We start from the raw sequence: 57,290 nt of genomic DNA, 5'->3' as shown, positions 1-57,290 counted from the left end.
GGAGCCGGACACCACGGTGACCGTGCCTGAGCCGTCACCGGTGGGCCGGACGGCGGAGACCGGGACCAGCACCGCGTCCTTGGCCGAAGCCACGGTGATCGTCGCCGTGGCGGAGACGCCGGAGGCCAACGCCGTACGGTGCTTCTTGGCCGTGGTCGCGTCGATCGTGAGCGTGACCGGATAGGTCGCGGATGAGTCGGACGAGTCACTGGGCAGCAGGCTGATCGCGGTGACCTTGGCCGGGAACGTCGTGCCGGGGGAGGGAGAGACGGACGCCTGCTGCCCGACTTTCACCGAGCGGATGGCGTCCTCGGATACGTCGATGGTCAACTGCACCGCCCCGGTGCCGACGATCTCGATCGCATCGGAGGTGGCCGTCGACTCACCTTTGGTGAACGGCTGAGTCGCGACTGTGCCGTCGATGGGTGCCAATAGGGTCGCGTGGTCGAGATCGAGTTCAGCCTGGGTCAGCGCCAGCTTCGCCTTCTTCACACTTGCCGTCGCCGCCGCGACGCTGGTGGTCTGGCCGCCCTGGCTGTTGCGTGCTGAGTTGGTCGCGGAGGAAGCTCCCGATGAAGACCCGGCGGATGAGGAGCCGGTCGAGCGTGAGTTCGAGGAGTTCGTCGCCTGGTTGCTGGACGTCGTCGACTTGGACGTCGTCGACTTGGACGAGGGCGGCGCGGAGGAATTCGACGGAGACGTCGTGGGCCGAGGGGATGGTGGCTCGGCGGTCGAGGTGCTGCTCGGCCTCGGTGACGGATTGGTCGTGGGTGGTGTCGAGGCGAGTTCACTGGCTGCCGTGGTGAGCGCTTGGACGGCGTTGGCCAGCGACTCCTGCTCGTCGACGACACCGTGCTGGGCTTGTTGCGCCTTGTCCAGCGCCGCCGTACAGGCATCGCGGTCATAGCCGGCGTCCAGCACGACGGCCTGACCGCCCGCGGCGCTGTCGGCCGCTGACGCCGATGGCGTGCTGGACGGGGTGTCGGACGGAGACGGGGTGTCGCTCGGACTCGGGGTATCGGACGGAGACGGGGTGTCGCTGGGGCTCGGGGCATCGCTCGAGCTGGGCGAGTCACTTGGACTCGGTGACTCCGAAGGCTCAGCAGACAAAGCAGCGCGGCAGATCTCGCCGGCGTCGGCGACCGCGCCGGTCGCTGTGGACAGGGCGTCGGTCAGCGACTGCTGGGCGTCCTTGACGGCCTGTTGTTTGGCTGCGATGTCTGCCGTGCTCGGCAAGCTCGGAGGTGCACTGGGGGAGGTGGTCGGGGAGGCCGAAGGGGTCGGTGATGCGGACGGCGTGGGCGTGGTCGACCTCGCCGGCGACGAACTCGAACTCGATCGGCTCGGGGTCTTGCTGGACGATCGATCGGACGACCGGTTCGCCGAGGGTGCGCTGGCGGACGCCTTCGCGGAGGCGCCAGCAGACGTGCTGGCTGAAGTGGAGGCGCTGGCGGAGGTTTCGTCCTCAGCGGCTTGTTCGGCTTGCTCCAAGGTCAGCTTGGCGGCAGCCAGATTTGCCTCGGCCTCGGTGATGGCGTCCTTCAGATCGCCGGTGTCCATGGTGGCCAAGACATCGCCGGCCTTGACGGTGTCGCCCACCTGCACCTTGACCGAGGTGACGGTGCCCGCGGCGGGAAACGACACGTCAGCGTTCTTCACCCGGGCCAGGGTCCCGGTGCCGGACAGCGTCTGGCTGATCGATCCCGTCGTGGCAGTGGTCGTCACATAGCGGTCGGCGGCCGAACTCGACTGCAGCGCCTGGGCGCCGAAGGCGGTTGCGGCCGTGAGAGCAACCGCTACCGGTACGCCGATGATGATCATCCGACGACGGCGACGCCGTCGTCGACGTGCTGTCGCCGAGGTCCGCTGAGGGGGTTTGGACACAGGGTTCATCAAGACTCCGAGCTCATCGGGAGACTGGCCTCATCAGGAGAAGGTTCCTAGCGGTTTGCTCGACGGAAGCCACAGCCCTGGTCGCCCGACTTGTAGACCGTGATCGACTTCGCCGCGACGGCGCCGGTGTCGTCGGCCTTGCCGTTGGCGTTGGCGCACATGCCGACCTTGGCTGCCGAGGCCTTGGCGCTCTTGGTGACGGTCACTGTCGTCTCGGATGTGGTCTTGACCGTCAATGTGGTCGTGTCGTCGGAGCCCAGCTGGGTCGCGGCGAGGGTCAAGGTGCCGCCCTTGATCGCGGTGACCTTCCCGGCACGCGGCCGGGCACCGTTGTTGGGCATCCCCGATGGCGCTCCACTGGGTGCCGCACCGCTCGGCGGCTGACCACCTGCCGATGGCTGGCCGCCTGCCGAGGGCATGCCAGACGGTGCGCCCGACGGCCTCGCCCCGCGGCCACCGCCGCCGAAGCCGAGCTCGCATTCGCCGTCGGCCGCCGGGCTCGCGGTCACCGATGTCGCCGTCACGGAGGTCGCCTTCTCATCCGTCGACGAGCTGAACACCGTCACGCAGTCGCCGGCGCTGATGTCGGACACCTTCCCGGTGACCCGGGTGAGGAACGTCGTTCCGCTCGAATAGGTGACCGCAGTCTGGCTCTCGCCGTCCTGGATCTGCAGCGTCTTGCCGTCGATGGCCGCGATCTCGCCGGTCACTCGACCGGGATCGTTGGCGCCGAAACCGCCGCCCCGGTTACCCCGCCCGCCTTGACCGCCTTGACCGCTTTGACCGTTCTGGCCGCTCTGGGCCGCGCTCGGCTGGTCACCAGGGCTGGCGTTCGAGGTGCCGGAGCTGCAGCCGGTGAGCAGCAGCAGCCCGCATCCTGCCGCGACGAGTGGGGCCGACAACAGCGGTCGAGTGCGAGCAGAGTGCTTCGTGGTGATCATCGATTTCTCCTTGTGAACAAGCACATTCGGGGTGACTGAGGGATACGGCGAGGTCATTCGCGCCGCAGGGCGTCAATGGGGGCGAGTCGGGCGGCCCGGGTCGCGGGATAGACGCCGGCGATCAGACCGATGCCGACGGCGACGACGAGCGCCCCGGCACTGGCCCAGAGCGACATGGTGACCGGCTGACTGATCAGCTTCGGCAGCAGCCAGGCGCCCAGCGCCGCGATACCGAGGCCGAGGATCCCGCCGGCCAACCCGAGGATGCCGGCCTCCATCAGGAACTGGCGTCTGATCAGCCGAGGTGCCGCACCCAGCGCCTTGCGGAGTCCGATCTCGCGGATCCGTTCCGAAACCGAGACCAGCATGATGTTCATGACGCCGATGCCGCCGACCAGCAGCGAGATACCGGCGATCCCGCCGAGCAGCACGGTGAGGGTGCGATCGGTAGCCGTGGCAGCCTCCACGATCGACTCCTGGCTCGTGATCGTGAAGTCCGCGTCGTCGCTGGAGCTGATGCCGTGCAGCGTGAGCAGGGCGCTGTTGGCCTGCTGGTACGCCGCCGACAAGGCGCCGGAGTCCGTGGCCTGCAGATAGATCGAGGACAGGGTGGTCGCGGAGGTGCCGACCGTGGTGCTGGCGGTGGTCCACGGCATGATCACCACGTCGTCGTCGCTGGTGGCACTCGACGACGATCCGCTCGCGCCGAGCACACCGATCACCGTGAAGGTGGTGGCGTTGATCTGCACCTCGGCGCCTACCGGGTTGCGTCCACCGAGCAGTTCCTCCGCTGTGCTCGACCCCAGCACCACGACCTTGCCGAGGTCGGCGAGGTCCGCATCAGTGAGGAAGCGTCCGCTGGCCAGGGTGCGCGAGCGTACGGTCTGCCAGTCAGGGGTGGCTGCGACCACGCTGGAGGTCCAGGTCTGCTCGCCGTACGTGACCACCTGCTGGGTGGTCGCCACCGGCGCGACCGCGCCGATGCTGGGCGCCACGCTTGGATCGGCCAGAGCTTCGGCATCGGCCCTGGTGAGGGTGGTGGCGGAGCCGAAGCCACCGCGCACGCCGCCACTGGTCGACGACCCCGGCGAGACGATCAGCAGATTGCTGCCCAGGGCGTTGATCTGCTCGCGTACCTGGTTCTGGGCGCCTTGGCCCAACCCGACGGTGAGGCTGACCGAGGCGATGCCGATCATGATGCCGAGCACGGTGAGCAGCGAGCGGACCCGGTTGAGCCGCACCGCCTCGGCCGCGACCGTGAGGGTCTCCCAGACCTTCACGCGAGTGCCCCGGATGCGAGTACGCCTGCATCGTCGTAGACCAGCCCATCGCGGACGTGCACGATCCGCTCGGCACGGTCGGCGACCTCGGCCTCGTGAGTGATCACGATGATCGTCCGGCCGGCCGCGTGCAGCTCGTCGATCAAGGTGAGTACGTCGGCGGTGGAGACCGAGTCCAGGTTGCCGGTCGGTTCGTCGGCCAGGATGAGTGCCGGATCGCCGACCAGGGCGCGCGCGACGGCGACGCGCTGCTGCTGACCGCCGGACAGCTCGCCCGGCCGGTGACCGATCCGGGAGCCGAGTCCGACCCGCTCCAGGGACTGGATGGCTCGTTGCTTGCGTTCGGCCCGGGACACGCCCGCATAGCAGAGCGGGAGCTCGACATTGCGCCATGCGGAGAGGGCCGGCAGCAGGTTGAACTGTTGGAAGATGAAGCCGATCCGCTGATTGCGGATGACGCTCAGCTCCTCCTCATCGAGTTCGGCGACATCCTCCCCGTCGAGCAGATAGCGGCCGCTGGTGATGGTGTCCAGGCAGCCGAGGATGTTCATCAGCGTGGACTTGCCGGAGCCGGACGGGCCCATGATCGCGACGTACTCGCCACGCCGTACGCCGAGCGTGACACCGCGCAGCGCCGAGACCTCGAGGGTGCCGTTGCGATAGGTCTTGCAGACCTCGGACAGGTCGACGACCAGCTCACTCATCGATTGCCTCGACTGCCTTGACCGCTACCTTGGCCAGCCTGACCACCCTGGCCGCCCTGACCGCTGAACTGGGGCGGCCCGCCCTGACCGCCGCCGAAGCCACCACCATTGAGGCCACCACCTCCGGGGAAGCCTTGGTTCTGGTTGCTGCCGCCACTACGCGAGCTGGTCGCAGCGGTGAAGGAGAAGACCACGACCTCGTCTCCGTCGCTGAGACCCTTGGTGATCACGGTGGAGGTGCCGATCACCTGCCCGATGCTCACCTCGGTCTGGACCTGCTGGCCGTTGACCAGCTTCTGCACCACGGTCTTGCCGTCGACGGTGCTGATCGCCTGGGTCGGCACGCTGATCACGTCGGCGAGTTGTTTGACGGTGATGTCGACGGTGGCGCTGGACCCGGGCAGCAGGTCGGTGTGTTTGCCGGTCACGGCGATCGTCACCGGGAAGGTCCCCGAGCCGCTGTTGGATCCCGAGCCACTGTTCGAGGAGCTGTTCTGTGAGCTGCTGGCCATCACCCCGACGGTGCTGACGGTGCCGAAGACCGGCTGCTCGCTGCCAGTGGGAGTGATGGTCGCCTGCAGACCCTTCTTGATCGAGGGCAGATCCACGTTGGAGACCGAGGTGTCGACCACGAATGTGCCGGTGCTGATCAGCGTGATCGACTCCGAGTCGTTGGAGTTGCCGGATCCGCTGCCCTCGGACGAGCCAGAGCCGCTGCCGCCGGACGAGCCAGAGCTCGAGCCAGAGGAGGATCCGACGGTGTCGCCCTTCTCGATCCCGACGGCCGCGATCGTGCCGGCGAAGGGCGCCACCAGTTCGGCGTCATCGAGGGCCGCCGTGGCTTGCTTCACGGCGTTCTGCTTCACCCGTACGGCGGCCTAGGCCGAGGCGAGGGCAGTGTCGGTCGCATCGGAGTCGTCCTGCAGGTCGCTGAGGGAGTCCTCCGCCTCGGTCAGCTCGGCTTCTGCGGCATCGAGGTCGATCTGGAGCTCGTCCTCGTTGATCTTGGCGAGGACGTCGCCCTTGCTGACCTTGTCGCCGACCTTCGCCGACACCTTGGTCACCACACCGGACGAGCCGAACGACAGTTCGGTCTGCTTGGCCGGATTGAGAGTCCCGGAGGCGCTGACAGTGGACTTGAGGGTGCCGGTGCTGACTGTCATCGTGCGGTACTGGGTCGCGGCCGAGCCCTGGTCGGACAAGAACAGCGCCCACACGCCATAGCCGGCGCCGCCGAGCAGCAGGACGAGGGCCAGGATCAGCACGATCGTGCCGCGGCGGCCCAGCCTGCGACCCAACCGATGCTTTCGCGAGCGCGTCGGGGGCGCGCTGACAGCCGCCTCTGGGGCATCCAGCTGGGTCACTGACACGAGTCCCTTCACGCACGGGGAAGTTCCCCGACGAACAGCTCTGCGGATCGCAGACTGCCCAGCGCGGTTGTGTCAGGACTGGCGTGAAGCTGTGGATGAGCTGTCAGGAAGGAAGGATGACCCGGGAGCAGCCGCCGTCCCCGTGGGAGATCGTCCGGTGCGAAGGCACGAGCCGGGTTCCGGTTGCCGGATCCTCATCTGTGCCGAGGTTCCGGGCGTAGCGGGGGTGGGCCCCGCCGGAGATCTGGAGGCGGATGCGGGTTCCGGGGACGAAGCGGTGCGCCAACGCGTCGAGCTCGATCCGGACAAGCCCGTCGGCGTTCCCCGGGGTCAGTCGGCGGAACCCGTCGCTGAGGTTGATCGACCGTCCGCTCGGTTGGACCTCGCACAGCCGGACGAAGAGGTCGGCGTACGGGTTGGTGCTGTGGTGCACCAACTCGACGTACGGGGTGCCGATCACCTCCAGTGGCTCGGACAGCGGCGGACCGGTGAAGGTCAAGACGTCGACGCGCTGGTCCAGCTTTCGGTTGTCCCGGCGGCCACCGATCGCTGGGTTGATCACCTGGCCGCCGACCGCCGGAGTGGGGTTGGTCGGGTCGTAGGTGAACATCGATGGACCTACCGCCGAGTCAGGCGGATTCTCGCCGAGCTCACCGTGGGCCTGTAAGTAGAGCACCCGCTCGGTGGCAGGCGGCGGCCAATCGGGCAGCTCGCGCCATTCCTCGGCGCCGGTGACGTAGAGGCGTACCGGGCTGGAACGCCGGCCGCTTTCGGTTCGGGCGAGGTGCTCGGCCAGCCAGTCGAGAGCGTCCTGGGTGACGACGCCCAGACCCTTCGTCGCCACTTCGACGTGAGTCCACGGGCCGATGGTCAGGCCGACCTCGACGCCACGTCGGCGCAGACACGCGTACTGCTCGATCATCTGGGCGACGAAGCGGTCCTGCCAGCCTTCCTGCAGTAAGACGGGGACGGAGACCCGCTCCAGGGCTTGGGTGAGCCGCATCGGTTGCCACACCGGATCCTCGGGATCGGCGGCGGTGAGCCACGCGCGGTAAGGCATCGTGCTGCCGGCGAGGACGGTCTCTTCGGCGTCGACGAGGGGCAGCTCCTCGAATCCGGGTCTGAGCCGCCGCCGGGCGGTGACGCCGCGCAGCAATCCGCCGACCATGCCGCCCTCGATGTGTCCGAAGCCGTCGAACAGGCTCAGGAGCTGTTCGAGTGAGAAGGCCCCGCCGCCGTGTGCCACCCAATGGTTGTCGTGTGCGGTGACCGCTATCACCGCACAGGCCAGCTCCGGCGGAGGGTCGACCATGATCGCCCACGCCGTGTAGCCGAGATAGGAAGCTCCGCACAACGCAAATCGGCCGTCGAACCATGGTTGGGTACGCAGCCACGCGACGGTGTCCGCGCCGTCGTCGATCTCGTGCCGGAACGGCTCGAAGTCGCCACCTGAGCCGAAGGTGCCGCGGCAGCTCTGGTTCACCACCCGGTAGCCGTGGGCTGCGTAGCTGCGGGCGGTCAGTGAGGAGATCAGACTCGAGCGGCCGTACGGGGTGCGAATGAGCAGAGTGCCGGATGGCGGGCCGACCGGCGTGTAGATGTCGGTGAGGAGTTGCACGCCGTCCCGCATCGGAACGGGCACTCCGTCGGTCACGGTGTACTCCCGCTCACCGGGCGGCAGTTTGAAGATCCGATCGGTCGCGCCATCGAGAACCCGGCGGCGTCGAGTCCGTGGCCGTGCCGATGGGCGCGATTGCGTGTTCATCGCTCGATGCCGTCCTCGTCTCGGGCGGAGGCCGCCGATGTCCATTCTGGCCGAGCGCGGGCCCGACTGACCAGCTCAGGACCGGCCCGGTTCCCGATCGAGGTATCGCGTACGGATCTTCCGGGGTCTGCGATCGTTCGTCGCCCGGGGGTGCAGGACGTATGTCGGCGACGCCCGGTCGGTGATCGTTCGTGGCCCGCGGGCGCAAGACGTACGCCGCGCGCGCCCGGTCGACGATCGTTCGTGGCCCGCGGGTGCAAGACGTACGCGGCCACGCTCGACGGCGATGCTGACAACGGGACTTGGTCTTGCTTGGGGTGCGCCGGGACCTTGGGCCCGGGGTGGCGAACCACCGGCCCTACTGGTCGGTAACGGTGGCAGGCAAGATAGGAGGTGATACCACCGATGGAGGGGGAGAGATGTCCAAGCACTTGATCATCGGCATCGACGGCTCGCCGGAGAGCGAGGCCGCCATGCATTGGGGCCTGGAGGAGGCCGCTCGCCGAGGTGCCGAAGTCGAGTTGATCTATGCGCTGGCAGTGCCCGTGGTCTCCGATGCCTACGGGATGGTGATGACGCGTCCCGATATCGACGAGCTGACCCTCTATTCACAGGGGCTGCTGGACGCCGCACTTGCGGCGGCGCGCGCGGCCGCGCCGGAGGGGGTCTCGGTGACCGCACGGTTGGCCAGTGGCCCGCCGGCTGCGGTGCTGATCGAGGCGTCCAAGCATGCGGACGCGCTGGTGGTCGGCACCCGAGGTCTGGGTGCGATCAGCGGCAAGCTGCTCGGCTCGGTGAGCGTGCGGCTGGCCGGCAAGTCTGTCTGCCCGGTCTACATCGTGCCGCCGGAATGGCGGGAGCACCCCGCGCCCGACGGACGGGTGCTGGTCGGTGTGGACGGATCTGAGCACTCCGACGCGGCGCTGCACATGGCGCTGGAGGAGGCCCGGCGGCGCCAGTTGGGTCTGACGGTGCTGTGCGCCTACCACGTGCCGTGGCTGGCTCGACCGATCGAGCCGGAGGTCATCGCCGAGTTCGAGGAGTCGGAGCGCTGGTTGGCGGAGAAGACCATCAGCGAATCGCTCGACCGGGTGAAGGGTCACAGCTATTCCGATGTGGAGATCGAGCAGGTGACGGTGCGCGGGACACCGGCCGAAGCGCTGGTGGAGGCCAGCAGATCTGCCGAGTTGACCGTCGTCGGCTCGCGTGGCCACCGCTCGTTCAGTCGGGCGATCCTCGGTTCGGTCAGCCGCACCCTGATGCAGGACTCGCCGCGCCCGGTCGCCGTAGTGCACAAGCCCTCGAGGAAGCACGCCGCCAGCAGCGAGTGACGGCCTGCAGTCGCGGGCGTCCACGGTCGCTTGTGGCCCGGCGGCGCCAGAGGTACGTGCTCTCCGCAGGATCAGCGGTCGTGTTTGGCCCCGCGGCGCCAGATGCGCCGTCCTCGTGATGGGGGCACCATCACGACTCCAGCGAAAGGTGCGCAGATGTAGCTTCGCTTCGAGGAAAGCTACATCCACGCACCACTCGATCTCAGAGTCGGCTGCGTCCGTACCGTCGCGAGCGACCGGTGGAGCAGCCGAGCAGCGAGTCGACGACTCCCGTCGCGAGCGGCCGTGAGGCGGAGCGATGGCTCCGTCTGGAGCGACGAGGGAGCAAACATGTTCTTCGTTTGCGAGCGAGGAGTGAAGACGGAGTCTTGGGAGCGCAGCCGAGCAGCGAGTCGACGACTACACAGCGTCTTCGGCGTCCATGATCGTGTAGGCGTAGCCCTGCTCGGCCAGGAACCGCTGCCGGTGCGCGGCGAAGTCGGCGTCGACGGTGTCGCGGGCGACGACGGCCAGGAATCTGGCTGTCGTCCCCTCGGATTTCGGTCGCAGCAGCCGGCCCAGTCGTTGCGCCTCTTCCTGGCGAGAGCCGAAAGCACCTGACACCTGGATGGCCACCTGCGCGCTGGGCAGGTCGATGGAGAAGTTCGCCACCTTGCTGACCACCAGCAGATCGACCTCGCCGGACCGGAATGCCTCATACAGCCGTTCGCGCTGCCGGACCGTGGTCTCGCCGGTGATCAGCGGTGCGTCCAGCCGGGCGGCCAGATCCTCGAGCTGGTCGACGTACTGGCCGATCACCAAGATCGGTACGCCGCGGTGCTTGGCCACCAGGTCGATGACGACCTGGGTTTTCGACTCGGCGGTCGAAGCCAGGCGGTATTTCACGTCCGGCTCGGCAACCGCGTACGTCATCCGCTCCGGCTCGCTCAAGGTCACTCGCACCTCGACGCAATCGGCCGGGGCGATATAGCCCTGGGCCTCGATGTCCTTCCACGGCGCGTCATACCGCTTCGGTCCGATCAGGGAGAACACATCGCCCTCTCGGCCGTCCTCGCGGACGAGCGTCGCCGTCAGCCCCAGCCTCCGCCGAGCCTGCAGATCCGCGGTCATCCGAAACACCGGCGCCGGCAGCAGGTGTACCTCGTCATAGATCACCAGACCCCAGTCCCGGGCGCCGAACAGCTCCAGGTGTGGATGGATGCCGCCGCGCTTGGTGGTGATCACCTGATAGGTGGCGATGGTCACCGGCCGGATCTGCTTCTTGGCGCCGGAGTATTCGCCGATCTCGTCAGCGGTCAGGGTGGTCCGGCGGAGCAGTTCGTCGCGCCACTGCCGGGCCGAGACGGTGTTGGTGACCAGGATCAGCGTCGTTGCCTGGGCATGGGCCATCGAGGCAGCGCCGACCACGGTCTTGCCGGCGCCGCAGGGCAGCACCACCACGCCGGAACCGCCGTGCCAGAAGGAATCCGCGGCCTGCTGCTGGTACGGCCGCAGCTCCCAGCCGTCCTGCTCCAGGGCGATCGCGTGCGCCTCGCCGTCGACATAGCCGGCCAGGTCCTCGGCCGGCCAGCCCAGCTTGAGCAGCACCTGCTTGAGGTGACCCCGCTCGGAGGCATGGACGACCACGGTGTCGTCGTCGAGCCTGGCACCGACCAGCCCTTTGACCTTGGCCGAGCGCAGCACCTCGGTCAGCACCGCCCGATCGGTACTGACCAGCACCAGACCCTGGGTGGGGTGCTTCTCCAGCCGGAGTCGACCGAACCGGTCCATCGTGTCGGCGACATCGACCAGCAACGAGCTCGGCACGGGATAGCGGCTGTAGGTGAGCAGGGTGTCGACGACCTGCTCGGCATCGTGCCCCGCAGCACGGGCGTTCCAGAGCCCGAGCGGGGTCAGTCGATAGGTGTGGATGTGCTCCGGGGCTCGCTCCAGCTCGGCGAACGGCGCGATGGCCATCCGGCACGCGTCGGCGTCGGGATGGTCGACTTCGAGCAGCAGCGTCTTGTCGGACTGGACCACCAACGGTCCAGGGGTACTACGTGTCAAGAGTTGTCTTCCTTAGGGCTGCCGCTGTCCGAGGGCGTGACAGTCGGGCTCGCGCCGGCGTCGGTGGCCGACCTGTTCGCCGGCTCAGATTCGGGTGGGGGACTCGGCTGGGTGACCATCAGTGTCGGGCTCCAGGGTCCCCTGTTGCCGGCGAGGTCCACTGCGCGGACCTGGACGACATGGCTCCTGGAGTCGTTGAACCAGCCGACGGTGGCTTCCGGCTGCTGTGTGCTGGTGACGTTGAACCCGTTGACCCACACCTCGTACCAGACCGATCCTCGATCGTCGGTCGCTGCCGTCCAGGCGACGCCCAGCAGCTCTGGATCCGCGCCAGTCGACCACAACCGGTTGATTGCCGTGGGTGGAGCGTGATCGGTGAGTCCGTCGACGGCGGTCGCGGCCGGCTTGCTTTGTCCGGCGGTGACTCGTCGCACGGTAGGTCGCTGCGTGCCTGCGCCGACCGAGCTGGATGGTTCGGCCTGGTCGATGAGGGTGCGGGAATCGGCGGAGCTTGTGGCCGTCGCCGATCGCGTGGCGGCCGTCGGATTGGGCAACGGCGACAACGTGGAGTTGCTCGCCGGTGGGGCGCTACTTCCCGGGACCGAGAGATCACCACTCGCCGGACCAGGTGGTGTGGTACGCGCATCGTGGGGTCGGCTCGACGTACCGATCCGGCTCGACGACCCCGACACACTCGGCACCAGATACAGACAGCTGACGGTAACCAGGCAGACACCGAAGACGAGAAGTCTCCGGATCGTCGCTGGCTGCATCGACCCAGTCTAGGTCGGGAGGGGAACTATCGCTGCCGGACGCGTCGATTGAGGCGTTCCTCGATTGAGGCTTGCGTCCAGCCTCAGGACGGCAGATGATGAAGTCAGGCGGGCGGATGGACCCCGTTGTCGTGCCTCCGGGTACTGACTCTATTGCCGCTTGACGGCTTACTTATTGGTGGCATTCCGCCCGCCGCCTACCTCGTGATCGAGGACACCCGAGCCAGCGGGATCGACACGGGCCTGCCGCTTCGGGCATCGATGCCGGTGACCACGCCGGCGTCGGCACGGATCTCCCGCAACTCTCGATCGGTGGGGCGGCCATCGGCGGCGACATAGTGGATTCGCACAGTCTCGTCGGCCTGCTGCGCGGCCGCGATCCGCTCCAGGGTCTCCGAGGTCGGGGTCTCTGCGGTCGGGATCTGTGTCGCCAGGTCGGTCGGCTCGTGCCGAGACTGGTGCCGGGTCCGTTCGCCCATCAGCACCGCGACGGCCGACTCGGTCGCCTGGACATCGGGCCGCGGTCGGTGCCCGCTGCGACGGGATGCCCGGAGTGGATCCGGGGCGGTGATCGAGCGTCCGGACGAGTCCTCGGCCGCGGGGCTGTGACCGATGCGATGCAGGAAGTCCACCACCTCGTACGGTTCTGCGGCGGCAACCAGGATCCCCGGCGCGAGCTCGCGCAGTCCGAGCACCCCTGCGTCCGGGTGGGCCAGGATGGCGGCAGTCTGGGCCTCGTCGGCGATCCGGACGTAGGCGCGGGCGGGACCGATGCGGATGCTGCCGTGCTGCCGGGCGACATCGTCGATCAGGTACGTCAGCGGCTGTGGCACGGCTGTGGTGGCGTGGTGCTCCAGCCAGCGGTGGACCTCGGCGGCCGACCAGCCGGCGTCGAACGCGCGTCGCAGGGATGGGCCGCTGAACCGGAACACCGCCGCGCCGCCGCGTGATTCCTGATCGGCCAGCAGCCGAAGCTCGCGAGCCAGCTGATAGGGGACCGGACCGGGCGCGATGGCAGTCAGATCGGCCTGCAGGATGACCTGCTCCACGGTCGCCGGGAAGGCCTCGGCGAGACCGGCCGGCACCGGCTGCGTATCGGCCAGCAGCGCCGCCCGGCCCAACCCCGAGACGGCCTGCAGGCTGCTGACCCCCAGCCAACCGGTCTCCCGCCAGGTCCAGGCCAACACCGAGTCCAGCGGAATGCCGCCCACTCTGACCAGCCGGGGACGTCGCCAGTCCACTGCTGCCCGCAACTGGCCGAGGTCGATGGTGGTGCCGACCTCGGCAGCGGCGAGCAGTTCGAGCACCAGCCCGCGGACCGTGGCCGCTCCCGGCGCTGCCGACTCGGGTCCGAGGGGATGGCCGCCTGGCTCGCTGGACAGGCCGGGCAGCCGATCGCTGTGTCGCCAGGCCGCGACGAGTGCGCGCCAACGATCGGCCGGATCCCGCTCCGCCCAGCGGTCGTAGTCGACCGTCGGCAGCAGTCGCTGCCCGTCGCCGCCGGCAATCAGCTCCGCGGCCGCGGCGGCCTCCAGCACGTACGCGGCATGGTCGTTCTCGGTGCCGAGGATCCTCGCCAGGCCGGCGAGGTCGCGTACCCCGAGGCCGCCGTCTCGCAACAGTCGGTACGGGGTCGTCTCCAGAGTGTGGGCGAGGAGTTCCACGTCGTGCACGAGCCCGTACGCGGCGCCGATCGCGGCCCGGTCGACCAGTCGTGGCGTACGGATCGGGCCGGTCAGCGAAGGTGCGGCGGTGGGGACTGGGCGAGGGGTGAACCGCTGACCGCGCAGGTGCCAGGCAACCTCGCGCGGCAGCAGCACCGTGTCGGGGCCGATGGGGCGGAGCAGCCGTCGCGCGAGCAGCTGCTCGACCGGAGTCCGCGCGGTGTCGGCGGTGATGGCGCGGTCGGCGCCAGAGACGGTGCCTGCCGGGCTCCACAGCAGCCGGTCGATCACCAGGCGAGCCTCCGGGCCGGCCTCGACCAGCAGTTCCTCGATCCGTTCGGCCGGGAGCGGGCGCGGCGACTGTGGCGCGAGCCCACCCGGATAGGGGCCGAGATGATCTCGAACGGCTCGCACCAGATGCAGGCTGTCGTCGGCTCCCCAGAGCAATGCCCGCTGTCGCAGGTCGCCGACCGCGGCGGCGCAGACGGCCGGATCGGCCTGCAAGAGCTCGGCCAGCATCGGCACTGCGGCGGGATCGGGCAGCGCAGTCAGCCCTTCGGCGACCAGCCGCTGCCAGGCGTTCAGCGCATCGAGGGACCGGCCGACCGAGCTGGTCGTCGTTGCCTGGGTGGACAGGTCTGCGATGTCGGTCGGGGTCGGATAGGCCAGATCCGGGCGCAAGGTGAACAACCGGGCAAGAGCCGACTCGTCCAGCTGGCGCAGCGCTTCCGTGAGCGTCCGCGCACCCTGGGCCGGACGAGAGTCAGTGGTGAACACGGTTAGCGGAGCGGGCCGCGCGGGCGTCGGGTGCCCGGAGGCGGATCGGGGTGCCCCTGCTTCAGCGCCCGATAGGCCGCGATGATCGCCGCCACGAGGAGCACCCAGCTGCCGAAGCAGGCCCAGGCGGCCAGTGTGTTCCACCACAGGGAGAACAGGCCGTCCGCGCTGACCAGCGCCAGCAGCCCGACCGCCCCGAGGAGGCCGAGCACGACCCCGAATGTCGCACGGGTAGGAGTGCGCCCGTGAGTCATCCGCCCGGTGAGCAGGTACGCCAGCACCACGGTGACCGGGGCGAGCACCCAGATCAGTCCGCCGAGGGCCAACGTGATCAGCACGCCGGGGGTGACCGCCGCGAGCACTGTACGGGCGGTGGGTGCGGCCGGAGGTCGCCCCGGCTGCTGGTAGCCGGGTCCGGGGACGAACCACTGCGGCGTGCCGGGCGCCGGATAGGGAGCGCTGGCGGGTGGGTAGGCCGGCGGCCCCGGCAGTTGGGCTGCGGGCAGTTGGGTTGGCGGGAACTGAGGTGGCGGGAACTGTGGCGCCGACGGCGGTGCGATCGCCGGAGGCGCGGCCGGTGCTGATGGCGGGGACCAGTGCGCGGCAGCCCAGGCGGAGGACTCGGCGGTCGCCAGACTGGCGACCACGTCGAACGGCTCGTTCGGATCGCGCTGCACAGGCGGTTCCGGCACGAGATCGGCGAGCTGCGGCACGGGCTGGGTCGGGTCGGCGAAAGCAGGGCGAGCCAGTGGCGCGGGGGTCTCGGCCGGTGCCGGCGACGGTGGCGCCAGGTCGGCGGCTACCGACGAGGGTGCGTCGAAGGCGTCCGGTCGTTCGAGGGGCGCATACTCCGGCCCGTCCTCCCACGTCGCCATGACCGCAATCTTAGGAGGGTCCGGATCGGCCCGGTGCGTTCAGTGTTCTCAGTGCTGAACGATGTGCAGCGGTGATCGGCCGTGCTCGCGGTGCAGGTCGACCTCCAGCCCCAAGTGGGCGTGGCGGGCGATGGCCAGTCCGGTCACCATGGCCACCATGGCGATCAGACCGCCGCAGAGGAACATGCTGGGTCGCGCCCCGAAGTGGTCGATCAGCCAGCCGACGGCCGGGCTGCCGACCGCCTGGCCGCCGAGCAGCACCAGGATGTAGACGCTCATCACCCGGCCCCGGACCCCGGCGTCGGATCGGGTCTGCACCAGGGAGTTCGCGCCGGTGAGGAACAGCAGGCTCAACATCCCGCAGCCGGCCAGCAGCGCACCGAACAGCCAGATCGTCGGCGCGATGGACGCGAGCGCCAAGACCACACCGAGCCCGGTCAGCGTGCTGACCAGCATCCGCAGCCGCAGCACCTCGGTGCGACGGGCGGAGAGCAGTGCCCCGGCCAACGCCCCGACGGCGGTCAGCGAGTTGAACATGCTGTAGCCGCTCACCCCGGTCGCGAACTCGTTGTTGGCGAAGGCGGCCAGGATCACCGGCATGTTCAGACCGAGCACGCCCATGACGCCGACCAGCACGATGGTCCAGGCCACCTCTGAGGTGTGCGCGATATAGACCAGTCCGGCGCGCAACTGCCCCTTGGCCGGTGCGGTGCCACCGGTTGACTGAGCAGGTACGCGGATGATGCCCACGATCGCGACGACCAGCAGACAGGCCGCGGCGTTGATCAGGAACGACCAGCCCTGACCGACGGCGTGGATCAGCAGCCCGGACAGCGCCGGACCGAGCAGGGCACCGAACTGGAACACCGACGAGTTGAGGCTGACCGCGTTGCGGATGCGGTCGGGGCCGACCAACTCGGACACGAACGCTTGCCGGGTGGGGTTGTCGACCACGGTGACGAAGCCCAGCAACGCGGCGACGAGGAAGACGTGCCAGGACTGGACGGCACCGGTGAGCGCCAGCACACCCATGGTCAGGGCCAGCGCGGCGGCGAGCGATTGGGTGACCAGCAGGATCCTTCGCTTCGGGTAACGATCGGCGATCACGCCGCCGAACAGACCGAACACCAGCACCGGTAGGAACTGCAGTGCGACCGCGACACCGACCGCGGTGACGCTGCCGGTGAGCTCGAGCACCAGCCAGTCCTGGGCGATCCGCTGCATCCACAGACCGGTCGTCGCGACGATCTGGGAGCTGAGAAACAGCCGGTAGTTGCGGACCTCGAGCGCCGCCAGCGTACGCGGCCAGTGGATGCTTCGGCGGTGTGATTCGGCTGCTGCCGCGGTCACCGGGATCTCCTGTGTTCGGTCGAGGCTTCTGCCTGCCTCGGGATTGGGGACTCAGCGCCGAGCCGTCTGCAGCCAACCTAAGCCGTTTCGCTCCTATTCCTTTCGAGGATTGCTGCTATATGTTCTATTGCGATTGCTTATGAAGAGTGACTATGGAGTTAACTCGCGGTGAACGAGGTACGGGTGAACGACGTACAGCTGAGCACGGAGAAGACCTTCGACCCGGTCTGGTTGCGGTCCTTCCTGGCGGTGGTGAGCGGGCTCAGCTTCACCAAGGCCGCGGAGCGGCTCGGCATCAGCCAGCCGGCGGTGAGCCAGCACGTTCGGCGGCTGGAGGAGGCCTGTGGGCGGATGCTGCTGCGACGCGATACGCGGACGGTGGCGCTGACCGACAACGGCGAGGCGATGGCCGGTTTCGCGCGGACGATTCTGGCCGCCCATGACGAGGCGGTGGCGTACTTCACCGGCTCCGCGATGGCCGGTCGGCTGCGGTTCGGCGCGGCCGATGAGTTGGCGCTGAGTGAACTGCCCACGATCCTGCGCGAGTTCCGTCAGCTCTATCCACGGATCAATCTCGAGCTGACCGTGACGCAGAGCGGCATTCTGCAGCGCCGGCTGGACGCCAATCGCCTGGACCTCATTTTCGTCAACCAGCCGGCCGACTCAGGCCGAGGTCTGCTGGTGCGGCGAGATCAACTGGTCTGGGTCGGCCACGAGCGAGTCCAGTTGGAGGCCGACAGCCCGGTGCCGGTGATCACGTACTCCTCACCGAGTCTCAGCCGGTCGGCGGCGATCACCTCGCTGGAGTCGGCCGGGCGCACCTGGCGGATCACCTGCAACACGCGGGAGATCAACGGGGTGCTGGCGGCGACTCGGGCTGGCATCGGCATCTGCGTGCTGGCTCGCTCCAGAGTGCCGGCCGACCTGCGCATTCTGACGGGCCGGTTCGGGTTGCCGACGTTGCCGGAGGTGGAGATGGCGCTGCTGGCCAACCCGCGGGCAGCCCAGCAGCCGATCGAGGCGTTGAGCCGAGCCATCGTGAATCTCCCGCTGGCGCCTTTGCGGCCCTGAACGTGCTTCAGGCGACGCGGATCCGAACCTCGTTGAGACCTTCGCTGAACTCGGTTGGGCGGACATCTCACAACCACTAGGCTGGGCGGACTGAGTACGAGATGTGCCCTGATCGGCGTCGGCCGACGGGGGTGTGCGAGCGAGGGTGGAAGTGCCAGTAGGCAAGGTGAGGTTCTACGACGCCGACAAGGGTTTCGGCTTCTTGACCAAGGACGGTGGCGGTGACGTCTATGTCCGGTCGACGGCGCTGCCTGCCGGGGTCACCACCCTCAAGCCGGGCCAGAAGGTCGAGTTCGGTGTGGTGGAAGGCCGGCGCGGCGAGCAGGCTCTGTCGCTGCGGGTGCTGGACGCCCCGCCGTCACTGTCCAAGGCGCACCGCAAGCCCGCCGACCAGATGGCCGTGATCGTCGAGGATCTGATCAAGATGCTGGACGGCATCGGCAACGGCTATCGGCGTGGCCGTCACCCCGACGCCAAGACCGGCGCCAAGGTCGCCAGCGTGCTCCGCGCCGTGGCCGACGAGTTGGAGCTGTAGTCCACCGATGAACGCCCCGGCGAGCGAGCAGGTCACGAAGCGCACGCGTACGGTCAAAGCTGTCAAAGCCGTGAAGGCCGACCAGATCGGTGTGGACGCGATCGAGCTGGCTCGGGCCGCGGCCACCGAGGCTGCCGGCCCGATGGGGGTCGGTGAGCACCTTGGCATCGAGGCAGACGCGGACCGGGTGGTCAGCCACTTCTTCGCCTGCCCGCATCCGGGCTATGTCGGCTGGCGTTGGTCGGTGACCCTGGTCCGGGCTGCGCGCGCGAAGACGCCCACGGTCAACGAGGTGGTGCTGCTCCCTGGCGAGGCTGCGCTGCTGGCTTCGTCGTGGGTGCCATGGGCGGATCGGATCCAGCCTGGCGATGTGACCGCCGGGCTGCTGCTCCCGACACCGTTGGACGATCCACGGCTCGAACCCGGCTACACCGGTGGCGAGGAGGCGGCTGACGCCGATCCGGCTGAGGCCAGCCAGATCCGTGCTGTGGTGGCCGAGTTGGGTCTCGGACGGGAGCGGGTGCTGTCTCGGGAGGGCCGGGACGAGGCCGCCGAGCGCTGGCTGGCCTCCGACGGCGGACCGGACAACGAGCTCACTCGGCAGGCCCCTGATGTGTGTGAGAGCTGCGGCTACTTCGTCCGGCTCGGCGGATCGCTGGGCACCCTGTTCGGTGCCTGCGCCAATGCATACTCGCCATCCGACGCGCATGTGGTGAGCGTCGACCACGGCTGCGGCGGCCACTCCAGCGTGGTGGCGGAGGCCAAGGCCGAGGAACTGCCCGCGCCGGCCTGGGAGACCATCGCCTGGGACGAGCCGATCTCCCTCTTCGACTGAATCCTGCGACGGCTGTTTTGCGCCGCCGGGCCAAGGACGGCCGCGGGCCGGGCGGGAAGTGGGTACGTCTTGCGCCCCCGGGCCATGAATGACCATTGGGGGCAACTACGGGCCCGTCACAGGACTGACGCATCCGCGCTGATTGAGACTGGGCAGCTGTGTCGGCACCCCTTCCTACACTGATTGCCGTGCCGGATCGGACCCAGACCAGTGATGCCCCGCGACTGCTGGGGCTGGGTGCTGCCGCGGTCGGGCTGGCGGCGGTGGTGGCGGTGGCGATCCTGGGCGCGGCTGGGGCGCTGGCGCCGGTCACCCCGGCGATCTTCGATCCGGGGGCAGCCGTCCGGTGGGGACTGCCGATCGTCCGCGCGGTCCATGATCTCGCCGCCGCGGCGACCATCGGCCTGCTGGTCGTCGGTACGTTCCTGGCCGCGCTGGAGTCGGCGCAACAGGCGGGTGAGTTGGACGGCCTCCGGCTCCGGATCATTCGAGCGGGCGCCGTGGCCGCCCGGTGCTGGTTCGTCGCCGCGCTGCTCGTCGCCGTGTTGACCGCTGCGGATGCGACCGGCTCGCCGCTGTCCGGGCCGGGATTCCTCGCTCTCGCCTCATCGTTTTGGACCCAGACCGAGCTTGGTCAGTCGCTGATCGCCGTCTGCATCGGGGTGGCGCTGGCAGCGATCGGCGCGACCACGGCCCGGACGCCGGTCGGCAGCGCCTGGGCCGGAGGATTCGGGCTGCTGGCTCTGGTCCCGCTGAGTCTGGGCGGGCATGCGGCCGGCTCCCTGGATCATGGCAATTCCGTCGACAGTCTGCTCATCCACCTGGTCGGGGTCACCGTCTGGGTCGGTGGACTGGCCACCCTGCTCGCCTTCGCCAGACCGCTGGGCGGCCGGCTACCGGTAGTCGCCGGACGCTATTCGACCCTGGCCGGCTGGTGTTTCGTCCTGGTCGCCATGTCGGGCGTGGTCAACGCCTATCTGCGGCTCGGCGGGCTGGGCAACCTGGCCACCCCGTACGGACTGTTGGTGATCGGCAAGACCACCGCGTTGGTGGTCCTCGGTGCGGCCGGCTGGCTGCATCGCCGGGCTACTCTGCCCGCACTGACGGCTGCCGGAGTTCCGGGAACGAGCGACAAGCCAAAGGCGCATTGGTTCGCTCGGCTGGCCAGCGGTGAGGTGCTGGTGATGGCGGCCACCATGGGCCTGGCCGTGGCGCTGTCGCGCTCGGCTCCGCCGGTCAGCCCGGTCATCGCCGACCCGGCGACCGCGCTGCTCGGCTACCCGCCGCCGCCCCCGCTGACGCTGGCGACCTGGTTCAGCCACGGCTATCCCTCGGTGCTGTGGCTGACGATCTGCGCCTTGATGGTCGGCCTGTATCTGGCCGGCGTGGTCGCCCTGCACCGCGACGGGCATCGCTGGCCGGTGCACCGGACGATCCTGTGGGTGGCCGGTGCGCTGCTGCTGGCCTTCCTGACCAGCGGGGGACCGGCGGTCTACGGCCGGATGTCGTTCAGCATGCACATGATCCAGCACATGTCGCTGATGGTGCCGGTGCCGCTGTTGCTGGTGTTCGGGGCCCCGATCACCCTGGCACTGCGTACGCTGACCGCCCGGCCCGACAAGAGCTTCGGTCCGCGGGAGCTGCTGCTGTCGGTGGTCCACTCGCGTTATCTGGCGATCATCGGACAGCCCGTGGTCGCGGCGATCCTCTTCGTCGTCAGCCTGTTCGTCTTCTACTACACCTCGCTGTTCGACGCCGCGATGTTCACCCACCTCGGGCATCAGTTGATGACCCTGCACTTCCTGCTGGTGGGCTATCTGTTCATCTGGTCGCTGGTGGGCATCGATCCCGGACCGAAGCGGCCGCCGTACCCGATCAGGCTGCTCGTCTTGTTGATCACGATGGCCTTCCACGCCTTCTTCGGGCTGTCGTTGATGCAGTCCGCCGCCCTGATCGCGCCGGACTGGTGGCATGCGCTCGGCCAAACCGACGATGCGGCGCTGCTGGCCGATCAGCAGCTGGGTGGCGGGATCACCTGGGGTGCTGGTGACATCCCGGCCCTGCTGATCGGCCTCACCCTGATCATCCAGTGGGTGCGCAGCGACGCCAAGGAGACCAAGCGGAAGGACCGCCAGGCCGACCGCGACGATGATGCCGAGCTCAAGGCCTACAACGAGCGGCTGGCGGCCCTGGCCAAGAAGGACGCCGGGAAGTAGTCCGGGTCCCCGGCGGCCCGTGCCCGGTGATGGTCAGAGCGAGAACGCCTCGCAGGCGACGGTGGTCTCGCCCTCGATGCACAGATCGTCGAAGCCGGAGCCGCCGTCGAGATGATCGGTGCCCGGCCCGCCGACCAGGCTGTCGTTGCCGCCCAGTCCGAACAGCTTGTCATTCCCGCTGCCGCCGTTGAGCAGTCGTCCGCCGCTCAGGGTGTCGTGGTCGTTCTGTCCGAACAGTCTGTCGAAGTCGGCCCCGATGATCGTGTCGTTCCCGTCGTTGCCATTCAGCCGGGCCTGGCTGTTGATGTGCTTGCTGACGATGGTGTCATTGCCGGAACTGCCGAGAACCACAGCGAAGGTCGCGGTGTTCAACTCGATCCGATCGTCGAGATCGCCGGCGTTGATCCGGATCTCGCTGATGCCGGCCGCGGCGCACATGACCGACCGCTGGCCGGTGCTCTGGCAGCCCGACCCGATGGCAAAGCCGCCGGCGTCGCTGATGTTGTAGAACTGTCCGTTGATGGAGCGCTCGAGCTTGATGTTGTTGGTCGTCCCGGTCGCGGCGTTGACGAACAGGGTGTTCCCGCTCTTGAACGCCGAGGTGTTGCCCGCAGCATGTGCCGGAGCCGCCAGCGCGCCGACCGCGGACGCGGCGACGAGACTGGCGAGTCCGACACGCAAGGTGGTGCGGAGGATGGAGGTCATTTCGGTGCCCTTTCGGATCTTCCCGACCGCAACGGTTGCGATCGATAGATCCGGAGGGGGAACCTCCCGGGCTCGGACACGCCGAGAACGATCTCGGTAGCGTCCGGCGCCGATTTCAGTAGCCGCTACCGAGAACGGCGCTGCCTGGTGACCTGGACGACGGTCGGCCGTGGCCCTCGCCACGCGCCCTTGCCTGGTCGGTGTCCGGCCGGGACGAAGTCGGGGAAGTACGAGCGCTGCTCGGCCCAACTGCCGTCCTCGCCGGGATGCTGCACCGCGACGAACACCGAGTCGTCGGTGTCGTGCACGACCGGCCCACACGTCTCGGCATCGATCGGTACGGCGAGGAACTGTTGCACGTGTCCGCGCTGGCGGCCTTCCAACGGCACCTTGAACAGCCCGTCGGCCTTCTCGATCGTGCTCGGAGCGCCGTCGGTAGCGACCCACAGGTTGCCCACCGAGTCGAAGGCGAGATTGTCCGGGCAGGAGATCGGCGCGACCGGGCCGTCCCAGCCGGCGAAGTAGGTGCGTACCTTCTCATCGGTCGGGTCGCCACACAGCAGCAGGATGTTCCAGCTGAATGTCGTCGCACCGGCCCGGTTGCGGTGCTCGGTGATCTCGATGACGTGGCCGTCCTTGTTGGTCGAGCCTGCCGGCTGGGTCGAGGTCGGTCGCGGGTTGGCCGCGTCGGCGCCTGGCTTGCCGGCAGTGCCGCGCTGGGTGTTGTTGGTGCAGGCCACGTACACCTTGCCGGACTTCGGGTGCGGCTGGACGTCCTCGCAACGGTCCATCGGCGTCGCCTTGACCGCGTCGGCGGCCTCGCGGGTGAACACCAGCACCTCCTCGACGCTCATCCCGGGAACCTGCGACCGGCCGTCGAGCACCAGCGGCAGCCAGACTCCGCGGCCGAGGTTGGCGCCGTCAGGACGCTGGGTGCCGCTGAACCTGGCTACGTAGAGGTCTCCTTCGGTGAGCAGTTGCAGGTTGTGTCGCCGTGCCTCGGCCGACTTCCCCGGGCGGTGCTTCCGCTTCGCCACGAACTTGTACAGATAATCGAATCGCTCGTCGTCGCCCATGTAGGCCGCAACTGTGCCGTCGTTGTCGACCCGGATGTTGGCGCCCTCGTGCTTGAAGCGACCCATCGCGGTGTGCTTCCGCGGGGTGGAGGAGGGGTCGTACGGATCGATCTCGACGATGTAGCCGAATCGGTGCGGCTCATTGGCGTACCCCGGCTTGGTGGCGTCGAACCGCGGGTCGACCTGCTCCCAGCCGTACACACTGGGAGTGTTCGTGAGCCCGTATCGCTTGCTGCCGCGGGCTGCTGGGTCGGCTACGAAGTAGCCGTTGAAGTTCTCCTCGCCGGACAAGATGGTGCCCCACGGGGTGGTGCCGCCGGAACAGTTGCCGAAGGTGCCGAGCGCGGTCCGGCCGCTCGGGTCGGCGGCGGTCGTCACCAGCTTGCTGCCCGCTGCCGGACCGGTGAGCCGGAACGGGGTGTTCGCAGTGAACCGACGGTTGCGCCGACCGCCGCGGACATAGCGCCAAGGCTGCTTGGTGGCGCGACGCTCCAACTCCACGACACTGAACCCATGCGCGGCCATCAGCGCCTTGAGCACCTCGGCCTCCTGCTCGGCGGTGGCGGTGGGCGGGAACATGATGTTCCGGTTGGTGTACTCGTGGTTGCAGCACAGCAGCCCGGTCCGGCCGCGGGGGTCGACGAGGATGTCGAGATAGTCGTTGTTGTAGCCGAACTGCAGCTGCTGGGCGCGGGCGTTCGGCCGGCTCGGATCGAAGGCCGGCGAGTTCGCGAACAGTGGGTCGCCCCAGCGCAGGATCGGTGTCCACTGATAGCCGTTCGGCACGGTGAGCAGATCGACCTCGGCTCCCACCGGGTCGATCGGGGTGAAGGCGAGCGGTCCATGGCCGGGGTGGTCGGGATGACCGGGCTTCGGGTGGGCGGCGGCTTGCTGCGGCCATACCGCCGGCAGCGCGGCTGCGGCGGCCAAGGCACTGCCGCCGACCAGCATCGCCCGGCGGGTCAGCTGGCGGCCGGCGACCTCGGCGAAGGTCGGCTCGGTGGAGGCATTCGGTTCGGGTCGTGCGCACTGGCTGTCGCACTTGAGGTGACAGGTGACTGGGCTTCGCTTGCCGTGAGTCAGGCCGAGCATGGGCAGCTGCACAGCTGATGGGGTCGGCAGTTCTTGACAGTCAGACGTCATTGCAGGGTCTCCTAGGTTGGGGGTCGCTGAGGTCTGGAGTCGCTGCAGACACTGACAGTCGTCAAAGGACGGAAATGGTGCGGGAGTTCGACCCTCGAGTGAACTCTGTGTAGCCAGTTCGAAACGCGCGTCGGCAAAATGGGGGCGTGAGCGTCGAGAAGAGCGGGTTGGAGTCGTCTCAGGTCGTCGGCTCGGAGGAGGATGCCGCCGATCTCGGCAACCTGGTCGCGGCGTACGTGGCGGCCGGTGCCGACGAGTCTGTGCAGCGGGTGATCACTGCGGTGCATCGATTGTCGCGCCGGCTGAACCAGTGGTACGACCAGAAGCTCGCCGATCTGAGCGTGTCAGGCGGCGAGTGGACGGTGCTGAACGAGATCGCCCGGGCCGACGGTCACTGGCTGACCCCGACCCGGCTGGCGGAAGCCGCTCATGTGGCGCCGTCCTCGATGACGCACCGGTTGGATCGGATGGTGGAGCGGGACCTCGTGCACCGGACGCCCGACCGGGACAAACGGAACCGGATTCTCGTCGCCCTCACTCCTGCCGGCTGGCAGCTGTACGAGACCGCTATCCGGGAGGCGAACCTGGTCGAGGCCGATCTGATGCGCGGGCTGACCGCCCGCCAGGTCGACGATCTGGCCTACCTGCTGGAGGAACTGCTGGCCGGGCTGGCCGCGGCGGGATCAACTCGGCGGCGCGCCGGCCGACCGACTCCGGCGGCGACGGCGCCTCAGCAGGGTGTAACCGAGACCGATCAGGCCTAGTGCCAGCCCGCTGATCCCCACTCCGAGCCACCAGCCGTCGCCGCTCGTGGTGAGCCGGGGATAGGCGAACGCCAGGATCACCGTGGCGATCGCAAACAGCGCACTGCCGACCGTCGCCGCCTGGACGCCGTCGACGTCCAATGGCGGCACCTCCGCCTGCCGGATCAGGTGAGACTCTCCGGTTGGGGACTCGTCGGGTTCGCTCACTCTCCGAGCCTATGCGGATGGGATGCTTGGCATCGCCGGGATGACCGGCTCACGCAAGGCCGACAGTAAGATTTCGAGAATCTGCCACACCGGTGCAGAATCTGGCGGCTAAATCGCGTGAGGCTTGGGTTGTGCGTCCAATTGTCAGAATCCGGGCGCCGCATCATTGATGCGACCGCGCGTACCCGTCGGGCCTGATCCACTTCGCACCATTTGATGCGACCGCGCACCACGTGCGCCTGCGCAGTCGACCTAAATGGTGCGAAGTGGGGAAGATCGAGTCTCGCTTGTATTTAGCATTGCTAAGCAATACTGTGGAGTCGTGCCTACGTACGCGTCCCCATTCATGCCGAAAGAGAGCGTGGAGTTGGCCGGCGAACTGCGGCCGGCTGTCTTTCGGCTGGCCCGGCACCTGCGACAAGCGAGGGCGGATACCGAAGAGCTGACTCCGAGCCAGCTGTCGGCGATGGGCGTGCTCGCCCGCGAAGGTGAGTTGCAGATCGGTGAGTTGGCCGCGCAGGAACAGGTGCGGGCGCCGTCGATGACCAGGCTGGTCGACCACCTCGAAGCGCGCGGGTTGGTCCGGCGCAGTCCGAGTCCGACCGATCGTCGGGCGTGCCTCCTCGGGCTCACCGAGCAGGGGATGGAGCTGCTCGAGGCCAATCGCGAGCGCCGGAACCAATGGCTCGCGGCCCGGCTGGAGAAGCTCACCGAGGCCGAGAGGCAGACCCTGCACGCCGCCGTACCGATCCTGCTCAAGATCGCCGAGAGCTGAGCCACGACCCTTCGCCCATGACCATGAACGCCCACTAGGAGGCGAATCCCACGAGCACCACCAGAGCCGACAGCACCGATAGCAACTCCACCGAAACCAATGCCGCCGGAACCAACCTGAGCGTCGAACCACCTGCGGTAGAACAGCGGGGCAGTATGTTCGCTGCTCTGGCCGTACCCAACTTCCGGACCTACGTCACCGGCTCCTTCGTCTCCAACATCGGCACCTGGATGCAGCGGGTCGCCCAGGACTGGCTGGTTCTGGAGCTGTCCGGCGGTTCCGGTCTGGCGATCGGCATCACCACCGCGCTGCAGTTCCTGCCGATGCTGTTGCTGTCGGCGTACGGAGGACTGGTCGCCGACCGGCTCGACAAGCGGCTGGTGCTCCGGGTCACCCAGGCCTGGCTGGCGATCTGCGCCGGCACACTCGGCGTGCTGGCCATCACCGGGGTCGCCACCACCCCGATCGTCTTCGCGATCGCCTTCGCCTTCGGCCTCGGGACCGCCTTCGACAATCCCGCGCGGCAGGCGTTCGTCTCCGAGTTCGTCGGCCGGGACCGGTTGCCGAACGCGATCGCCCTCAACTCCGCCACCTTCAACGCCGCGCGCATCGTCGGCCCGGCGGTGGCCGGGCTGGTGATCGGCGCCTTCGGCTCCGGGTGGGCGATCTTGTCCAACGCGATCACCTACCTCGCCTTCATCGCCGCGCTGCTGATCATCGATCCGCGTCGGCTGCAGCCGACCGTGCCGGCCACCCGCGGCAAACGACAGATCCGGGAGGGGATGGCGTACGTCGTCCAGCACAGCGAGATCCTGCTCGTGCTGTTGATCGCGTTCTTCGTCGGCACCTTCGGGATGAACTTCCAGCTCACCTCGGCGCTGATGGCGCAGCAGGAGTTCGGCAAAGGACCGGAGGAGTACGGCATCCTCGGCACCATCATGGCGGTCGGCTCGCTGGCGGGCGCCCTGCTGGCGGCCCGTCGGACGCAGGCGCCGCGCGGCCGATTCGTGGTGATCATGGCGCTGACCTTCGGTGCGGTCGAGGTGGTCGCCGGTTTGATGCCCACGTACGCGACCTATGCCGCCGTGTTGCCGTTCATGGGGCTGGCCGCCCTGCTCACCTTGACCGCGTCCAACGCCTCGGTGCAGATGGCCGCAGACCCGCAACTGCGGGGGCGGGTGATGGCGCTCTACATGATGGTGCTGATGGGCGGTACGCCGGTGGGGGCACCGCTGATCGGCTGGATCGGACAGGCGTTCGGCCCACGCTGGACACTGATCGGTGGCGGCGCGTTGACGATCCTCGGCGTGCTGTTGGCGGTGGCCGTCATCAGCCACCGCCAGCACCTGTCGCTCAGCGCCGCTTTGCGTGAGCTGCCGCATCCGCATCTGAGCCGCTCGCACTGATCGGGCTCCACTCGCCGGTGTCCGACGCGTGCCGACGGCGCCGCGTGACGGCCAGTGCGGTCACTGCGAGTGCCACCAGGACGATGACGGTCTGCTCGATGACTCCGGCCAGGCCGGCGGAGAGCGAGTTGGCCAAGCCGACCCAGGCATAGGTCAGGACCGCGCCTGTCGCCAGCCCGAGCACGTCCAAGCGGAACACCACGGACACAGCGATGGCGGCGGCCAGTAGGACGAGCAGGACACCGACCGTGGCCCACGCCGGGACGAGATCCGGTCCCTGATGCTCGGTGACCTGGAACGCCGAGGCGAGCACCAGCGCCACGGCGGCCGACGGCAATACCGCCCGCGGCGGCCGGACGATCCCGACCCGCGGCAGCCGGAACGCCACCACGGCGGCAACCACGGCAAGGACTGCAGAGGTGATCAGCTGAGCCGGTGCCGCGACGAATCCGCTGCTGAACCAGGACACGGTCAGGATCGCCAGGGCGCCGAGCACCGCCAGCCCGCTCACCACCCCGAGTCCGACCCGGCCGAACCACGGATCGCGGCCCGGCCAGATCCCTTCGACCAGGGCGATCGGGGTAGCGATGCTCCACACCACGTGGAGGGTCAGGACGAAGATCGTCCAGGGCAGTCCGATCCCGAGCGCGTCGAGATGCCCGTACGAGAGCAGATCCAGACCCAGGTAATGCGGATTGAACAGCGACTGGGTGAGCAGCCCTTCCTCGATCAGTCCGAAGACCAACCCGAGCAGCAGGATGGTGGGCCAGCCGCGGCCGGCGCGGCGCGCGACCTCCCGGATCAGCACGGCGCCGGCGCCGTACCAAAGACCGAGGACGAGGAACATGCCGACCTGGGTGCCGACACTGCGGTCGGCGGACAGGTACTGGTCGCCGAGCAGGAACTCGGCGAGAAACGGCGACAACAGCGCGAGCGCAAACGTGGCAGCAAGATGACGTCTCATGCCTTCCACGGTCCCGCCGTGCGCGGTCGACACCTGCGCTGATCGTCACGATCGACCCCTGACATCAGTCACCCCTGAGATCAGTCCCGTCGATCCGTTTGTTCGGCGGTGATGCTGGGATGGGACGAGAGGAGGTGGCCCCATTGGATGTCAACTCGTCCGGTCGAACGGAGACGCCGAGTCGATGGCGGCGTGTCCTGCAGTGGTTCGTCCGGGGCCTGGTCGGCGCGCTGGCCGTCATCGGGTTGCTCAGTCTGGTGCTCTCCCGCCCGACGGTCGGTCAGTTCCGCACCCCCGAAGGGAAGCGCAGCTACGCAACCGCGTACGCAGCTGCTCTCGCGACCATGCCGACGCCGACCCAGACCGTGGACGTGCCGACCGACTACGGCACTGTCCGGGCGTACGTGTGGCGTCAGCCGCGAGCTGCGGATCGGACACCGGTGTTGTTGCTCCCGGGCCGCACCTCCGGTGTGCCGATGTGGTCGGAGAACCTGCCTGCCATCGCGGCCAAGCGAACCGTGATCGCCGTCGATGCGCTGGGAGATGCCGGACTGTCGATCCAGACGGTGCCAATGACGGCACCCGAGGACCAGGCGGTCTGGATCGACCAGGTCGTCGCCGAGCTGGCGCCCGGTGGTGTGCATGTGCTGGGGCACTCGTTCGGTGGTGCCACGGCCGCAACCTATGCCCGGCTGCATCCCGAGCACGTCCGCAGCCTGGCGCTGCTCGAGCCGGTGTTCACCTTCGGCTACCCGTCGGCCCGGATGATGGGCTGGGCCATGCTCGGGTCCCTGCCGTTCCTGCCCGCCTCACTGCGAGAGCGGGCTCTCACCGAGATCGGCGGTGGCGAGAGCGCCGACCCCGCTGATCCGGTAGCTCGGATGATCACGGCCGGTGCCGACCACTACTCCGCCGAGCTGCCGACCCCCAAGGTGCTGACCGACGACCAGCTCGCGCACCTGACACTCCCGACGTATGTCGCGATCGCCGACCACGACTCGCTCGCCGGCGGTGAGAAGGCCGCGGAGCGCGCCGCTGGCCTGCCGAACGGCACCGTACGGGTCTGGCCGAACACCACCCACTCCCTGCCGATGCAGGTCAGCAAGCAGCTGAGTGCCGAGCTGGACCAGTTCTGGGGCCGCTGAGGCTCCGGCGGCTACCTTGGCTGGCATGACGACAGCAGTGGTGACCGTCCGCGGTGAGGCGGAGCTGGTCAGCGCACCCGATCTGGCCACGATCTCCGCGACGGTGCACCGGACCGGTCCCGATGCCGATCGGGTACGCCGTGAGCTGGCTGAGGCGAGCGCTTTGATCCGGGCGATCGTGGCGGAGCGACGATCGAGCCTCGAACGGCACAGCACCTCCGGGCTGCATGTTGGTCCGGTCTTCAGCGGGCGGGGTGGCCAGCGGATCAGTGGCTACCGCGGCCGGCTCAGCACCGAGTTGGTGGTCGCCGATTTTGCCGCGCTGGCGGACCTGATCGCAGCCGTGTCCGCGCTCGACGGCGCCCAGGTCGACGGGCCGTGGTGGTCATTGCGGCCGGCCAACGCGATCTATCGCCAGGTCCGGATCGCGGCCATCGAGGAGGCCAAGCGGCGGGCCGCCGATTATGCGGCCGCCTTCGATGCCACCCTCGGCGAGCTGGTCGAGGTGTCCGATCTCGACGGCTCGATCGGGGCGCCGCGGATGATGAAGGCCTTCGCGATGGACTCCGCGCGTGGTGGCGGTGAGCCGGAGCTGGACCTGGAGCCGGCCGAGCAGCGAGTCGGCGCCCAGGTCACGGTCAGGTTCCAGCTGGCCGACGACTGACTCACGGCTGAACGGGCCGCGGTCAAGACCCTGTCCACGGTTCCTGGGACGATATCGGTCGAACGCCGTACGGCGGATAGATTCTCGACCATGTTCTCCAAGGTCCTCGTCGCCAACCGTGGTGAGATCGCCGTCCGGGCCTTCCGGGCTGCGTACGAGCTCGGCGCCGCCACCGTCGCTGTCTATCCGTACGAGGACCGCAATGCGGTGCACCGGATCAAGTCCGACGAGGCCTATCTGATCGGGGAGCGCGGCCACCCGGTGCGCGCCTATCTGGATGTCCGCGAGATCATCCGGGCCGCCCGGGAGTCCGGGGCGGATGCGATCTATCCCGGCTACGGCTTCCTCAGCGAGAACCCCGAGCTGGCCCGCGCCTGCCAGGAGGCCGGGATCGCCTTCATCGGGCCGCCGCCGGACGTGCTGGAACTGGCCGGCAACAAGGTCCGAGCGTTGGCTGCGGCGAAGGCTGCCGGCATTCCGACATTGCGCTCGACCCCGCCCTCTTCCGATATCCAGGCGCTGGTTGCCGGTGCCGAAGAGATCGGCTTCCCGGTGTTCGTCAAGGCCGTGGCCGGCGGTGGCGGTCGCGGCATGCGTCGGGTCGACAGCCCGGAGGCTCTGCCCGAGGCGCTGAGCGCCGCCATGCGGGAGGCGGAGGGAGCGTTCGGCGATCCGACGGTCTTCATCGAGCAGGCGGTCGGGCGGCCTCGGCACATCGAGGTGCAGATCCTCGCCGACGCAGGCGGCCACGTGATGCATTTGTTCGAGCGTGACTGCTCGATCCAGCGCCGCCACCAGAAGGTCGTCGAGATCGCGCCGGCGCCGAACATCTCCGAGGAGTTGCGCCAAGCACTGTGCGCTGACGCGGTGCAGTTCGCGGAGTCGATCAACTACTCCTGCGCCGGCACGGTGGAGTTCCTGGTCGAGACCGAGGGCCCGCGCGCCGGTCAGCACGTGTTCATCGAGATGAACCCGCGGATCCAGGTCGAGCACACGGTGACCGAGGAGATCACCGATGTCGACCTGGTGCAGTCGCAGATGCTGATCGCGTCCGGTTCCTCGTTGGCGGACCTGGGTCTGAGCCAGGACACGGTACGCATCAACGGCGCCGCGTTGCAGTGCCGGATCACCACCGAGGACCCCGCCAACGGGTTCCGGCCCGACACGGGCACCATCACCGCCTACCGGTCGGCAGCCGGTGCCGGCGTCCGGCTCGATGGCGGCACCGTCGACACCGGGGTGGAGATCAGCCCGCACTTCGACTCGATGCTGGTCAAGCTGACCTGCCGCGGTCGGAACTTCTCGGCCGCCGTGGCCCGCTCGCGGCGTGCGCTGGCGGAGTTCCGGATCCGCGGTGTCAGCACCAACATTCCTTTCCTGCAGGCGGTGCTGGCCGATCCGGATTTCCTCGCCGGTGACGTGTCGACGGCCTTCATCGAGCAGCGGCCGGAGTTGCTGACCACCCACATCCCGGCCGACCGCGGCACCCGGCTGCTGCGCTGGCTCGCCGAGACCACCGTGAATCGCCCGTACGGCGCGCCGCCGACCCGGCTCGATCCGCGGGAGAAGCTCCCCGCCGGCGTGGATCTTTCCCAGCCGTCGCCCGACGGCTCGCGGCAGCGGTTGCTGGCCCTCGGCCCGGAAGGCTTTGCCGCCGACCTGCGCTCCCGGGTCAATCTGGAGGTCACCGACACCACCTTCCGAGACGCGCATCAGTCGCTGCTGGCGACCCGGGTCCGGACCAAGGATCTGCTGCGGGTCGCCCCGTATGTCGGCCGCACCACGCCCGAGCTGTTCTCGGTCGAATGCTGGGGTGGGGCGACGTACGACGTCGCCTTGCGCTTCCTGCAAGAGGATCCGTGGGAGCGGCTGGCGACGCTGCGCTACAACATGCCCGGGCTGTGTCTGCAGATGCTGCTGCGCGGTCGCAACACCGTCGGCTACACCCCGTATCCGACGAAGGTCACCACCTCGTTCGTCGCCGAGGCGGCCGCCGTCGGCATCGACATCTTCCGCATCTTCGACGCACTCAACGACGTGAATCAGATGCGACCGGCGATCGACGCGGTGCGCGAGACCGGCACCACGGTGGCGGAGGTCGCGCTGTGCTACACCGCCGACCTCAACGATCCTGGCGAGAAGCTCTACACGCTGGACTACTACCTGCGGCTGGCCGAGGAGATCGTCGAGGCCGGGGCCCACATCCTGGCGATCAAGGACATGGCCGGGCTGCTTCGCCCGCCGGCCGCGCACAAGCTGGTGACGGCGCTGCGGCAGCGGTTCGATCTGCCGGTGCACCTGCACACCCATGACACCGCAGGAGGGCAACTCGCCACCTTGCTGGCGGCGGTCGACGCCGGTGTGGACGCCGTGGACGTCGCCTCGGCACCGATGTCGGCCACCACCTCCCAGCCGCCGGCCTCGGCGCTGGTCGCCGCGCTGGCCCACACCGAGCGAGCGACCCACTTGGATCTGCGGGCGGTGATGGACCTGGAGCCGTACTGGGAGGCGGTGCGCAAGGTCTATGCCCCGTTCGAGTCGGGTCTGCCGTCGCCGACGGGGCGGGTCTACGACCACGAGATCCCCGGTGGCCAGCTGTCCAATCTGCGGCAGCAGGCGATCGCGCTGGGACTGGGGGATCGGTTCGAGGACATCGAGGCCACGTACGCCGCCGCCTCGCGGATCCTGGGCCGGCCGACCAAGGTGACCCCGTCCTCCAAGGTGGTCGGCGACCTCGCGCTGTCGCTGGTGGCCATCGGCGCGGATCCGGACGATTTCGAGGCCAATCCCGGCAACTATGACATCCCGGACTCGGTGATCGGCTTCCTGAACGGCGAGCTCGGCGACCCGCCCGGCGGCTGGCCGGAGCCGTTCCGCACCAAGGCACTGGCCGGCCGCTCGATCCCGGTGCGGGATGTCGAGCTGGCCGAGGAGGACTCACGGGCTCTGGACGAGTCCGGCGTACCGCGGCAGCAGACCCTCAACCGGCTGCTCTTCCCCGGCCCGGCCAAGGAGTTCACCAAGGCGCGGACAACGTACGGCGAGGTCGGGCGACTGGACACGCTGGACTATCTGTACGGCCTGCGGACCGGCGACGAGCACACCGTGCCGCTGGGTCGGGGAGTCAGCCTGATCCTCGGCCTGGAGGCGATCGGCAGCGCCGACGAGCGCGGCATGCGGACCGTGATGTGCACCCTGAACGGCCAACTGCGGCCGATCCGAGTACGCGACACCTCGATCAAGGTCGACATCAAGGCCGCGGAGAAGGCCGATCCGACTCGACCGGGGCACGTGGCCGCGCCGTTCGCCGGCGTGGTCTCGGTGGCGGTCGCCGAAGGTGCTCAGGTCGAGGCCGGGCAGACCGTGGCGACCATCGAGGCGATGAAGATGGAGGCAGCCATCACCACCCCGATCGCCGGCACCGTCCAGCGGCTCGCCATCGGCTCCGTCCAGCAGGTCGAAGGCGGCGACCTGGTCGTCGTGGTGACGCCGGCCGCGTGATCCTCAGCGCGGCGCAGCCTGTCTGCCCGTGGAATCTGCTCGATCTTGTCGGTTCTGCTCGGTCTGCAGATCGAGCGAAGCCGACAATCCCGAGCAGATCCCGTGAACCTCAGTGGGCCCAGAAGCCGATCAGGTCGGGGACGGGGCGGCCGAGGGTCACCGCGACCTGTGACCAGGGGATGAAGCCGTCCAGCCAGCCGACCAGGTTCGACACCAACTCACGCTGTTCGTCGGTCTTGATCGCCGGGCTGGCGGCTCGATAGGCGGCAGCCATCGCCAGCGCCTTGTCGTGTCGATGCCAGCCGACGGTCAGTCCCTGCACTGGAATCAGCCGCACGTCGGTGTTCGAGGCCAGCAGGTGACCGATCCCGACGGCCGCCGACACCCCGCCGCGTGCGAGCGCGAAGTCCAGCTCCTCCAGCGACTGCGGATCGAGCGGCAGCCGGGTGGCACCCCAGGCCCGGTACGCGACGAGCGCCTCGAGCACCCGCCAGCTGGCGCCCATCCGGTCCGGGGCGATGTAGGCGCCGGCGAGCAGAGCCTCCGCATCGCGCGGCTCCGGGTCCGTGGCGCAGATGACCGGCGCGTCCGGCGGCTTGCGGAACAGCGGCCCGAGTCTGCCGAGCAGCCCGTGGGGTTTCGGCCGTGCCGGCGGGGCGAAGGCGCGGCGGGCGGCTTCGCGCAGCTCGTCGGTGAGCGGGCCGGCACCGATGAGCCCGCGCATCTCCTCGATGCCGATGGCATAGAGACGAAGCTCACCCATGCAGACACCGTAATCGGTCCGGATGCTCTTATCCTGGCCAGGTGAATCCCCGTGTGCGCCGGCTCATCGTCTCTGGCGTGCTGGTAGGGCTGTTGGTCGTCGTTCTGGTCGCCGCGGTTTGGCAACGAGTGACCGGCTGAGTTTCAGCCGCCCCAGACGGCCGTTGCGCCGGAGTGGCCGATCCGGGCGACCTGGACGATGCTGACCAGCGCCATGACGACGGTGACGACGCTGCCGACGATCACCATGATCCGGCCGCGCGAGTCCTGGCGGTCGATCAGCCGCTGCGCGAACATCACCGCGACCGTGCCCACGAACAGGATGATCACCCAGGGCAATAATTGGCCACCGAGAGTCATGTGATGCTCCATCGCCTCGGTAGGACGGGCGAAGGTCGCGTAGAACGCTTCGCCCGCCTTCTGCGCAACGAAGGTGCTGCCGGCCGCAGCCGCGGCGAACGCCACCGTCAGCCAGCCGTACCGCTTGCGTGCCGCTCCCCAGAGGCTGATCACGATGCCCCCTAGCGAGGCCAACGGCACCAGCACGACGACGGCATGCACGACGAGGGGGTGCAGCGGCAGGCCCATGATCTCCATAGTTGAAGCCTAAACCGACACCGGCCGACGTGACTGTGAACAAGCTATGAGTACTCGATGTCCCGTACGCTCCCTCCAGCATCACTGCCGCAGAGAGGGATCCGTGATGGAGCCGTCGCCCCGACGCCGCCTGACGATGAGCGTTGCCGTCATGGTCATGCTCGCGACCCTGGTCGGCTGGCTGGCCGTCCTCCCCGCGGCTGCCGAGACGATCGAGTTCACCATCGGCGACCCGCGGATCACGGAATCGTCCGGGTTGGCCACCGACGCTGCGGACAGCCGGTATTGGACGGTCAACGACTCCGGTGACCGCGGCATCGCGTACGCGCTCGATGACCACGGCAACACCGAGGGAACCCTCGAATTCCGGGCGCAGCCGGTCGACGTCGAGGCGGTCGCCTTCCACCGTGGCCGGCTCTATGTGGCCGACATCGGCGACAACCGCGCGCGCCGGGATTTCGTCACGGTCTACTTCTTCGACGAAGCTGCGCCAGGAGCGGGCCCGGTGTCGTACAAGGCGTACGACTTCTCCTATCCCGACGGTCCACAGGATGCCGAGACACTGTTGGTCGACGGGGACGGGCGGCTGTTCATCGTGACCAAGGGGACGAAGGCGGGCATCTATGCGGCACCAACCGACCCGTCGCGACAGGGGGTCAACACGCTGGAACGGGTCGGCGACGCGCCGCCGTTCGTGACTGATGGCACCGTGCTTCCGGACGGCCGATACGCGTTGCGCACCTATGTCTCGGTGGAGATCGTGGATCCGGCGTCGTACCAGGTGGTCTCCCGTGCGGCCACGCCGGCGCAGCGGCAGGGCGAGTCGATCACCACGACGTTCGACGGCGGCGCGCTGCTGCTCGGCAGCGAGGGCAAGCGGTCCAAGGTGCTGCGGGTCGACGTGCCCACCTCGCTGGTCGAGGTGCCGACGCCTTCCGCGACCCCGTCACCGACCCCCAGCGACAGTCCAACCGCATCGCCGACCACGTCGAGCCCCACTCCGACAGCCAAGGCGAGCCCGACCAACGGCGATCCTGCGGACGCCGAGGACGAGCCGACGGACAACGCCGCGGGCGGCGGATCCCCGCTGAGCGGGACTGGCACCATCGCGGCCCTGGGTCTCGCGGCCGTGGTCGCAGTCGTGGCCGGCGTGGTCGTGGTGGTCATCCGTAAGGACTGATGCCCAGAAGAGGCTGTGCGGTTCTGCCGTGAGTATCCGGCAGAACCGCACACCTTCTGGTGGTCCGAGCGGTTCAGACGGATCAGAGGCGCTCGATCACCCAGTCGATGCAGGCGCAGAGCGCGCTGACGTCGTCGGGATCGACGTTGGGGAACATCCCGACCCGAAGCTGATTGCGGCCAAGCTTGCGGTAGGGCTCGGTGTCGACCACGCCGTTCGCCCGCAGCACCCGTGCAATCGCGGCCGCGTCGACGCCGTCGAAGTCGATGGTGCCGACGACGGGGGAGCGCAGTGCCGGATCGGCGACGAACGGGGTCGCGGATGGCGATGCCTCGGCCCAGGCATACAGCCGGCTGCTCGAGTCATCGGTCCGCTGAGCCGCATACGCCAGCCCGCCCTGGGCATTGATCCAGGTCAGCTGCTCCCGCATCAAGAACAGGGTCGCGATCGCCGGGGTGTTCAGCGTCTGGTCGCTGCGGGAGTTCTGCACCGCCGTCCCCAGGCTCAACGTCGCCGGGATCCAACGGTCGGTGGCAGCGATCTCGGCGACGCGGTCGAGCGCGGCGGGTGACAGCAGCGCGAACCACAGTCCGCCCTCGGAGCCGAAGCTCTTCTGCGGCGCGAAGTAGTAGACGTCGGTCTCAGCCACGTCGATCCTGGTGCCGCCGGCGGCCGAGGTGCCGTCGATCACCATCAATGCCTCGTCGGCCGCTCCCGGCACTCGGCGTACCGGTGCGATCGCGCCGGTGGACGTCTCGTTGTGCGGCCAGGCATAGACGTCGGCACCCGATACTGCGGTCGGCACGGCGACTGACCCCGGGTCCGCCGTCACCACGGAAGGGGCAGCCAGATGAGGTGCCGCCTTCGCGGCAGCGGCGAACTTGGCCGAGAACTCCCCGAAGCTGGCGTGGGCGCTGCGGCGGCGGATCAGCGAGGACACCGCGATGTCCCAGAACTGGGTAGCCCCGCCGTTGCCGAACACCACCTCATAGCCTTCCGGCAGGGTGAACAGCTCCTCAAGACCGACCTTCACCTCGGCGACCAGGCGCTTGACCGGAGCCTGGCGGTGCGACGTGCCCAGCAGCGACGTTCCGGTCGCCGCGAGGGCGGTCAACGATTCGGGTCGCACCTTCGCCGGGCCGGAGCCGAAGCGTCCGTCGCGGGGCAGCAGGTCGGAGGGGATCACGAGTCCGGTCACCGTCGCATTCTCTCAGCCATCTGGCCGATGGCTCGTCCCCGACGACGGGGATCAGCCTTCACCTCGTCGTGGCGAGCAGGCTGGAAGACTGGCGACATGGGTGTCCCGGATCTGGCTGCCGAGCGCGTTGACTACCTCGGCGATCATCTGTTGGAGTCGGCGGTGCCGGACGCGCCGTTCGCGCTGTTCCGGGCCTGGCTGGCGGAGGCTTTCGCAGCTCGGGACCGGGGCGAGCTCGCCGAGCCGACGGCAATGGTGGTAGCGACCTGCGCGGCCGGCCGACCACGGTCGCGCACCGTGCTGCTCAAAGAGCTCAGCGCCGAGGGCTTCATCTTCTTCACCAACTACGACTCGGCGAAGGGCTCGGAGCTGGCGGCCGACCCGCTGGTCGCGCTGCACTTCGGCTGGTACGCGATGCACCGCCAGATCCGCATCGAAGGGGCGGCCGAGCGGGTGCCGCGGGCCGAGTCGGAGGCCTATTTCGCGACCCGGCCGCGTGGTTCGCAGCTGGGCGCGTGGGCTTCGGCGCAGTCCTCGCCGGTGGCGTCGATCGAGGAGTTGCAGGCCGAGTATGCGGCCGCCGAGGCGCGATTTGCCGGCAGCGACGTGCCCTGCCCTGAACACTGGGGTGGCTTCCTGGTCCGGCCCACCATGATCGAGTTCTGGCAGGGCCAACCCAGTCGGATGCATGATCGCCTGCGTTACCAGCTCCTGGCGGGGGACCAGCCGGGGCGCTCCTGGGACCTGACCCGGCTGGCCCCGTGAATCGGGCCGAGAACGAGGACAAGCTGTGAGTTCGTCCCCGACGTCGGGGATGAACTCACAGCTAGTGCCTGGCTTCTCCCAGAACGCGACAAACCCGCGAACTGTCGTGGTTGGGTCGAGATCGCTCTCAGCCTGACCACGGTCGGGGGACGAGTCCGACGTTCGCGGGTTCGGGTGTTGGCTGTGGATTAGCCGGCCGCTGCGGCCGACCTTCACAGGTCGCGCAGCGGCTAGCTGGCCGCCACCTCACAAGTCCAATAAGCCTTCATGTCTTTGGACCACCTCCTCTCCTGTGTGCCCACCACCGTAGGCACCCTCATCGGAGGGGTCAATGGGTTTTCCGGACAAGCTCAGCGAGGGTTCCCAGACGAGTTCAAGCGATTCCGGGCCAGCTCAGGCGAGGATGACCTCGACCCCCTGGCTCTCCAGGGTAGCCACCATGGCCGGATCGGCGGCGGCATCGGTGATGATCGCGGAGACCTCATGCACGTGGCAGATGCGGGAGAAGCCGACGTGTCCGAGCTTGGAGGCGTCACAGACCACCACGGTCCGCTTGGCCTGGGTGACCATCACTCGGTTGATCGCGGCCTCGTCCTCGTCATAGGTGGTGATGCCGGCCGCGGGATCGACCCCGATCGCGCCGAGGAAGCAGAGGTCCGGGGTGAGCTGGCTCAAGGTCTCGGTGGCGAGCGCGCCCACCAGCTCGTAGCTCTGCGGCCGGGCGACCCCGCCGCACACCACGATCTTGATGAACGGCCGCACGGTCAGCTCGGTGGCGATGTTGATCGCATTGGTGACCACGGTGACGCCGTTGTGCAGCGCCGGCGATCCGGAGATGGCCCGGGCAACCTCGACGGTGGTGGTGCCGCCGTTCAGGGAGAGCGTGCAGCCCGGCCACATCATCGCGACGGCCCGCTCGGCGATCCGGGCCTTGGCCTCGCCCCGGCTGATCGACTTGTAGCGCAGCGGGAGGTCATAGCTGGTGGTGTTCGGCACCGCACCGCCATGCGTCCGCGACAGCAACTGCTGGTCGGCCAGATAGTCGAGGTCACGACGGATCGTCGCGGCGGACACGCCGAAGTGGTCCGCCGAGTGCTCGACATCGATCCGGCCATGCTCAACGAGCATCTCGAGGAGAGACGACAAACGTTCAGCTCGGGTCACAAGCCGCATGATATGTTCATATCTGCGTGTTTGGGAAGCAAAACAAACAGCTGGACACATAAAACGACCAGACTCGTCAACGACCAGCGGCCGCGTGAATCGAGACCCGGGAGAACAGCACCATGACGTTCGTCGAAGCCGAGATCGCCTCGCAACCAGACTGCTGGCGGCAGGCCATCGCTGTCGCACGGGGGCTGGCCGGCTTGGAAGTCCTGGGTAAACGGGGGGAGCGTCTGGCGCTGGTCGGCTGCGGCACCTCCTGGTTCGTGGCGCAGGTGGCGGCCTCCTGGCGCGAGTCCGCCGGGCTGGGGGAGACGGATGCGTTCACCGCCTCCGAGGTGCCCAATCGGCCGTACGACCGGATCGTCGCGATCACCCGCTCCGGCACCACGACCGAGGTACTCGAGCTGCTGGACCGAGTCAAAGGCTCGATCCCGACCACGGTGATCCTCGGCGATCTCGACACACCGGCTCCGCGGGCCGCGGACGTCGTCGTCGACCTGTCCTTTGCCGACGAACGGTCCGTGGTCCAGACCCGGTTCGCGACCAGCGCCTTGCTGCTGTTCCGGACCGCCTGGCGTGGCGACGTCGAAGGGCTGCCAGAAGCCGCCGCGGCGGCCGTCGCCGCCGACCTCGACCCGGCCTGGCCGACTGCTGAGCAGAGCACCTTCCTCGGTCGCGGCTGGACCATCGGTCTGGCGCAGGAGGCCGCCTTGAAGTTCCGGGAGACCTCCTCGTCGTGGGCCGAGTCCTACCCGGCCATGGACTATCGGCATGGTCCGATCTCGATCGCCGCCCCGGGCCGTACGGTTTGGATGTTCGGCGAGCCGCCGGCCGGGCTGGCCGACGAGGTGACCGCCACGGGTGCCACCTGGATCGCCGATGACCGTGACCCGCTGGTGCAGTTGGTCACCGTGCAGCGGGTGGCGGTGGCCCGGGCGCTTGCCCTGGGGGTCAATCCGGACACCCCCCGCAACCTCGCTCGCTCGGTCGTCCTGCCAAGCTGAGTCATGACCGTGTTGAGTGGTCGCCCGGAGGTCGTCGTGGCCATCGATCTCGGTGGCACGTTGACCAAGATCGCGTACGTGACCGCGGCCGGTGACATCACCGATGTCCAGCGGGTAGAGACCAGGCTCGACGAGCGAGGCGCGGTGCCGCCGGCCTGGCTGGCCGGTCTGATCAAGGGCGCTGCGCGGGCACGGGCCGATCTGACGACGGTGGGGTACGGATTCGTCGCACCGGGCATCATCGACGCCAGGGTCGGGGTGGTTCGAGTGGCCCCGAACATAGGCTGGCGTGACGTACCCATCCGGGACCTGCTCGACGCGCAAACTGGGATGTCCGGGGCAATCGGTCACGACGTGCGGGCGGGTGGACTGGCCGAGTGGCGGCTGGGCGCCCATCCGCACGTGGACAACCTGCTGTTCTTGCCGCTGGGCACCGGGATCGCCGGCGCGGCCGTCGTCGATGGCCGGCTGCTGGAAGCGGGGGGTTTCGCCGGTGAGATCGGCCATCTCCATGTCTCGGTTGCCGATCAGCACTGCGCCTGCGGCGCGTACGGCTGTCTGGAGACCATCGCCTCGGCAGCTGGAGTGGCCCGCAGCTACCGGCACACCACCGGGTTCCGGCGTAGTGCCTTGGAGGTCGCCGAGCTTGCCCGGCACGGCGACCAGGCTGCGCTGCAGGCGTTCGCCGTGGCGATCGCCGGACTGGCCGAGGCACTGGCGGCGTACGCGGCGCTGTTGGCCCCGGAAGTGGTGATCATCGGCGGAGGGTTGTCCGGCGCCGCTGACCTGATCATGGACGAGCTCGCCGAAGCCTTGGACGGCCGGCTGTCGTTCCACCGCCGACCGCAGCTGACGGTCGCCAGCCTCGGTTCGGATGCCGGCGTACGCGGTGCCGGCCTGCTCGGCTGGGACCACGTTCGATCAGCTAAGAGCCTCCGATCGACTGAGAGCAGGACCGATGAGTGAGCACGCCACCCGGATCCGTTGCCGCCAGCTGGTCACAGCTGCCCACGGCGTGCTCGACGGAGCCGTGCTGGTGATCGCCGACGGGGAGGTCATCGGCATCGAGTCGGCCGACTCCCACCCGGCGACGTTCCGGGTGACCGAGGAGATCGACGGCTGGGTGGTGCCCGGGTTTGTCGACACCCACGGTCACGGGGGCGGGGGAGCGACGTACGCGACGACCGACCCCGACGAGGCCCGGCGAGCCCGGCAGTTCCATCGAGAGCACGGCACGACAACGGCGATCGCCAGCCTGGTGACCGCCGAGTTGGACATGCTGGCCGCACAGATCGCGGTGCTCCAGCCGCTGGTGGAGGCCGGTGAGTTCGCGGGCATTCACCTGGAGGGGCCGTTCCTGTCGGCGCGACGCAAGGGCGCGCACGATCCGGACCTGCTGCGAGATCCGGAGCCGGCGGTGGTCATGGGGCTGGTCGAGCGGTCCCAGGGTGCGGTCACCATGGTCACCCTCGCTCCAGAGCTGCCCGGCGGGCTGGCCTCGGTGCGAGACCTGGCCGATGCGGGGATCGTGGTCGCGATCGGGCACACCGACGCCGACGACGCGACCGCTGCCGCCGCCCTGGACGCCGGGGCGACCGTGGTCACGCACCTGTTCAACGCGATGCCGTCGATCCACCATCGCGAGCCCGGGCCGATCCCTCGACTCCTCGCCGATGACCGGTGCGAGATCGAGCTGATCGCCGACGGCTTCCATCTGCATCCGCAGGTGATCGAGCTGGCGGTCGCGGCGGCCGGCGTGGACCGGGTAGCGCTGGTCACCGATGCGATGGCGGCCGCCGGCATGCCGGACGGCGACTTCGCGCTGGGCGAGCTGCGGGTCGCGGTCCGGGGCGGCCAGGCCCGGCTGGTGACCCCGGGCGGTACGCCCGGCTCGATCGCCGGCTCCACCTTGACGATGGCCGCGGCGTTCGAGCGGATGGTGGGCTGGGGCTACTCGATCGAGCAGGTCGCGGCCATGGCGGCGACCACGCCGGCCCGCTGGCACGGGCTCGACGCGGTCGGTGAACTGGCCCCCGGTTGCCGCGCCGATCTGTGCGTCGTGGACGATCATGGGCAACTGCTGCGCGTGATGCAGGGCGGTTCCTGGGTCGTGCCGCGAGCAGATGAGGAGGTTTCGAGCCATGCTGGCAGGACTACGTGAGGTCCTTGATCCGGCGATCGACGAGGGCCGCGGAGTGGGTGCGTTCAACGTCATCTGCCTGGAACATGCCGAGGCGCTGATCTGGGGAGCCGAGACGGCGAGACTGCCGGTGATCTTGCAGGTCTCGGAGAACGCGGTGCTCTATCACCGCAGTCTGGAGCCGATTCTGACCGCGACGGTCGCGCTGGCCCGCAACGCGGATATCCCCGCGGTGGTGCATCTGGATCATGTCACTGATGTCGATCTGGTGCGGGCCGGCGTGACGTTGGGCGCCACTTCGGTGATGTTCGACGGCTCGCGCCGACCGTACGACGAGAACGTGGCGATCACCGCCGATGTGGTCCGGCATTGTCACAAACACGGCATCCAGGTGGAGGCCGAGCTCGGCGAGGTCGGCGGCAAGGACGGCGTACACGCGGTCACGGCTCGGACGAAGCCGGACGAGGCGGTGACCTTCGTGAACGACACCGGGGTCGACGCCCTGGCCGTTGCGGTCGGCAGCTCGCATGCTCAGGTCGAGCGCACCACGACGCTGGACCTGGAGCTGGCCGCTCAGCTGGCGGCTGTGGTCGACGTGCCCCTGGTCCTGCACGGCTCCTCCGGCGTGCCCGATGCCGAGCTCGTCCGGGCCGTCCAGGCGGGTCTGACCAAGATCAATATCGGTACGCATCTGAACGTCACGCTGACCCGTTCGGTCCGCGACACGCTCGCCGGCCAGCCGCGGCTGGTGGATCCGCGCAAGTATCTCGGGCCGGCCCGGGACAAGGTCGCCGATGAGGCGGCCAGGCTGTTGACCTTGCTGGCAGGGTCGGCCTGAACCGGGAGTTTCGCACAGCGGTATCGGCACTGGGTGCCATGTTCTACCCTTGCACGGGAGCCGACGGCGGTACGAAGGGAAGACGACAGCGTGAGCGATCTGATCGACACGACCGAGATGTATCTGCGGACGATCTTCGAGCTGGAGGAGGAAGGCATCGTCCCGCTGCGCGCCCGGATCGCCGAGCGGCTGCATCAGAGTGGTCCGACGGTGTCGCAGACCGTGGCCCGGATGGAGCGGGACAACCTGGTCCGGGTGCAGGGTGATCGGCATCTCGAGTTGACCCAGGAGGGACGAGCCCGGGCGACTCGGGTGATGCGCAAGCACCGGCTGGCTGAGCGGTTGCTGATCGACGTCATCGGCCTGGACTGGGAGCTCGTCCACGATGAGGCCTGTCGTTGGGAGCATGTCATCTCCGAGGACGTCGAGCGCCGTCTCGTCGATCTGCTGAACGCGCCGTCGGAGTCGCCGTACGGCAACCCGATCCCGGGACTCGACGAGCTGGGCGTGGACCGGCAGGTCGAGGACTTCCGGGCCGGCAACGAGCAACTCGACGCACTCGTCCACCAGAGCGGTGACGGCGCGGTCAGCGTGGTCATCCATCGGATGAGCGAGGAGATCCAAAAGGACGTCGAGCTGATGGGAACCCTGCGTCAGGCGGGCATCCAGCCGGGCGTCGAGGTCGAGGCCGAGGCGGGTGGGCTCGGTGTCCGACTGACCCCAGCGGGCGCGCCGGGCTGTGAGCTCGATCGTGAGGCAGCGTCCCATCTGTTCGTCAGCCGGGTCTAGACACACCACTAGGAGGGCGGTGCTGGGCTCGCGATGAGTGACGACGAGGTGAGCTGGCGCCAGTATCTGGCGGACTTCCATCGCGACCGGCCCGGCGTGGTGGAGGCGGTGCTGTCCCGCGCGATCGATGAGGACCACACCCCGTACCGCTGGCTGGCGCGGGCCGTCGGCGGTCATGCCCGGACTGTCCTCGATCTCGCCTGTGGGTCGGGGCCGATGTCGCGCGAGCTGGCCAGCGATGGCCGCACGGTCATCGGGCTCGACATCTCAGACGCCGAGCTGCAGCTGGCGGTCGAACGCGGTCCCGGGCCGTGGGTGCGCGGCGATGCTTTGCGGCTGCCGTTCCGGGACGGGTCGGTCGACGCGATCACCAGCTCGATCGGGCTGGTGGTGATCACTCCGTTGGATGCTTTGATGGGCGAGATCACCCGGGTGCTGCGGCCGGGCGGGGTGCTGGCGGCGATCGCACCGGCGGCGCGTCCGGTGTCACCGCGAGATCTACGGCTGCTGGCGCGAGTCAGCACGAGGCTGCGTACCAAGCCACAGTTTCCCGGTCCGGTGGAACTGGCCGGATTCAAGAGGACCCTGCACGCGTACGGGATGCGCCGGGTGGAGGATCAGCGAGAGCGATACCACTTCACCGTCACCTCGCGGGCCGATGCCGAGCTGGTGATGTCGGCGCTCTATCTGCCGCAGACCCGCTGGTCGCGGGTGGAGGCAGCGATCGAGCTGCTGGAGGACAAAGTGGAGCGCAAGGGGTCGGTGGACGTCACCATCCCGATGCGCCGGCTGGTCGCGATCAAGTAGGGAATAGTCCGACTGCTGTGCGGCGTTGGTCCAGTCGTGCCCGGTGATCCCGGGAGCTGACTTACCATTCCGAGGAGCAATCGAGAGCCATGGCCACCATCGACATCAACGCCGACAGCTTCGAGAAGACGATCAGCGGGAACGACATCGTGCTGGTCGACTTCTGGGCCGACTGGTGTGGTCCGTGCAAGCGGTTCGCCCCGATCTATGAGAAGACCTCCGAGGAGTACGGCGACATCACCTTCGCCAAGCTGGACACCGACGCCAACCAGGCCCTGTCCGGGCAGCTCGGTATCGAGGGCATTCCGACGCTGATGGCCTTCCGCGAGGGTGTGTTGGTCTTCAACCAGGCCGGCGCGCTGCCCGGACCGGCTCTCAAGCAGGTCATCGACGCCGTCAAGGGTCTGGACATGGTCGAGGTGCACAAGAAGGTCGCCGAGCTCCAGGCGCAGCACGGCGACAGCTGATCGTCGTTCTCCCGGGTCGGTAGGCCCTGCCGTTCGGGACCTATACCCCTGCCGGGTATGGGTGTCCTCACTGCTACCGTGACGGCATGAACAAGAAGTTCCGGCGGGCCCTGGTGGCCGTTGTCAGTGGTGTGACCCTGGTGCTGGCATTGGCTGCCTGCAGCGGCGGCCAGTCGGGCAACACGGGGGACGGTGGCGGAGGACCCGCAGCGCCGAGCTCCGGTGTTCCGAGTGCCGGTGCGAGCAACCCTGGTTCGGTCGCCAAGAACCCTGCGGACATCATGTTCGTGGTGATGATGATCCCGCACCACGAGCAGGCGGTGGAGATGAGCGATCTGCTGCTGGCCAAGTCGGGAGTCGACGCCGACGTACGCAAGCTGGCCGAGCAGATCAAGGCCGCACAACAGCCCGAGATCGATCAGATGAAGGGCTGGCTGGCCGACTGGGGTATTGACGACTCGCACATGGGCTCGATGGACCATGCCGGTCACATGGACGGGATGCTGTCGAAGAAGCAGCTGGCGGAGTTGCAGAAGGCCGACGGGCCGACCGGGCAGAAGCTGTACCTGGAGGGCATGGTCGAGCACCACCAGGGCGCCATCGACATGGCGAACAACGTGCTGGGTGTCGGGCAGGATCCCGACGTCAAGAGGCTGGCGGAGACAATCGTGGTCAGTCAGCAGGCGGAGATCGTCGAGATGAACAAGATGCTCGGCCGCTGACGCCGGCCGTCAGGCTGTCGAGCGCGGCACCGAAAGACCGGTAACCTTGGCCCGTCCCGACGGCGCTCAGGTCCCTCGTACCTGGTGGGCTGGTCGGGCCGGCCCCCATAGCTCAGGGGATAGAGCAAGGGTTTCCTAAACCCTGTGTCGCAGGTTCGAATCCTGCTGGGGGCGCGACTGCTGGGGGCGCAAGACGCACCGCCCCGACCACGGGGCCCGCCAAGCATCCAGAAGTCGCCACTGGATGCGCGAGCTCGGCCGCACTCCACAATCGAGTGGCGGATGTGCAATCCGTGCATGGCATCTACCAGTTCCGCAATCGCGTCGCCCAACCCCCCGCGATGCAGTATGGCGGGCGCAGGTGTCCACGCTTCGGGCCTGATGGGGCCGTTGCCCGAGGGCTGGCACCCTAGCGGCGTGGAGATGAATCGGAGCGCCGAAGCGGAGGAGAAGAGCCTCGACCTCGTCCAGCGGGTGGTCATCTCCTCGATCATGTGTGTCGTGTTCGGAGCACCGACCGTGGCGCTGGCGGCGTACGCGCCGCATCGCGCGCAGACCAGCATGGGTGACGCGATCGGTCTCTGGGCGATGGGACTGATCTTGGGCCTTGCCGCCGCCGTGGGCGTCCTCCTCTTCAACCGGCGCAAACCCTGGCATCCCGCGTTTCTGCTCGGGCTGATCCCGGCGGCGATCTCTGCATACTGGATGTGGATCCGGTGACCGGCATTGCGGACAATCGGTGAAGCGATGACAAAGATGGGGGTCAAGGGCCGCTGGGGCCCCGAAACGCCGCGTCTTCTTGATTGAGCCGCGGATCTGTCACGGAGTTGCCTGGCAAGCCAACCGAATCCGAGTTTGGTTCTGCCCGGCACCTACACTGCTCAGGTGTCACTGCCGGGAACCACCAGTCGGATCGCACTCTCGCTGTGCTGGCTGCCGGTCGGCATCGCGATGGTCGGCGTCAGTGTCTGGCTGCTCTGGAGCCGCTGGTCGGTGCTGCTCAACGGTCAGCCGGCGATGCTGGCGACCTGCATCGTGCTCGGTTTCACCGGGATCATCGCGCTCTTCTGGGCGTTCGGCTCGCTCACCGTCGGAGCCCGCTACGACGCCTACGTCGACGACGACTCCGACGTGCCACGCCGGCGTACCTCCGAGCAGCTGCGCCGACGGGCCCGGGTCAGGATCGCGCTCGGTGTGCCGGCACTGGTCATCTGTGTGATCGCTACAGTCGGCATGGCGTGGGCGCGTCCGGCCGCGGCCACGCCGGTCGCGATCGCTGCGATGCGCTCCGGAGACGGCGTCCAGGTGTCGGATCGCCTGGCCTGGTACGAGATGAAGAAGGTCACCAAGAACGCCAAGGGGCAGACCGTTCAGCCGCAGGCCGGCCTGATCTTCGTGCCCGCTCCGCGGGTGGATCCACGGGCGTACGCGAACGTCCTCCGTCCGATCGCCGAGGCCGGCTATCTGGTCGCGATCGTGAAGCCGGCCTACGGCGTGGCGCTGCCCAATGACGGGACGGCGAAGACGGTGATCGACAACCACTCCGAGATTCGCTATTGGGCGATGGGCGGCCACGACTCGGGTGGCGCGGTTGCCGCCGCCTTTGCCGACAGCAATCCGGTGATCGGGTTGCTGCTCTATGCGTCCGCGCCCGGCAACGAACTGGTCCGCAACGACCTGATCACCACGTCGATCTCCGGTTCGGCGGATGGACTGGTCAGCCCCGGTGATATCGCCGAGGGGAAGCCGAATCTGCCCGAGGCGACTCGCTATGTCGTCATCGAGGGTGGCTATCACGCCTACTTCGGCGACTACGGCCAGCAGTCCGGCGACGGTGCTCCCACGATCTCCCGGCAGGAAGCACAGGATCAGATCCGGCAGGCCACACTGGAGTTCATGAACTCGCTGGCGCCCAAGCCGAAGTCCAAGTGAGCCGGGGCCACAGCGTTCCCCAGGAGTTCCCTAGGATCGAGCCCATGAGTGACCAAGGGCTCGCGCTCGCGCAACAGAAGATGATCGCTGCCGGGGTGGCCTCACAGGCCATCGACGTGTTCAGCCACTACTACCGGCAGCTGGAGCAGGGCGTCACCGGCGTCATCGCCGAGGACTCGATCGAGCCGCTGACCGATCCGGATCTGCTCGACTCGGTGGCGATCAGCGATGAGGATGCCGCAGCTGCCCTGGCCAAGACGGTCATCATCAAGCTCAACGGCGGGTTGGGCACCTCGATGGGCATGGACAAGGCGAAGTCGCTGCTGCCGGTTCGCGGCGGCAAGTCCTTCCTCGACATCATCGTCGAGCAGGTGGTGAGCGCGCGTCAGACGTACGGCGCGAAGCTCCCGCTGATCTTCATGAACAGCTTCCGGACCCAGGACGACACGCTGGCGGCCCTAAGCCGCTATCCCGATCTCGAGGTCGACGGTCTCGGGCTGGACTTCCTGCAGAACTCCGAGCCGAAGCTGCGGGCCGACGACCTGACCCCGGTCGAGTGGCCGGCCGACCCGACGTTGGAGTGGTGCCCACCTGGCCACGGCGATCTCTACACCGCGCTGCTCGCCTCCGGGGTGCTGGAGCGGCTGGTCGCGGCCGGCTATCGCTATGCCTCGGTCTCGAACTCCGACAACCTCGGCGCCGCGCCGAACGCACGGATCGCCGGGTGGTTCGCGGCCAGCGGAGCACCGTACGCGGCCGAGATCTGCCGGCGCACCGCTGCCGACCGCAAGGGTGGGCACCTGGCGATCCGCAAGGCCGACCAACAACTCATCCTGCGTGACACCGCGCAGACGTCGGCGGAGGAGATGCACTACTTCACCGACGAGTTCCGGCACCCGTACTTCCACACCAACAACCTGTGGTTCGACCTGGAGCTGCTCGCCAAGACGCTCGCCGAGCGCAACGGCGTCCTCGGGCTGCCGCTGATCAAGAACGCCAAGACCGTCGATCCGGCCGACTCGTCCTCGACCCCGGTGATCCAGATCGAGTCGGCGATGGGTGCGGCGATCGAGGTCTTCGAGGGTGCGACCGCGATCGGTGTCGGGCGGGAGCGGTTCCTGCCGGTCAAGACCACCAACGATCTGCTGCTGCTGCAGTCGGACGTGTACGAGGTGGGTGCCGACGGCCTGCTCAGCAGGGTCGCCGACCCGGCCCCCTTGGTGGACCTGGACAGCAAGTACTACAAGACGATCGGCAAGTTCGCTGAGCGTTTCCCGGCAGGGGCACCCTCGCTCAAGCAGGCCACCAGCCTGACGGTGCGGGGTGACTGGGTCTTCGAGGACGCCGTGGTGGTCACCGGCGCGGTGACGCTGGCCGACCCCGGAGAGCGGGCCACGGTCGGATCCGGCACAGTCCTCTCCTGATCGGCATCTCCTGGTGAGCACCGAGCTACCGCGCTGGCACGCGGCGCTGGCGTACGCGCTGCTGGGGCCGCCGATCCGAGAGCTGGCTGAGCCGGGGGTGCCGCAGATCGCCCGGTTGCTCGATGACCTCGGCGGGGTGCCGGCGGTCCGTCCTCAGGTCCTCGCTGCGCGGGGCGCGGGACGGTGGCCGTACGAGGTGCCGCCGGACCTGCGTACCGGGCTCGGAGCGGCCCAGTACGCGGCGGCCTGGCGGGCCCTGGTCGGCGCACTGGGTCCGCTGACGACGAACGCCCGGCCAGTGGTGACTGACCGGGCGTTGACGGCGGACGAGCGACGGCTGATGGCCGACCGCCCGCCCCATCACGGCGGCTGAACTCAAGCCGCCGTTCAACACTGCCCTCCTAGGACTGCTTGTCGGCCTGAGCCTTCAGCAGGTCGCGGATCTCGGCGAGCAGATCCTCGCTCGTCGCGACGGGAGGTGCGGGCGCCTCGTCCTTCTTCTTGGTGAGGTCCGAGAGCCGGTTGAACGGTGTGATCACGAAGAAGTAGATGACGATGCCGGTCAGCAGGAAGGTGAACAGGGCCGACAGGAAGGCGCCCAGGTTGACGCCGCCCACGGCGACCTGGGAGAAGTTCGGCGTACCGAAGAATTTGCCGATGATGTCGAGGAGCAGATCGGTGAACGCGGTGACCACGGCCCCGAAGGTGGTGCCCATGATCACGGCGACGGCCAGTTCGATCAGATTCCCGCGGAGGAGGAAGTCCTTCAGACCCTCGAGAGTTTTGTTGGCCATAGGAATGAGGTGCCTAACTTTGATCTTTGTCGCAGTCCGGATGAGTGCGGCAGCTTGGTAAGTCGACACTAACAAGGATCCGTTGCGTGCGAGGGTCTGTCACGTGATGGTTACCGCCAAACCACACTGAGCGCGCTGGTGGCCGCCGCTGCCGCCAGCGCGGTCGCCGTCGCGGGGCTGACCTCGACCAGCACCAGGCCCTCGGATCCGGTCGCGTCACTGTCCCCGCCGATCCCGCCGGTGACCACCCGTACGGCGGTGGCGACCACCTTGGTCTTGCCGGATTGGGAGTCGGCCGCCAGCACGTCGAGCTGGTCCCCGGCTTCGACGAGCTGAGCGACGCGTGGATCGGCCAGCGGCAGCGGGGCGACCACGCTGCTCGTCCTGCTGGCCCGTTCGCGCAGCAACGAGGTCGGGGTCAGCACCTGCCGGGCCGGAAGCGGGCCGGCGAGCGTACGGCCGATCACCTCCGCCGGATCGCTCCAGGCGCCGACAGGCACCGCATCCGGTGGCAGGGCAGTCCGGGTCAGATCATCGGGGGTCACGGTGTGCCCGCCGTCGAGCGGCCGGGCCGCGGTCACCACCGAGACGGTGTCCGGCCGGGGTGGGGCGAGCGCCGTGAGTCCGGTGAGCACAGCGGCCAGGGTGGCGAGAATCGCGAGCTTGCGGCGGTGACGCCGGAGGGCGCGGCGGAATCCGACGACCCAGCTACGCGCGGTCAGGGGACGATCGAGACGGGCTGGAGGACTGGTACGTGGTGTCATGCCGAGAACCTAAGGACGTCGCGGAAAATCGACCGCGGTTATCCACAGGCCCTCGGAAAGGGGTCAGGCGGCTGTGGACGAGCTCTCACCAGAGCTGCCGGAACCCGACGAACTGCCCGCGGCCACCGGCTGTCTGCTGCCCGAGCCCTCCGACTTCTTCTCGGTCGTCGAGGTCTTCTTCTCCCCGGAGTCGGACTTCGAGCTGTCGGACTTCGAGGCTCCGCTGCCGGACTTCTTCTTCTGGTCGGCCCGGCTGTCGGTGCGATAGAAACCGCTGCCCTTGAACACCACGCCGACGGCGTTGAACACCTTCCGCAGCGAGCCGTCACAGGTGGGGCAATCGGTCAGCGCGGCATCGGTGAACTTCTGCACCGCCTCGAGCTCGTTGCCGCAGTCGCTGCACCGGTACTGATAGGTGGGCATCGCGATCTCCCCTTCTGCGTTGACCTGTTTGGGCTGAACCCGTTTGGCCTGACCCGATGTCGGCCTGACTCGCTCACTTAGCACTCAAGCATACCGATTGCTAACCAGTGGCCATAACGCACGAGTCGTACCAATTTGCGACCGGTTGCGACGTGGGTGGGCGGTGGGAAGAGTCGAATGGGCGGGTGAGAGCGTGGAACGCTGCCCATCGGGGTATCAGCGCCTATCATCTGGCGCGTGCTGCGAAAACCCCGCTGGCTGCTGTTCGCCGCGTTCGTGGTCGTGTTGGCCCTGGTCGGGCTGGCCGGCCTCTCGGTGGCCACCGTCCGGCGGCCCTTCCCGCAGGTCGACGGCGAGATCAGTCTGCCGGGCCTGACGACCCCGGTCCAGGTCATCCGCGACCAGTGGGGTGTCGCCAACATCTACGCCGACAACGCCGAGGACCTGTTCGAGGCGCAGGGCTATGTGCAGGCCCAGGATCGCTTCTTCGAGATGGACGTCCGGCGGCACATCACCGCCGGTCGGCTGTCCGAGCTGTTCGGCGCCTCGCAGGTCGAGACCGACACCTTCATCCGTACTCTCGGCTGGCGCCGGGTCGCTACCGCCGAGCTGCCACTGCTGTCGGCGAGCACCCGACGCTATCTGGACGCGTACGCCGACGGGGTGAACGCCTATCTGCAGTCGCATCGCGCGGCCAACATCTCGCTGGAGTACAGCCTGCTCGGCTTCCAGGGCCTCGACTACACACCGGAGCCGTGGACCGCGGTCGACTCGCTGGCCTGGCTGAAGGCGATGGCCTGGGACCTCGGTGCCAACCTGGACCGCGAGATCGAGACGTCGTTGATGCTGGCCACGGTCGGTGCGAAGCAGACGGCCGAGCTGTGGCCGGACTATCCGCTCAAGGGGTTCACGCCGATCGTCACCTCCGGTGCCGTCCGGGACGGCGCTTTCGACCCGGCGGCGCCGCCGGGGAACCGTCGGGTGCTGCCGGAGGGACTGGCCAAGGCCCAGACGAGTGCCTACACCGATGCATTGCGGGATGTCGCCAAGACACTGCGCCAACTGCCGACGATGATCGCCGACCGTAGCGTCGACGGAGCGACGGGCTCGAACTCCTGGGCGGTGGCGGGGGATCGGACCGACACCGGGAAACCCCTGCTGGCCAACGACCCGCACCTGGCGACCTCGATTCCCTCGACCTTCATGCAGACCGGTCTGCACTGCCGGACCGTCTCCAAAGCCTGTCCGTTCGAGGTCAGCGGCTACAGCTTCGCGGGGATGCCCGGCGTGGTGATCGGCCACAACGCGACGATCGCCTGGGGGCTGACCACCAGCAACGTCGACGTGCAGGATCTCTACCTCGAGCAGGTGCGGGGCGAGTCCGTCCGGGTCGGCGACAAGTACGAGCCGCTGGCGACCCGGACCGAGGAGATCAAGGTCTCCGGCGAGGCGACGCCGCGCACCATCACGGTGCGCTCGTCCAAGCACGGGCCGCTGCTGTCGGACGCCTGGGAGCAGTTGCGCCGGGTCGGCGCCGGCGCGGCCGGCAAGGACCGGGAGGCGTACGCGGTCTCCCTCGCCTGGACCGGCCTGCAGCCGAGCCGGACCATGGACGCGCTGCTGCGGATCAATGTCGCCGGCGACTTCGCTCAGTTCCGGGCGGCGGCGAAGCTGCTCGGTGCGCCGTCGCAGAACCTCGTCTATGCCGACATCCACGGCACTATCGGCTATCAGCTGCCGGGGGCGATTCCCGAGCGCGGCCGGGGTGACGGCGACACGGTGGCGCCGGGCTGGGATCCCGCGTACGACTGGAAGGGCCTGATCCCGTTCGCCGAGTTGCCCTGGGCCGAGAACCCGGCCGACGGCTACATCGTCACGGCCAACAACCAGATCATCGGCCAGGAGCGCTACCCCCGGAAGCTCGGCTCGACCTACTCCTACGGCTGGCGGAGCCAGACCATCGTCGACGCCTTGCGCGCCAACCCTCGAATCAGCGTGGCGCAGAACCTCGCGCTGCAGAACGAGGACGTGGTGCGGTTCGCCGATGTGCTGGTGCCGCGGCTGTTGAAGCTGTCGGTGGCCGACTCGCCGACGACACCGGCCAGCTGGGTCGCCGAGGGACAGCAGACGCTGGTGGGCTGGGACTATTCGGCCTCGAAGGACTCGGCCGCGGCGGCGTACTTCTTCGTGGTGGTGCACAACATCTTGGAGCGGACGTTCCGCGACCAGATGCCCGAGGAGCTGTGGCCGGGCGGCGGGGGCCGGTGGTACGCGGTGCTGACGAACCTGTTGGACGACCCGGACAATGCGTGGTGGGACGACACGCGGACCCCCGATGTCCGGGAGCGGCGGGACGACATCCTGCGGGCCGCGATGACCGATGCCCGCAAGGAGCTGACGTCACTGATCTCGCGGGAGACCACCGGCTGGGAGTGGGGCAAGCTGCACCGGGTCACGCTGCGCCACCAGACCCTCGGGTCCAGCGGGATCCGCCCGATCGAGAAACTGTTCAACCGCGGCGACTGGCCGGTGGGCGGCGGGCCGGAGGTCGTGAACGCCATGTCCTTCGACGACACCCAGGGCTATCGGGTCGACTCCGGGCCGACGATGCGGATGGTGGTCGACCTGTCGGATCTGGACAAGTCCCAATGGATCAACCAGAGCGGCAACTCCGGGCATGCCTACCACCCGAACTACGACGACCAGGCGCCGCTGTGGGTCAACGGGGAGACCCTGCCCTTCGCCACCTCCCGGACGAGCGTCGAGAGCCAAGCCAAACACCGGCTGGACCTGGTCCCGACCGGCTGAACTCGCTCACTGGTACGGGTCGGTGATCTCGCGGAGCTTGGTGAGCGCCTCGCGGAGCGACCCGGCCAACTCCGGCCCGAGGTGCTCGATCCAGGTGCGCTCCACCCGCATCACCGTCTCCATGGCGTGCGCCGAGGCGATCTGCCCTCGCTCGGTGAACCGAATGAGCCGGGCCCGTCCGTCGGCCGGATCGGGTACCCGTTCCACCATGCCCTCCCGCTCCAGAGCGTCCACCAGGAGGCTCGCTGTCTGCTTGGTGACCTGGGCCTGTTCAGCCAGGTCGGTCAGCCGGGATCCATTCGGCGCGATCCGCTGCGCGAGCCGGCCTTGGGCAATGGTCACCTTGAAGCCGGCTTGATGCATCGCGTGCATCACCTGGTCGTCCATGGCGCGGTAGGCGATGAGCATCAGCGTCGCGAGATCCACAGTCACACCCACCCTTGACAATAGTCAGCTTTGCTGACCATCATGAAGGTAGTCAGTAATGCTGACGATACAAGGAGGTGGGTGATGACCAGGGTTCCTCCGACGCGTGTCATCCAGGTCGCCAACGGAGTGCGAACCAGGCTGCAGAGCCTGGTCCAGCGGATGGTCCCGCCCGAGATCGGACTCCTGGAACTGACATCGGGCTTCATGGCGACGCAGGCGATCTATGCCGCGGCCAGGCTTCGGATCGCCGATGTGCTGGCCGGCGGACCGCGATCCGCGACCGATATCGCCGCCGAGGTCGGCTCGGATCCCGACGCCACCTATCGGCTGCTCCGGGCGTGCGCGACGTACGGGGTGTTCGTCGAGGACTCGGAAGGCCGTTTTGGGCTGACCCTGCTGGCCAGCGCCCTTCGCTCAGGTGTGTCCAACTCGATGCTGCCCGTCGTCTTGATGCTCGGCGATCCGCGCTACCAGGGACCATGGGGTCGTCTGGCCGACACCGTGGAGACAGGCACGCCTGGCGCCGAGCTGCTGTTCGGGAAGCCCCTGTGGGAGTACCTCGACGACGATCCCGAGTTCGCGGCCTCCTTCAACAACGCCATGACTCGGCTGTCTGCGCTGGACTGGCCGACCGTGCAAGCGGCGTACGACTTCACGGGGTTCTCGACGATCGTGGACATCGGTGGCGGGCACGGTGAGCTGCTGGCGCTGATCCTCGACGCGGCGCCTGCCGCGAAGGGCGTCCTGTTCGAGCTGCCCGGAATGGTCGACCAGGCCGAGGAACACCTGCGACAGGCGGGGGTCGGTGAGCGCTGCCGAGTCGAGGGCGGGTCGTTCTTCGAGGCCGTGCCGAGCGACGGCGATCTGTACGTGATGCGGCGGGTCATCCACGACTTCGACGACGAGCAGGCGGTGGCGATCTTGTCCAACCTCTGCCGCCAGCTGTCCAACGACCAGACCTTGTTGCTGCTGGAAAGCGTGATCTCGCCGGGCAACGCGCCGCATTTCGCGAAGCTGCTCGATCTGGACATGATGGTCTTCGTCGGCGGCCGGGAACGTACCGCCCGGCAGTTCGATGCGCTGCTCGACCGGGCCGGGTTCCGGCTGACCCGGATCATCCCCACCATCTCGACCATCTCGCTCATCGAAGCCGTCCCGGGCAGGCAGCCATGAATGCCGTCGCCCAGCTCAGCGCCGGTCTCTCGGCGTTGCTCCTGATCGCCGTGTTCCCGCTGGAGGCGTTCCTGATCGAGCGGCCCTGGGTGCAGCGGTTCCTCGGCATCGAGCCGAATGGACTCGAGCACGTACGGCTGTGGTCGTTCTGCATCGGCGCCCGCAATGCGCTGGCTGGTCTGATCACCTTGACCGGGCTCTGGTTCGTCAACTACGGCGACCTGGCGACCGGGACCGTCGTCGTGATCGTCGGCTGCAGCTACATGCTGCTCGCGTCGTTGGCGATGGGCGTCGCCGACCTGCTCGGCTTCTGGCGTCCCCGTGGTGGCAGCATCAAGGGCACCCTCGCGTCGTCGGTGTTGCCGGCCGTCGCCCTGGTCGCCATTGCCGTGTCCGGCTGAGCCGGAGTTCTGCCCCCACGAGCATGGGCGGTTGGGTCTGAGGGCGGTCCCGGCAATGCGGGACACTCGACAGCTGACGTGGGTCTTGCTCCTGAAGATCCCGCGGTCAGCGTCGTAGGTAGCCGAGCAGGTCACCCAGGGTGCCGTAGCCACGCAGGCAGGACGGGTCGGTCGCTCCATTGGTGCAGGTGGTCTGCACCTGGTGCTCCATCGCCCGGTCCAGGCCGGTCATGCTGGCCTTGGACAGCACCCAGCCGAGCGGGGCGGTGACCTCGGGCTGGGCGGTCCGGTCGACCACGATCACGCGGCGCGGGAACGCGGCCAGGATGGCGTCACAGTCGACTTGGTCCTTTTGTGACGGCGGGCAGATCGAACGGGTACGCACCGTGGTCGACACCCGCTGCAGCAGGGCATCTGTGCGGGTCAGCGTCGCCGAGCCGCGGAGATAACCGACCGCCGGCAACAGCAACTCGCTCTGCAGTGCCGGGGGCTCGGTGAGCCGGCCGGCGGTGGCCTGCTCGTTGGTCAAGAAGACGACGAACGGGATGATCAGCGGCTCGTTCGACCGGCCTGCGACGACGTCCTCGTTGTGGCCGCGCACCTGGGCGAGCCACTGGGCGGACAAGTCGGTGACGGTGGCCAGTCCGGTGTTCTCGATGTAGCCGCCGTCGATCAGCTGGGTACGCGGCCAGAAGCCGTTCTGGGACTCGTCGACGTCACAGCCGCCGACGACGCCGCCCGGAGTGACGTAGGGGAAGCGCGCGGTCAGCAGCGCCGCCGTGGAGGCGGTGATGGTGCCCAGGCAGTGGTCGCCGGTGCCGCCGGCCGGGCCGTACGCAGCGAACAGGTCGACCGTCCGGGCGCCCGGGCTGACCTGGTGGTCGCACTGCTGCTCACCGTCGGAGGCCGCCGGCTGCTCCAGGTCGAGCT

Annotated in this window: 54 protein-coding genes and 1 tRNA gene (2 of these 55 cut by a window edge); 30 read left to right on the top strand and 25 right to left on the bottom strand. The window is 68.4% G+C overall.

From position 1 onward, the window contains the following. From MLP_RS27640 to MLP_RS22420, 7 genes are all read right to left on the bottom strand, one after another. Positions 1-1,884: the 5' portion of an HlyD family efflux transporter periplasmic adaptor subunit gene (locus MLP_RS27640; protein ID WP_231851375.1), read on the bottom strand. The gene continues 228 nt to the left of window position 1, outside the view; the window shows 1,884 of its 2,112 coding nt (coding positions 1-1,884); it begins with the start codon at positions 1,882-1,884; the stop codon falls past the left edge of the window. Positions 1,885-1,940: 56 nt separating this feature from the next. Then, positions 1,941-2,834 carry a hypothetical protein gene (locus tag MLP_RS22445; RefSeq protein WP_013865489.1) on the bottom strand — a complete coding sequence of 298 codons (894 nt, stop codon included), beginning with the start codon at positions 2,832-2,834 and terminating at the stop codon, positions 1,941-1,943. Positions 2,835-2,887: 53 nt separating this feature from the next. After that, the gene (locus tag MLP_RS22440) at positions 2,888-4,114 is read right to left on the bottom strand and encodes an ABC transporter permease (RefSeq protein ID WP_013865488.1); all 1,227 of its coding nucleotides are present in this window, start codon (positions 4,112-4,114) and stop codon (positions 2,888-2,890) included. Further along, positions 4,111-4,818, bottom strand: a complete 708-nt coding sequence (locus MLP_RS28390) for an ABC transporter ATP-binding protein (RefSeq protein ID WP_013865487.1) — start codon at positions 4,816-4,818, stop codon at positions 4,111-4,113. Before MLP_RS28390 ends, MLP_RS22440 begins: the two co-directional genes overlap by 4 nt. Beyond that, on the bottom strand, positions 4,815-5,669 hold the full coding sequence (locus MLP_RS22430) for an efflux RND transporter periplasmic adaptor subunit (protein WP_156821262.1): 855 nt from the start codon (positions 5,667-5,669) through the stop codon (positions 4,815-4,817). The genes MLP_RS28390 and MLP_RS22430 overlap by 4 nt, the downstream gene beginning before the upstream one ends. 27 nt (positions 5,670-5,696) lie before the next feature. Beyond that, the gene (locus tag MLP_RS22425; RefSeq protein ID WP_156821261.1) at positions 5,697-6,188 is read right to left on the bottom strand and encodes a biotin/lipoyl-containing protein; all 492 of its coding nucleotides are present in this window, start codon (positions 6,186-6,188) and stop codon (positions 5,697-5,699) included. A 103-nt stretch (positions 6,189-6,291) separates the two neighbouring features. Continuing rightward, positions 6,292-7,953, bottom strand: a complete 1,662-nt coding sequence (locus tag MLP_RS22420; RefSeq protein WP_013865484.1) for a CocE/NonD family hydrolase — start codon at positions 7,951-7,953, stop codon at positions 6,292-6,294. Between the two features lie 419 nt (positions 7,954-8,372). Here MLP_RS22420 and MLP_RS22415 point away from each other — a divergent pair, with 419 nt between their 5' ends. Continuing rightward, positions 8,373-9,284 carry a universal stress protein gene (locus tag MLP_RS22415; protein ID WP_013865483.1) on the top strand — a complete coding sequence of 304 codons (912 nt, stop codon included), beginning with the start codon at positions 8,373-8,375 and terminating at the stop codon, positions 9,282-9,284. A 399-nt stretch (positions 9,285-9,683) separates the two neighbouring features. Here MLP_RS22415 and MLP_RS22410 read toward each other — a convergent pair whose 3' ends face one another. Both MLP_RS22410 and MLP_RS22405 read right to left on the bottom strand, forming a co-directional pair. Then, the gene (locus MLP_RS22410; protein WP_013865482.1) at positions 9,684-11,330 is read right to left on the bottom strand and encodes a DNA repair helicase XPB; all 1,647 of its coding nucleotides are present in this window, start codon (positions 11,328-11,330) and stop codon (positions 9,684-9,686) included. Continuing rightward, positions 11,327-11,764: a hypothetical protein gene (locus MLP_RS22405; protein ID WP_013865481.1), complete on the bottom strand. Its 438-nt coding sequence runs from the start codon at positions 11,762-11,764 to the stop codon at positions 11,327-11,329. Before MLP_RS22405 ends, MLP_RS22410 begins: the two co-directional genes overlap by 4 nt. Before the next feature lie 13 nt (positions 11,765-11,777). Between MLP_RS22405 and MLP_RS22400 the strand changes: the two genes are divergently transcribed. After that, on the top strand, positions 11,778-12,116 hold the full coding sequence (locus MLP_RS22400; RefSeq protein WP_013865480.1) for a hypothetical protein: 339 nt from the start codon (positions 11,778-11,780) through the stop codon (positions 12,114-12,116). A gap of 184 nt (positions 12,117-12,300) precedes the next feature. On the opposite strand, the gene MLP_RS22395 is transcribed toward MLP_RS22400, so the two are convergent. From MLP_RS22395 to MLP_RS22385, 3 genes are read right to left on the bottom strand one after another with little or no spacing between them, the layout of a single operon-like run. After that, positions 12,301-14,544: a helicase-associated domain-containing protein gene (locus MLP_RS22395; protein WP_013865479.1), complete on the bottom strand. Its 2,244-nt coding sequence runs from the start codon at positions 14,542-14,544 to the stop codon at positions 12,301-12,303. Positions 14,545-14,546: 2 nt separating this feature from the next. Then, a complete protein-coding gene (locus tag MLP_RS22390; protein WP_013865478.1) occupies positions 14,547-15,419 on the bottom strand; it encodes a hypothetical protein in 873 nt (290 codons plus the stop codon). Between the two features lie 48 nt (positions 15,420-15,467). Then, positions 15,468-16,769: an MFS transporter gene (locus MLP_RS22385; RefSeq protein WP_013865477.1), complete on the bottom strand. Its 1,302-nt coding sequence runs from the start codon at positions 16,767-16,769 to the stop codon at positions 15,468-15,470. Between the two features lie 183 nt (positions 16,770-16,952). Here MLP_RS22385 and MLP_RS22380 point away from each other — a divergent pair, with 183 nt between their 5' ends. The 4 genes from MLP_RS22380 to MLP_RS22365 all read left to right on the top strand — a co-directional run bounded on the left by MLP_RS22380 (position 16,953) and on the right by MLP_RS22365 (position 21,426). Beyond that, positions 16,953-17,840: a LysR substrate-binding domain-containing protein gene (locus tag MLP_RS22380; protein ID WP_231851374.1), complete on the top strand. Its 888-nt coding sequence runs from the start codon at positions 16,953-16,955 to the stop codon at positions 17,838-17,840. Between the two features lie 151 nt (positions 17,841-17,991). Then, complete coding sequence (locus tag MLP_RS22375) at positions 17,992-18,375, top strand: cold-shock protein (RefSeq protein WP_041793237.1); 384 nt, start codon at positions 17,992-17,994, stop codon at positions 18,373-18,375. A gap of 7 nt (positions 18,376-18,382) precedes the next feature. After that, positions 18,383-19,210 (top strand): DUF3027 domain-containing protein, encoded by an 828-nt coding sequence (locus MLP_RS22370; protein WP_013865474.1) that lies wholly within the window; start codon positions 18,383-18,385, stop codon positions 19,208-19,210. A gap of 188 nt (positions 19,211-19,398) precedes the next feature. Then, positions 19,399-21,426, top strand: a complete 2,028-nt coding sequence (locus MLP_RS22365) for a cytochrome c oxidase assembly protein (protein ID WP_049804640.1) — start codon at positions 19,399-19,401, stop codon at positions 21,424-21,426. A 33-nt stretch (positions 21,427-21,459) separates the two neighbouring features. Here MLP_RS22365 and MLP_RS22360 read toward each other — a convergent pair whose 3' ends face one another. Beyond that, the gene (locus MLP_RS22360) at positions 21,460-22,131 is read right to left on the bottom strand and encodes a calcium-binding protein (RefSeq protein ID WP_013865472.1); all 672 of its coding nucleotides are present in this window, start codon (positions 22,129-22,131) and stop codon (positions 21,460-21,462) included. 125 nt (positions 22,132-22,256) lie between these two features. Next, positions 22,257-24,350 (bottom strand): PhoX family protein, encoded by a 2,094-nt coding sequence (locus tag MLP_RS22355; protein WP_049804639.1) that lies wholly within the window; start codon positions 24,348-24,350, stop codon positions 22,257-22,259. A gap of 146 nt (positions 24,351-24,496) precedes the next feature. Here MLP_RS22355 and MLP_RS22350 point away from each other — a divergent pair, with 146 nt between their 5' ends. Next, complete coding sequence (locus MLP_RS22350; RefSeq protein WP_013865470.1) at positions 24,497-25,114, top strand: MarR family winged helix-turn-helix transcriptional regulator; 618 nt, start codon at positions 24,497-24,499, stop codon at positions 25,112-25,114. Here the strand turns inward: MLP_RS22350 and MLP_RS22345 are convergent. Further along, positions 25,034-25,321: a DUF2530 domain-containing protein gene (locus MLP_RS22345; protein WP_013865469.1), complete on the bottom strand. Its 288-nt coding sequence runs from the start codon at positions 25,319-25,321 to the stop codon at positions 25,034-25,036. The genes MLP_RS22350 and MLP_RS22345 overlap by 81 nt on opposite strands. Before the next feature lie 322 nt (positions 25,322-25,643). Here MLP_RS22345 and MLP_RS22340 point away from each other — a divergent pair, with 322 nt between their 5' ends. Both MLP_RS22340 and MLP_RS22335 read left to right on the top strand, forming a co-directional pair. Then, entirely contained in the window at positions 25,644-26,096 is a 453-nt protein-coding gene (locus MLP_RS22340) for a MarR family winged helix-turn-helix transcriptional regulator (protein WP_197536460.1), read from the top strand. Positions 26,097-26,251: 155 nt separating this feature from the next. Further along, on the top strand, positions 26,252-27,502 hold the full coding sequence (locus tag MLP_RS22335) for an MFS transporter (RefSeq protein WP_013865467.1): 1,251 nt from the start codon (positions 26,252-26,254) through the stop codon (positions 27,500-27,502). On the opposite strand, the gene MLP_RS22330 is transcribed toward MLP_RS22335, so the two are convergent. After that, a complete protein-coding gene (locus MLP_RS22330; RefSeq protein ID WP_156821259.1) occupies positions 27,450-28,466 on the bottom strand; it encodes a hypothetical protein in 1,017 nt (338 codons plus the stop codon). The genes MLP_RS22335 and MLP_RS22330 overlap by 53 nt on opposite strands. Before the next feature lie 134 nt (positions 28,467-28,600). On the opposite strand from MLP_RS22330, the gene MLP_RS22325 reads away from it, so the two are divergent. The 3 genes from MLP_RS22325 to MLP_RS22315 all read left to right on the top strand — a co-directional run bounded on the left by MLP_RS22325 (position 28,601) and on the right by MLP_RS22315 (position 33,776). Beyond that, positions 28,601-29,611: an alpha/beta fold hydrolase gene (locus MLP_RS22325; RefSeq protein WP_231851373.1), complete on the top strand. Its 1,011-nt coding sequence runs from the start codon at positions 28,601-28,603 to the stop codon at positions 29,609-29,611. Positions 29,612-29,636: 25 nt separating this feature from the next. Continuing rightward, a complete protein-coding gene (locus tag MLP_RS22320) occupies positions 29,637-30,275 on the top strand; it encodes an SIMPL domain-containing protein (RefSeq protein WP_041790474.1) in 639 nt (212 codons plus the stop codon). A 90-nt stretch (positions 30,276-30,365) separates the two neighbouring features. Next, positions 30,366-33,776, top strand: coding sequence for a pyruvate carboxylase (locus tag MLP_RS22315; protein WP_013865463.1), 3,411 nt, complete (start codon positions 30,366-30,368; stop codon positions 33,774-33,776). Between the two features lie 109 nt (positions 33,777-33,885). Here the strand turns inward: MLP_RS22315 and MLP_RS22310 are convergent, their stop codons facing one another. Beyond that, a complete protein-coding gene (locus tag MLP_RS22310; RefSeq protein ID WP_013865462.1) occupies positions 33,886-34,539 on the bottom strand; it encodes a DUF7691 family protein in 654 nt (217 codons plus the stop codon). A 143-nt stretch (positions 34,540-34,682) separates the two neighbouring features. After that, positions 34,683-35,135 (bottom strand): DUF2231 domain-containing protein, encoded by a 453-nt coding sequence (locus MLP_RS22305; protein ID WP_013865461.1) that lies wholly within the window; start codon positions 35,133-35,135, stop codon positions 34,683-34,685. 106 nt (positions 35,136-35,241) lie between these two features. Between MLP_RS22305 and MLP_RS22300 the strand changes: the two genes are divergently transcribed. Then, positions 35,242-36,315 carry a hypothetical protein gene (locus tag MLP_RS22300; RefSeq protein ID WP_172641614.1) on the top strand — a complete coding sequence of 358 codons (1,074 nt, stop codon included), beginning with the start codon at positions 35,242-35,244 and terminating at the stop codon, positions 36,313-36,315. A gap of 82 nt (positions 36,316-36,397) precedes the next feature. Here the strand turns inward: MLP_RS22300 and serC are convergent, their stop codons facing one another. Then, positions 36,398-37,513 (bottom strand): phosphoserine transaminase, encoded by a 1,116-nt coding sequence (gene serC / locus MLP_RS22295; RefSeq protein ID WP_013865459.1) that lies wholly within the window; start codon positions 37,511-37,513, stop codon positions 36,398-36,400. Positions 37,514-37,609: 96 nt separating this feature from the next. Between serC and pdxH the strand changes: the two genes are divergently transcribed. Continuing rightward, positions 37,610-38,278 carry a pyridoxamine 5'-phosphate oxidase gene (pdxH, locus tag MLP_RS22290; RefSeq protein WP_013865458.1) on the top strand — a complete coding sequence of 223 codons (669 nt, stop codon included), beginning with the start codon at positions 37,610-37,612 and terminating at the stop codon, positions 38,276-38,278. 393 nt (positions 38,279-38,671) lie between these two features. On the opposite strand, the gene MLP_RS22285 is transcribed toward pdxH, so the two are convergent. Then, entirely contained in the window at positions 38,672-39,451 is a 780-nt protein-coding gene (locus MLP_RS22285) for a DeoR/GlpR family DNA-binding transcription regulator (RefSeq protein ID WP_013865457.1), read from the bottom strand. Positions 39,452-39,564: 113 nt separating this feature from the next. Here MLP_RS22285 and MLP_RS22280 point away from each other — a divergent pair, with 113 nt between their 5' ends. The 13 genes from MLP_RS22280 (at position 39,565) to MLP_RS22220 (ending at position 49,941) form a co-directional block, all read left to right on the top strand. Next, positions 39,565-40,449 carry an SIS domain-containing protein gene (locus MLP_RS22280; protein WP_013865456.1) on the top strand — a complete coding sequence of 295 codons (885 nt, stop codon included), beginning with the start codon at positions 39,565-39,567 and terminating at the stop codon, positions 40,447-40,449. 3 nt (positions 40,450-40,452) lie between these two features. After that, positions 40,453-41,415 carry an ROK family protein gene (locus MLP_RS22275; RefSeq protein ID WP_013865455.1) on the top strand — a complete coding sequence of 321 codons (963 nt, stop codon included), beginning with the start codon at positions 40,453-40,455 and terminating at the stop codon, positions 41,413-41,415. Beyond that, positions 41,408-42,610: an N-acetylglucosamine-6-phosphate deacetylase gene (gene nagA, locus MLP_RS22270; protein ID WP_013865454.1), complete on the top strand. Its 1,203-nt coding sequence runs from the start codon at positions 41,408-41,410 to the stop codon at positions 42,608-42,610. The genes MLP_RS22275 and nagA overlap by 8 nt, the downstream gene beginning before the upstream one ends. Then, positions 42,591-43,427 carry a class II fructose-bisphosphate aldolase gene (locus tag MLP_RS22265; protein ID WP_041790472.1) on the top strand — a complete coding sequence of 279 codons (837 nt, stop codon included), beginning with the start codon at positions 42,591-42,593 and terminating at the stop codon, positions 43,425-43,427. The genes nagA and MLP_RS22265 overlap by 20 nt, the downstream gene beginning before the upstream one ends. A 90-nt stretch (positions 43,428-43,517) precedes the next feature. Then, complete coding sequence (locus MLP_RS22260) at positions 43,518-44,216, top strand: metal-dependent transcriptional regulator (protein ID WP_013865452.1); 699 nt, start codon at positions 43,518-43,520, stop codon at positions 44,214-44,216. Positions 44,217-44,249: 33 nt separating this feature from the next. Continuing rightward, entirely contained in the window at positions 44,250-45,023 is a 774-nt protein-coding gene (locus MLP_RS22255; protein WP_013865451.1) for a class I SAM-dependent methyltransferase, read from the top strand. A 56-nt stretch (positions 45,024-45,079) separates the two neighbouring features. Next, complete coding sequence (gene trxA, locus MLP_RS22250; protein WP_331442790.1) at positions 45,080-45,490, top strand: thioredoxin; 411 nt, start codon at positions 45,080-45,082, stop codon at positions 45,488-45,490. Between the two features lie 86 nt (positions 45,491-45,576). Then, positions 45,577-46,212 carry a DUF305 domain-containing protein gene (locus tag MLP_RS22245; RefSeq protein ID WP_013865449.1) on the top strand — a complete coding sequence of 212 codons (636 nt, stop codon included), beginning with the start codon at positions 45,577-45,579 and terminating at the stop codon, positions 46,210-46,212. Between the two features lie 101 nt (positions 46,213-46,313). Next, positions 46,314-46,386: transfer RNA gene (locus tag MLP_RS22240), tRNA-Arg, on the top strand. 243 nt (positions 46,387-46,629) lie between these two features. After that, positions 46,630-46,932, top strand: coding sequence for a hypothetical protein (locus MLP_RS22235; protein ID WP_013865448.1), 303 nt, complete (start codon positions 46,630-46,632; stop codon positions 46,930-46,932). 165 nt (positions 46,933-47,097) lie between these two features. Continuing rightward, positions 47,098-48,144, top strand: coding sequence for an alpha/beta hydrolase (locus MLP_RS26780; protein ID WP_013865447.1), 1,047 nt, complete (start codon positions 47,098-47,100; stop codon positions 48,142-48,144). A 44-nt stretch (positions 48,145-48,188) separates the two neighbouring features. Next, positions 48,189-49,568: a UTP--glucose-1-phosphate uridylyltransferase gene (locus MLP_RS22225; RefSeq protein ID WP_041790469.1), complete on the top strand. Its 1,380-nt coding sequence runs from the start codon at positions 48,189-48,191 to the stop codon at positions 49,566-49,568. A gap of 13 nt (positions 49,569-49,581) precedes the next feature. Next, on the top strand, positions 49,582-49,941 hold the full coding sequence (locus MLP_RS22220; RefSeq protein ID WP_013865445.1) for a hypothetical protein: 360 nt from the start codon (positions 49,582-49,584) through the stop codon (positions 49,939-49,941). A 28-nt stretch (positions 49,942-49,969) separates the two neighbouring features. On the opposite strand, the gene mscL is transcribed toward MLP_RS22220, so the two are convergent. From mscL to MLP_RS22205, 3 genes are all read right to left on the bottom strand, one after another. Beyond that, the gene (gene mscL, locus MLP_RS22215; protein WP_013865444.1) at positions 49,970-50,362 is read right to left on the bottom strand and encodes a large conductance mechanosensitive channel protein MscL; all 393 of its coding nucleotides are present in this window, start codon (positions 50,360-50,362) and stop codon (positions 49,970-49,972) included. Between the two features lie 110 nt (positions 50,363-50,472). Further along, positions 50,473-51,126 carry an SAF domain-containing protein gene (locus tag MLP_RS22210; protein ID WP_013865443.1) on the bottom strand — a complete coding sequence of 218 codons (654 nt, stop codon included), beginning with the start codon at positions 51,124-51,126 and terminating at the stop codon, positions 50,473-50,475. A 63-nt stretch (positions 51,127-51,189) separates the two neighbouring features. After that, positions 51,190-51,549, bottom strand: a complete 360-nt coding sequence (locus MLP_RS22205) for an FmdB family zinc ribbon protein (RefSeq protein WP_013865442.1) — start codon at positions 51,547-51,549, stop codon at positions 51,190-51,192. Positions 51,550-51,786: 237 nt separating this feature from the next. Here MLP_RS22205 and MLP_RS22200 point away from each other — a divergent pair, with 237 nt between their 5' ends. Continuing rightward, positions 51,787-54,357 (top strand): penicillin acylase family protein, encoded by a 2,571-nt coding sequence (locus MLP_RS22200; protein WP_013865441.1) that lies wholly within the window; start codon positions 51,787-51,789, stop codon positions 54,355-54,357. Between the two features lie 6 nt (positions 54,358-54,363). Here the strand turns inward: MLP_RS22200 and MLP_RS22195 are convergent, their stop codons facing one another. Further along, positions 54,364-54,789, bottom strand: a complete 426-nt coding sequence (locus MLP_RS22195) for a MarR family winged helix-turn-helix transcriptional regulator (protein ID WP_231851371.1) — start codon at positions 54,787-54,789, stop codon at positions 54,364-54,366. 78 nt (positions 54,790-54,867) lie between these two features. On the opposite strand from MLP_RS22195, the gene MLP_RS22190 reads away from it, so the two are divergent. Both MLP_RS22190 and MLP_RS22185 read left to right on the top strand, forming a co-directional pair. Beyond that, positions 54,868-55,959, top strand: a complete 1,092-nt coding sequence (locus tag MLP_RS22190; RefSeq protein ID WP_041790466.1) for a methyltransferase — start codon at positions 54,868-54,870, stop codon at positions 55,957-55,959. Beyond that, on the top strand, positions 55,956-56,360 hold the full coding sequence (locus MLP_RS22185) for a DUF1304 family protein (RefSeq protein WP_013865438.1): 405 nt from the start codon (positions 55,956-55,958) through the stop codon (positions 56,358-56,360). Before MLP_RS22190 ends, MLP_RS22185 begins: the two co-directional genes overlap by 4 nt. A gap of 106 nt (positions 56,361-56,466) precedes the next feature. Here the strand turns inward: MLP_RS22185 and MLP_RS22180 are convergent, their stop codons facing one another. Continuing rightward, a protein-coding gene (locus MLP_RS22180; RefSeq protein ID WP_013865437.1) for a hypothetical protein crosses the window boundary here: on the bottom strand, positions 56,467-57,290 show its end. It continues 2,446 nt past the right edge of the window; only the last 824 of its 3,270 coding nucleotides appear in the window; its start codon lies beyond the right edge, outside the window — the gene reads right to left on this strand; the stop codon is at positions 56,467-56,469.

The organism is Microlunatus phosphovorus NM-1 (assembly GCF_000270245.1).
GTDB lineage: Bacteria > Actinomycetota > Actinomycetes > Propionibacteriales > Propionibacteriaceae > Microlunatus > Microlunatus phosphovorus.
This window is presented reverse-complemented; position numbering and strand designations above follow the sequence as displayed.

Coding starts and splice junctions, on each gene's coding strand:
- MLP_RS22445 (WP_013865489.1), bottom strand. CDS start 2,834: ATGATCACCACGAAGCACTCTGCTCGCACTCGACCGCTGTTGTCGGCC.
- MLP_RS28390 (WP_013865487.1), bottom strand. CDS start 4,818: ATGAGTGAGCTGGTCGTCGACCTGTCCGAGGTCTGCAAGACCTATCGC.
- MLP_RS22420 (WP_013865484.1), bottom strand. CDS start 7,953: ATGAACACGCAATCGCGCCCATCGGCACGGCCACGGACTCGACGCCGC.
- MLP_RS22415 (WP_013865483.1), top strand. CDS start 8,373: ATGTCCAAGCACTTGATCATCGGCATCGACGGCTCGCCGGAGAGCGAG.
- MLP_RS22390 (WP_013865478.1), bottom strand. CDS start 15,419: ATGGCGACGTGGGAGGACGGGCCGGAGTATGCGCCCCTCGAACGACCG.
- MLP_RS22370 (WP_013865474.1), top strand. CDS start 18,383: ATGAACGCCCCGGCGAGCGAGCAGGTCACGAAGCGCACGCGTACGGTC.
- MLP_RS22360 (WP_013865472.1), bottom strand. CDS start 22,131: ATGACCTCCATCCTCCGCACCACCTTGCGTGTCGGACTCGCCAGTCTC.
- MLP_RS22355 (WP_049804639.1), bottom strand. CDS start 24,350: ATGACGTCTGACTGTCAAGAACTGCCGACCCCATCAGCTGTGCAGCTG.
- MLP_RS22335 (WP_013865467.1), top strand. CDS start 26,252: ATGTTCGCTGCTCTGGCCGTACCCAACTTCCGGACCTACGTCACCGGC.
- MLP_RS22330 (WP_156821259.1), bottom strand. CDS start 28,466: ATGAGACGTCATCTTGCTGCCACGTTTGCGCTCGCGCTGTTGTCGCCG.
- MLP_RS22320 (WP_041790474.1), top strand. CDS start 29,637: ATGACGACAGCAGTGGTGACCGTCCGCGGTGAGGCGGAGCTGGTCAGC.
- MLP_RS22315 (WP_013865463.1), top strand. CDS start 30,366: ATGTTCTCCAAGGTCCTCGTCGCCAACCGTGGTGAGATCGCCGTCCGG.
- MLP_RS22310 (WP_013865462.1), bottom strand. CDS start 34,539: ATGGGTGAGCTTCGTCTCTATGCCATCGGCATCGAGGAGATGCGCGGG.
- MLP_RS22305 (WP_013865461.1), bottom strand. CDS start 35,135: ATGGAGATCATGGGCCTGCCGCTGCACCCCCTCGTCGTGCATGCCGTC.
- MLP_RS22300 (WP_172641614.1), top strand. CDS start 35,242: ATGGAGCCGTCGCCCCGACGCCGCCTGACGATGAGCGTTGCCGTCATG.
- pdxH (WP_013865458.1), top strand. CDS start 37,610: ATGGGTGTCCCGGATCTGGCTGCCGAGCGCGTTGACTACCTCGGCGAT.
- MLP_RS22285 (WP_013865457.1), bottom strand. CDS start 39,451: ATGCGGCTTGTGACCCGAGCTGAACGTTTGTCGTCTCTCCTCGAGATG.
- MLP_RS22280 (WP_013865456.1), top strand. CDS start 39,565: ATGACGTTCGTCGAAGCCGAGATCGCCTCGCAACCAGACTGCTGGCGG.
- MLP_RS22275 (WP_013865455.1), top strand. CDS start 40,453: ATGACCGTGTTGAGTGGTCGCCCGGAGGTCGTCGTGGCCATCGATCTC.
- nagA (WP_013865454.1), top strand. CDS start 41,408: ATGAGTGAGCACGCCACCCGGATCCGTTGCCGCCAGCTGGTCACAGCT.
- MLP_RS22265 (WP_041790472.1), top strand. CDS start 42,591: ATGCTGGCAGGACTACGTGAGGTCCTTGATCCGGCGATCGACGAGGGC.
- MLP_RS22255 (WP_013865451.1), top strand. CDS start 44,250: ATGAGTGACGACGAGGTGAGCTGGCGCCAGTATCTGGCGGACTTCCAT.
- MLP_RS22245 (WP_013865449.1), top strand. CDS start 45,577: ATGAACAAGAAGTTCCGGCGGGCCCTGGTGGCCGTTGTCAGTGGTGTG.
- MLP_RS22225 (WP_041790469.1), top strand. CDS start 48,189: ATGAGTGACCAAGGGCTCGCGCTCGCGCAACAGAAGATGATCGCTGCC.
- mscL (WP_013865444.1), bottom strand. CDS start 50,362: ATGGCCAACAAAACTCTCGAGGGTCTGAAGGACTTCCTCCTCCGCGGG.
- MLP_RS22210 (WP_013865443.1), bottom strand. CDS start 51,126: ATGACACCACGTACCAGTCCTCCAGCCCGTCTCGATCGTCCCCTGACC.
- MLP_RS22205 (WP_013865442.1), bottom strand. CDS start 51,549: ATGCCCACCTATCAGTACCGGTGCAGCGACTGCGGCAACGAGCTCGAG.
- MLP_RS22190 (WP_041790466.1), top strand. CDS start 54,868: ATGACCAGGGTTCCTCCGACGCGTGTCATCCAGGTCGCCAACGGAGTG.
- MLP_RS22185 (WP_013865438.1), top strand. CDS start 55,956: ATGAATGCCGTCGCCCAGCTCAGCGCCGGTCTCTCGGCGTTGCTCCTG.